The organism is Sphingomonas mangrovi (assembly GCF_047975845.1).
In the GTDB taxonomy this organism is placed as follows: domain Bacteria; phylum Pseudomonadota; class Alphaproteobacteria; order Sphingomonadales; family Sphingomonadaceae; genus Sphingomonas.
Genome location: NZ_JBIUCZ010000008.1, coordinates 1 through 54113, shown reverse-complemented (window position 1 = coordinate 54113; position 54113 = coordinate 1). Strand labels below are relative to the sequence as shown.

Here is a 54113-nt window from a genome sequence, read left to right as displayed (position 1 = left end):
TTGGAAGCTCTTCGCGCACGGGCGGCTGCGGCATAACCGCCACCGCACCGCAAGAGCGGTTCTGGGCCGGTTGTAGGCGAGGCCTCAAGTGTTTGATTTAGGAGCTGGAGCGGGTGAAGGGAATCGAACCCTCGTCGTAAGCTTGGGAAGCTTCTGCTCTACCATTGAGCTACACCCGCAGATCAACCGATTGGCGTCGATCTCGATCGCTGAGTCAACCGAACTAGCGGCTTGTCTGCGATAGACGGCCGATTGCCACGCTTCGCTCTGTCTCGTCAACGTAGATTATGCGAGGGGCGAGGAAGGAGGCGGCGCAAGGCCAGACGATACCGCTGGTAAGCGGAATGTGCCGACTTGTGTGACGCTGCGAACCGCGGCGACTTGCGCATCCGGCGCGTTCGCCGCGGATCGGACGTGTCTGAGACCCGCGGAAAAGCTGGTGCCGGTTGCAGGAATCGAACCCGCGACCTTCGGTTTACAAAACCGCTGCTCTACCAGCTGAGCTAAACCGGCACTGCGCCCCCTTGCGTCACGAAACGCCGAAGGTCCAGCCTTCGCTGCGGCGAATTGCGTCGGAAAGGCCGGCGGGGTGCCACAGTGCGGGGGTCGCGGCGACGTGGCGGAGCCAGGCGGCGGCCATGATCGCGTCGGTGGCGTGGTCGTCGTAGCGGGCGAGCGGTGCGTGGGGGCGGCTGGCGAAGGCGGCGAGCGCCGCGTCGAGCGCGGCGGCGTCGCGCAGCTTGCTCAGGCCCTTGCGTACCCCGGCGGCGCGCGCGGCGATGCTGGTGTAGATCTCGGCCACCAGCGCGCCGTGCCCAGGAACGGGATCGAACGGCCACACCGGCACCGTTGGCCCGAGATGGTGGAGCAGGCGCATGCCCGCGAAGCTCGCTTTGGCGACCTGTGCCGCGCCGATCGCATCGTAGACGGTCGAGGCCTTGCCGCCGCCGGCCGCATTGTAGCGCGCCTCGCAGCTGCGGAAGTGGAGGAACCCCGCCTTGGCGCCGTCGCGCGCGCCCAGGTAGAAATGCGTGCCGCGCCGCCGTTCGAGGAACGAGGCGGCGCCGAGGTCGGCGTCGTCGCAGTGAGCATCGACATAGGCCCAGAAAGCGCGCGCGGTGATCGGCGTCGCCTCGCCCGGCAGATAGGCGCCGCGGGCGACGAACGGCGGCGCGAAGCTGAAGTCGAAGCCGACGAGCAGCGGCGTGTCGGCCTGCGCCTGCAGCCAGCGCAGCACGTCGGTGCGCGACCAGACGCCGTTCGGCGCCGCCACCAGCTCGGGCGCGGCATCGCCCGCCTCGCATAGCGCGACGGCGATGCCCTTGTGGCGGTGTCCCTTGGCGCCCGACCAGTCGATCGCGGCAAAGCGGGTGAAATGCGGCGTCAGCGGTCTTCGTCCGGGGTGCGGCCGTGGCGGCGCGCGTCCCACCAGTTCATCCGCTCGGCGAGGCGCTTTTCGAAGCCGCGCTCGGTGGGGGTGTAGAACTGCTGCGGCGGCAGCTCCGCGGGCCAGTAGTTCGCGCCCGAGAAGCCGCCGGCGCTGTCGTGGTCATAGGCATAGCCCTCGCCGTAGCCGATCTCCTTCATCAGCTTGGTGGGGGCGTTGAGGATGTTCTGCGGCGGCATCAGCGATCCGGTCTCCTTCGCCGACCGCCACGCCGCCTTCTGCGCCTTGTAGGCGGCGTTCGATTTGGGCGCGGTCGCGCAATAGAGGCATGCCTGGACGATCGCGAGCTCCCCCTCCGGCGAGCCGAGGAAGTCGTAGGCGTCCTTGGCGGCGAGGCACTGGACCAGCGCCTGCGGATCGGCGAGGCCGATGTCCTCGCTGGCGAAGCGGGTGATCCGGCGCAGCACGTAGAGCGGCTCCTCGCCCGCGGTCAGCATCCGCGCGAGATAGTAGAGGGCGGCCTGCGGGTCCGATCCGCGCAGCGATTTGTGAAGCGCGGAGATGAGGTTGTAATGCCCCTCGCGATCCTTGTCGTAGACCGCGACGCGGCGCTGGAGCAGCGCCGACAGCCCGGCGGGGTCAAGCGGGGCGTCGAGCCGGATCGAGAATAGCGTTTCCGCCTGGTTGAGCAGGAAGCGGCCGTCGCCGTCGGCGCTGGCGATCAGCGCCGCGCGCGCGTCGTCGTCGAGCGGCAGCGGGCGTTCCTCGATCTCCTCGCCGCGGGCGAGCAGCGTGTCCAGCGCCTCGGCATCGAGCCGGTGGAGGATCAGCACCTGCGCACGCGACAGCAACGCGGCGTTGAGCTCGAACGAGGGGTTCTCGGTGGTGGCGCCGACCAGCGTCACCGTGCCGTCCTCCACGTACGGCAGGAAGCCGTCCTGCTGCGCGCGGTTGAAGCGGTGGATCTCGTCCACGAACAGCAATGTGCGGCGGCCGAGCCGGCCGTGCTCGCGCGCCTCGGCGAACACCTTCTTCAGGTCGGCGACCCCGGAAAATACCGCCGAGATCGACGCGAAGCGCAGGCCGACCGCATCGGCGAGCAGCCGCGCGATCGTCGTCTTGCCGGTGCCGGGCGGCCCCCACAGGATCATCGACGACAGCTTGCCCGCCGCGACCATGCGGCCGATCGCGCCGTCGGGGCCGGTGAGGTGCGCCTGTCCGACCACCTCGTCGAGGCGGGCGGGGCGCAGCCGGTCGGCGAGCGGGCCGCCGGCGGGCACGGTGTCGACCGGGGCGGGAGGATCGAAGGCTGCGAAGAGGTCGGCCATGCCATCGATATAGGCGGTGCGACGAAAATGCGCAGCACCTGTGCAGAGGCCTCTTGCACGATGCGATCTTAGATATATCTTTTGCGCTATCGAACGACTCAAGGAGGTTCCATGTTCGGCATGCATCATCATTCCCACCGCCACGGGCGGGGACACGGCTGCGGACCACGCGGCGGATTCGGGCGCGGCCCGGAACACGGGGGGCGGGACTTCGCCGGCCCGTGGGGCGGCGGCCCGTTCGGCGGGGGACGCTTCGGCGGCGGCTGGGGCGGCGACGCGGAAGGCCATCGCGGCGGCCGGCGCCGCATCTTCGACGGCGGCGACCTGCGGCTGGTGCTGCTCGCGCTGATCGAGCAGCAGCCGCGCCACGGCTACGACCTGATCCGCGAGATCAAGGAGCGCACCGGCGGCGCCTATGCGCCGAGCCCCGGCGTCGTCTATCCGACGCTGACCCTGCTCGCCGACATGGCGCTGGTCGAGGAACAGGCCGAGGAAGGCGCGCGCAAGGCCTATGCGATCACCGCAGCGGGCACTGCGCACCTCGACGAACAGCGCGAGCTGGTCGAGGCGCTGCTCGCGCGGCTGGCGAAGGTCGGCACGATGAACGCGCGCACCAGCGGCGGGCCGGTCAAGCGCGCGCTGGGCAATCTGCGCGCGGTGCTCGGCCAGCGGCTGGGCGGCGAGGAGGTCGCGGCAGAGACGCTGCACGAGGTGGCGGCGATCCTCGACGAGGCCGCCCAGCGCATCGAGCGGCTGGCATGAGCGCCGCGTCGTTCCGCGCGGTGGCCGAGGTGCCGACCGCGAACGGCAGCCGCTATCTCCAGCAGCTGTGCAAGCACTGGAGCCACAATCTGACGGTCGACTATACGCCGGAGCGCGGCACCGTGGTGTTCCCCCGCAACGCGCGCGGTGCCGACTGGCCGGGCGACGGCTGCGCGCTGTTCGAGGCGGGGGCGGAGACGCTGACCGTGCGGATCGACGCGGCTGCGCCCGAGCAACTGGAGGCGCTCAAGGGCGTGGTGGCGAGCCACCTCGACCGCTTTGCCTTCCGCGAGGCGCCGTTGACGTTCGACTGGCAGGCGGCGTGAGGGGAGGCCGCTGAGCGGACGCGTTGTGCGTCGCGTGCTCCCGCATCCCGTTCCCCGGCGAAGGCCGGGGCCCAGTTGGGATAGCCGCTGAGGAATGCGCTCCACTTCGCAACGGCACCGCGACTGGGCCCCGGCCTGCGCCGGGGAACAGGTGCCCTAACCCCGCCGCCGAGCCAGCATCTCGCAATAGGCGTCGAGCACCGCCTGGTTGGCGGTGTCCCAGCGGTAGCGCTGCGCCTTGGCGTGGCCGGCAGCGCCCATCGCCCGGCGGAGGTCGGCGTCGTCGACGATCCGCTGGAAGGCGTCGGCATAGGCGGTGACGTCGCGCGGCGGCACCAGCACGCCGGTTGCGCCGTCGTCGATCAGGTCGACCGCGCCGGTCGCGCGTGCCGCGACCACCGGCACCCCGGCCGCCATCGCCTCGGACGTGACCTGCCCCCAGGTCTCGGTGACGCTGGGGTTGAACAGTACGTCCATCGACGCGACCGCCCGGCCCAGCGCATCGCCGCGCTGGAAGCCGGCGAACGCCGCCTCGGGCACCCGCTCGGCGAACCAGTCGCGCGCCGGGCCTTCGCCGATCACCAGCACCTTGTGGGCAACGCCGCGCGCGCGCAGCGCCCGCACCACCTCGGCAAAGATGTCGAGGCCCTTTTCCAGCACGAGCCGGCCTAGGAAGCCGATCGCCACCTCATCGTCGGCGATGCCAAGCGAGCGGCGCCAGTCGAGGCTGCGCGCCTGCGGACGAAAGCGGTCGTGATCGACGCCGCGGCCCCACAGGCCGATCGGCGTGGTGACGCCCCAGCCTTCGATCAGATGCCGGATCGACGGCGTCGGCACCATCACCTGATCGGTGCGGTTGTAGAAGCGGCGCGACAACGTCGTGAAGATCGGCTCCAGGAACCCCATCCCGTAATAGCTGGCGTACGTCTCAAACCGAGTGTGGAGCGAGGCGAGGCAGGCGACGTCGTGCCGCCGCGCCCAGCTCACCGCGCGGTGGCCGAGCACGTCGGGGGCGGAAACGTGGACGACATTGGGGCGGAACTCGGCCAGGTCGCGGCGGATCGCCGCCGGCAGCCCCAGCGCCAGCCGATATTCGCCGCGCCCGCCCGGAAGCCCCACCGACGGCACGCTGACCAGTTCGCCGGTCGGCTCGAACGCCGCCGTCGCCGTGGTGGGCGAATAGACGCGCAATGTCACGCCGTGCGCCAGCAGGTGGCCGGCAAGAAGGTTCAACGCGTGATTCGCACCGTCGCGTACGTAATTGTAGTTGCCGCTGAACATGGCCACGCGGAGGTCGGACGCCTGCATGGAGGCGGCCCATAGCCGCGCTTCCGGGTCGGCGCCACCGGAACGATTCGCCGATCCCGGCGCTTGGGCGGTTCGGAACCGGGAGATCGTGCATGTCGAACAGCTATGCCAAGGGCGCGAGCGTCAGCTGGAAGTGGGGCACGGGAACCGCGCACGGCAAGATCGAAGAAAAGTTCGAACGGCGCGTCCAGCGCACGATCAAGGGCAGCAAGATCGTCAAGAACGGCACCAAGGAGAACCCCGCCTACCTGATCGTCCAGGAGGACGGCGGCAAGGTGCTGAAGGAAGGCTCTGAGCTGCAGTAACTAAGGGCGCGCACTCCGAAAGCACCAAAACGGGACGGCCACTGCGCATGGGGCCTGCTTTAGGCGGCGCGGCCTTGTGGTAGACTCTGTGAAAATTCGTCTCTTCCCCGTTCGTCTCGAATAGCCAGCCCAAAAGACACTGCGGCACTTCGAAACGAAAGGAGAAGGGGGAGCGTGCCTGCGCCAGAGGAGCGCGCCGGCGGGTTCAACGGGAGACCGGGGCGATGGCGTGCGTACGTGGCAGGCTGATCGACGGGGTGATCCTGCTCGCCTGCCTGGTGCCGCTGCTGATCACCGCGCATCTGCCGCTGTCGGACCTGCCGAACCACCTCGCGCGCCAGTTCCTCCTGCGCGACTGGGCGACGAGCTCTGCGGCGCAGACCTTCTACAGCTACGAATGGCGGCTGGTGCCGAACCTGGCGCTGGAGCTGTTCGTCGTCGCCGCACGCGGCCTCGTCGGGGTCGAGATGGCGGTGCGGCTGTTCTGCATCGCCACCCTCGTGCTGCTGTTCGCGGGCACCCGGACCATCAACCTGGCGGTGGGCGAGGGCCGCAGCCGCATCTACCGGGCGGTGCCGCTGCTCTGCTACGGCGGGCCGTTCCAGTTCGGCTTCCTGAGCTATTGCTTCGGCATCGGGCTGTGCCTGCTGCTGTTCGGGCTCTACCTGCGCTGGCGCGTGCGGTCGCCGGCGTTCGTCGTCGCCGTGTTCCTGGCGGGAAGCATCGCGCTGCTGCTGTGCCACCTCACCGCCTTCGAACTGTTCGCGATCGCCGTCGGCGCGATCGAGCTGGTCGCCGGATGGCGCGAGGGCAGGGCGCTGGGTGTCGTGCGCCGGCAGGCGCTCGCCGCGACCTTCCTGGTGCCGCCGCTGCTGCTGTTCCTCTCGCTCAGCCCGACCGCCTCCGACGGCAAGGGGATCGTGTGGAGCAGCCTGCAGCAGAAAGCCGAGTCGATCGTCGCGATCACGCTGTTCGCCAACCCGCGCGCCGAACTGCTGTTGCTGGGCGTGGCGCTGGCATGCGGCGCGGCGGCGCTCGCCACGCGCACGGTCCGCGTCGCGACCGGCGGTGTGATGCTCGTCGGGCTGATGGGGCTCGTCTGGCTGGCGATGCCGCGGTCGATGCTCGGCGGCGGCTATGTCGACTATCGCCTGCCGTGGACCATCGCCTTCTTCGCGCTGGCGATGCTTGTCCCGGGCGCGCGCTGGATGCGGTTCGGACGGCCGCTCGGCGCGGTGATGCTCGTGGCCGCCGCCGCACGGGTGGCACTGATCGCCTGGGCCTGGATCGGCTGGGAGCCGGTGACGGCGCGGATCGACGCGGCACTCTCGCGGCTGCCGGTCGGTGCGCGGCTGATGGTGGTGCAGGGCGACGTTCCCTCCGTCACCCAGTCGCGGCAGCCGTCGCTGCTCCACGTCGCCGCCTATGCGGTCGCGCGGCGGCAGGCGTTCGAGCCCAACCTGTACGCCAGCATCTCGGGCCAGATGCTCGAATTCACACCCGAGTACCGCCGCCTCCAGCAGTTCACCTCCCCCAGCCGGCTCAACGCGATCGACCCGGCGTACGACCATCTGCTGGTGATCGACCCCGGCTACGCCCGGCTCGCACCGACGCTGCCGCTGGTCCGGCTGGATGCCGGCGACCGCTTCGCGCTCTACCGCGTCGGCCGTCGCTGATGGTTCCCTTTTCGTTCCGGCGGCGCTAAGGCTCGGTCATGGCCAAACCTCGGAAGCGCTACGTCTGTCAGCAATGCGGCTCGGTGACGTCGCAATGGGCGGGGCAATGCGGCGACTGCGGCGAGTGGAATTCGCTGGTCGAGGATGCGGGCGCGGTGGTGACGCCGTTCCAGGCGCGGCACAATCTTCAGTCGGGCGGCCGGTCGATCGTGTTGTCCGGCCTGGACAGCGACATCCCGCTGCCCGAGCGCATGGCGACCGGCATCGCGGAGCTCGACCGGGCGCTGGGCGGCGGCTTCGTCGAAGGCTCGGCGACGCTGATCGGCGGCGATCCCGGCATCGGCAAGTCGACGCTCCTGCTCCAGGCGACGGCGAAGCTCGCGCTCGCGGGCAAGTCGGTCGCCTATGTCTCGGGCGAAGAGGCGGCGGATCAGGTCCGCTTGCGCGCCCGTCGGCTGGGGCTCGGCAGCGCGCCGGTGCAGCTCGCCGCGGCGACGTCGGTGCGCGACATCCTCACCACGCTGGGGGAGGGGAACGCTCCCGACCTGCTGGTGATCGATTCGATCCAGACGATGCATTCCGACTTGATCGAGGGGGCGCCGGGCACCGTCAGCCAGGTGCGCGCCTCGTCGGGCGAGCTGATCCGCTTCGCCAAGGAGCGCGGCACCGCGCTGGTGCTGGTCGGTCACGTTACCAAGGACGGATCGATCGCCGGCCCGCGCGTGCTCGAGCACATGGTCGACACGGTGCTGGCGTTCGAGGGCGAGCGCAGCCACCAGTATCGCATCCTGCGCGCGGTCAAGAACCGCTTCGGCGGCACCGACGAGATCGGCGTGTTCTCGATGGCGACCGAGGGGCTGGCGGAAGTCTCCAACCCCTCGTCGCTGTTCCTCACCAGCCGCGACGAGAGCGTCACCGGCACCGTCGTCTTCCCGGCACTGGAGGGCACCCGCCCAGTGCTGGTCGAGGTGCAGGCGCTGACGGTGCGGCTCGCCTCGGGCGCGACGCCCAGGCGCGCGGTGGTCGGTTGGGACTCGGGCCGGCTGGCGATGATCCTGGCGGTGCTGGAGGCGCGCTGCGGCCTCGCCTTCGCTACCTCCGAAGTCTATCTCAACATCGCCGGCGGCTATCGCGTGCAGGACCCCGCCGCCGATCTCGCGGTGGCGGCGGCGCTGGTCTCCGCGCTCGCCGAGCGGCCGGTCGCGACCGATGCGATCGCGTTCGGCGAGGTCGCGCTGTCGGGCGAGGTGCGGCCGGTCGCGCACGGTGCGCTGCGCTTGAAGGAGGCGGGCAAGCTCGGCTTCGGGCGGGCGATGGTGCCGGGGGCGCAAGGCGCGGAGGGGAGCAACCTGACGCTCTCCACCTTCCGCAGCCTGCCCGCCTTCGTCGACCACATGCTCGGGCGGTGACGGCTCGCTCGACTTCGCGGGCGCGCCTCGATAGGGCGCGGTGCATGCGCTGGGGAGGGCACCGATGGAACTGACCGCACTCGACGTGGTGGTGCTGCTGATCGTCGGCGGCGCGGCGCTGCTCGGGCTCAAGCGCGGCTTCGTCACCGAAGTGCTGTCGCTGACGGCGTGGATCTTCGTCGTGCTGGCGATCAAGCTGTTCCACACCCCGGTCAGCGCCGCCTTGCTCAGCGTGATCGGCACCAGCGCCGGCGCCGCCACGCTGGCATTCGCGCTGATCGCGGGCGTCGTCTATTTCCTCGGCCGGCTCGTCGCCAACGGCGTCGGCTCGCGCACGCGCACCTCGATCCTGGGTCCGGTAGACCGCGCGCTCGGCTTCGGCTTCGGTGCGGTCAAGGGTCTGGTGCTGTGCAGCCTGGGCTTCCTGCTGCTGGTGCTGGCGATCGATACGGTCGCGGGCGGGCCGCGCAGCCGGCCCGACTGGATCACCCGGTCGCGCACCTACCTGCTGCTCGACACCACCAGCCGGAGCATCGCCGATCTGGTCGATCGCCGGCGCCGCGGCGAGCCGATGTTCGGCGAGCGGGTCCGGAACGCCGCCGAGTGAGCTTTTCCTGGTCCGGCCCCTCGCACCCGGCACCCCGGCGCTCTACATGCACCCGGTGACCGCGCCGCTTTACAACACCGAAATTCTGCGGCTTGCCGCGACCATTCCCCACCACGAGCGTCTGGACGCGCCGATGGCGAGCGTCGAGAAGCGTTCGCCGGTGTGCGGCAGCCGGGTGACCGTCGACCTGGATCTGGATGCTGAGGGCCGGGTCGCACAGCTCGGGCTGCTGGTGCGTGCCTGTGCGCTGGGTCAGGCGTCCTCGTCGCTGATGGCTGCCCATGCGATCGGCCGCTCGCCCGAGGAACTGGCGGCGGCGCGCGACGCGCTGACCGGCTGGCTCGCCGGCGGCAACGGTCCGCCCGATTGGCCGGGCCTTTCGCTGTTCGAGCCGGCGTTGCCGCACAGCGCCCGCCACGCCTCGATCCGGCTCGCGTTCGAAGCGGCGGCGGAAGCGGCCGAGGCCGCCCGCGCCGGGCGCGCCGGCTGATGGAGGACGCGGCCACCGGCTCGCTGCTCCACGATTTCGCGCCGCTCCTGGGCGCGGCGCTGGTCTTCGTCCTGATCTTCCGCAAGCTCAAGCTGGGTGCCACGCTCGGCTATCTCGTCGCCGGCGTGGTCGTCGGCCCGCAGGTGCTCGGTCTGGTCGGCGATGCCGAATCGAAGATGGGCATCGCCGAGCTCGGCATCACCCTGCTGCTGTTCCTGGTCGGGCTGGAGCTGAGCCCGACGCGGCTGTGGCGGATGAAGCGCGACATCTTCGGCTTCGGGCTGTTGCAGGTGGCGCTGTGCGGCATCGCCATCACCGGCGTGGTGTGGCTGTTCACCCGCTTCACCGCCCCCGCCGCGCTCGCGCTCGGGCTGCCGCTGGCGCTGTCGTCGACGGCACAGGTGCTGCCGATGCTGCAATCGGCGGGACGCCTCAAGACGCCATCGGGCGAGCGCGCCTTCTCGATCCTGCTGTTCCAGGATCTGTCGATCGTCCCGCTGATCACCATCGTCGCGGCGATGTCGCGCAACCCGGCGGATGCGGGCGGCCCGCCCGGATGGCTGCTCGCGGTCTACACGGTGGCGGCGATCACCGGACTGGTGCTCGCCGGGCGCTTCCTGCTGCGGCCGCTGTTCCGGCTGATCGGCAACATGGGCGAGCGCGAGATGTTCGTCTTCGCCGGGCTGTTCACGGTGATCGCCTCCGCGGCGGTGATGGAGGCGCTCGGCCTGTCCACCGCGCTCGGCGCGTTCGTCGCTGGCGTGATGCTCGCCGACAGCCCGTACCGGCACGAGCTGGAAGCGGACGTCGAGCCGTTCCGCTCGATCCTGCTCGGGCTGTTCTTCCTGGCGGTCGGCATGCTGCTCGATTTGTCGGCAATCGCCGAGCGGCCGGTGTTCGTGACCGGCATGGCGCTCGCGCTGATCGCGACCAAGGCGGTGGTGATCGGGCTGATCGCGCTGCTGTTCGGGATGAAGTGGCGGCAGGCGATTGCGTTGGGCCTGCTGCTCAGCCAGGGCGGCGAGTTCGGCTTCGTGCTGTTCGGCCAGGCCCAGCATGCGCTGCTGATCGCGCCGGAGGCGGCGAGCGTGTTCAGCGCGGTCGTGACGGTGTCGATGGCGACGACGCCGTTCCTGATGATGCTCACCCGCCGCTTCCGCGCCCAGCCCAAGCCCAGCGCCGACGGGCTCGACGGCCCCAAGCACGACGGCGCTGCCGCGCTGGTGGTCGGCTACGGCCGCTTCGGGCAGACCGTCGCGCAGATGCTGATCGGGCAGGGGATCAGCGTATCGCTGATCGACACCGACCCGGTGACGATCGAGCGCGCCGGCGATTTCGGCATGAAGGTCTATTACGGCGACGGCACCCGCGTCGACACGCTGCGCCGCGCCGGCGCGGAGGAGGCGGAGCTGGTGCTGTTCTGCATGGATCGCGACCAGATGGAGCTGGCCGATCTGCAGGCGGTGAAGCAGGCCTTCCCCGACGCGTCAATCTTCCTGCGGGTGTTCGACCGCCGCTCGATGCTGCGGCTGAAGAGCGCGCCGGTCGAAGGCTATGTCCGCGAGATGCTCGATTCGGCGGTGACGATGGCGCGCCGGGCGATGGCCTGCGTCGGCGTCGACGATGGCGAGATCGACCGGACCGAAGAGGCGTATCGCAACCTGGATGCCAAGCGGCTCGCCCAGCAATTGGAGGCGCAGGACCTCTATGCCGGCCGTGAGGCCATGTTCAGCCACCAACAGGGCAGCGCGGCGCGCGACGGCCTGACGCGCGAGGCATGAGGAGACACGCGAGATGAACCTGCTGATGATGCTGGCGGCGCTGTCGGGCGCGGTCGCGGTGGCGGCCGGGGCGTTCGGCGCGCACGGTGCCGAGGGGCAGGCGCGCGACTGGCTGCAGACCGGCGGCCACTATCAGCTGGTCCACGCGATCGCGGCGCTGGTCGCGCTGCGGCTGGACCTGCGCGGGCCGGGCTGGCTGTTCGTCGTCGGCGGGCTGATCTTCGCGGGCACGCTCTACGCGATGGCGCTCGGTGCGCCGCGCTGGCTGGGCGCCATCACGCCGATCGGCGGTGCGACGTTGATCGCCGGCTGGGTGTGGCTCGCCTACGCGGGCTTGCGCGGGTAGCGGCGAGCCTGGTCCGCGGCTTCCGAAACGGCCCCGTCATCCCAGCCTTCGCTGGGATGACGGGATTTCTACCGCGGTTGCGCGTCGAGAAATGCGGCGATCTCCTCCAGCGCCACATCGCGGTCGACATAGGTCTGACCGATGCCGCGTGCGAGCAGCAGCGCGAGCGTGCCGCCCTCCATCTTCTTGTCGTGGCGCATGTGATCGACCAGCCGCGCGCCGCTCGCGGCGATCCCCGCGGCAGCGAGCCCGTCGGGCAATCCGACCGCGCGCAGATGCGCGGCGACCCGCTCGGCATCCGCCGCCGGGCACAGCCCGCGGCTGGCGGAAAAGGCGAAGGCGAGCGCCATGCCCGCCGCGACGCCCTCGCCGTGGAGCAGCGATCCGTCGAAGCCGGCCTCCGCCTCCAGCGCATGGCCGAAGGTGTGGCCGAGATTGAGCAGCGCGCGGCGGCCGCTGGTCTCGCGCTCGTCCTCGCCGACGATCCGCGCCTTGGCCGCGACCGAACGGGCGATGGCGAACTCACGCGCTTCCGGATCGCCGGCGAGCAGCCGTTCGGCGTTGCCCTCGCACCAGGCGAAGAACTCGGGATCGTCGATGAGGCCGTATTTGGCGACCTCTGCATAGCCGGCGCGGACTTCACGTGCGGGCAGCGTGTCGAGCGTAGTCGGGTCGATCAGCACGATTGCCGGCTGGTGGAACGCGCCCACCAGGTTCTTGCCAGCGCGGGTGTTGATGCCGGTCTTGCCGCCGACCGACGAATCGACCTGCGCGAGCAGCGTCGTCGGGAGCTGCACGAAGCCGCAGCCGCGTTTGAGGATCGCGCTCGCGAAGCCGACCAGATCGCCGATCACGCCGCCGCCGAGCGCCACGATATGGTCGCGCCGCTCGACGCCGAGCGCGAGCAGCCGGTCCATCAGCGTCTCCAGCGTCGCCCAGCTCTTCGAGCCTTCGCCCGCCGGCAGCACGATCGCCTCGCTCGCGATTCCCGCCTCGGCGAGGGAGGCGCGCAGCGTCTCCAGATGTGGGGCGACCGCTTCGTCGGCGACGATCGGCATCGGCCGGCCGCGGGCGATCGGCGCGAGCAGCGTCCCGGCGCGCGCGAGCAGCCCCGCCTCGATGACGACGTCGTAGCTGCGGGGGCCGAGGGCGACGGGGATGGTGGTCACGGGCGGATCGCCTCCAGGATGGCGTTGACGGTGGCTTCGTGCGGCGCCTGCTGGCTGACGACACGGATCGGGGCGAGCGCGTAGATCGGATTGCGGACCGCGGCGAGCTCGGTGAGCACCGCCTTGGCATCCTTGCCGCGCAGCAACGGGCGATGGTCGCGGCGGCCGACGCGCTCGGCCAGCACCGCCGGCGCTGCGTCGAGCCAGATCGCCAGAGCCTGGCGCAGGATCAGCGTGCGCGTCTCGGCATTGATGAACGCGCCGCCGCCGGTGGCGATCACCTTGGGCGTGCCGTCGATCAGCCGTGCGATCACCCGCCGTTCGCCGTCGCGGAAATGCGCTTCGCCGAACCGCTCGAACATCTCGGCGATGGTCATGCCGGCCGCCTGCTCGATCTCGGTGTCGGCGTCGACGAAGGGCAGCCGCATGCGATGCGCCAGCCGGCGGCCGACGGTGGACTTGCCCACGCCCATCAGCCCGACGAGCACGATCGGCTTGCCGCTCCACTGCGGGGTCGAGGCATGGGTTTGCAGCATCGTGGCGGGCGCTATACAGCGTGGCGGCGCGCGGGCAAAAGCTTGTGCGCCCGGTTCGCAATCGTGAGTTTTCGCCGCCCATGTCCCGATCGCTCGTTCTCCTGATCGTCGTTCTGCTCGTCCTCGTCGGCGGGCTGTTCTTCCTGGCCGGCCGGTCGACCGAGAAGCAGCCGGTGCAGGTCGAAAAGGCGGTCTCGCTTGAAAATCTCCAGAACTAGCGGCTTCGCTTCGGTCCTGGCGCTGGCGGGCCTGATCGGCCTGCCTGCGCTCGGACAGGACGTCCCCGAATCGCTGCTGCCGCCCGGGTTCAACGATCCGGTCGCGCCGGCCACTCCCGCGCCGCCGCCCGCGGCGCGGCCGTCCGGCGTGCCGCAGGGGCCGACCGCGACGCCTGGGCCGCTGCCGATCCCTACGCCGACGCCGACTCCGACCCCCAGCGCGACGCCGACGCCGGTCGATCCGCGGCTGCTCGCCCGCTACGAGCTGCCCGAATATGCGCGGCGCTCCACCGCGCACGTCGGCATCGACGGCGCCGGGCTGTCGCGCAGTGCGTTCGGCACCGCCGACGGGCGCATGCTCGAAGCGCTGATGCGCCGGCTCGACGCGCCGGTCGCGTCGCGGTGGCTGTCGATCGCGTTGCGGCGTGCGCTCGCCTCGGACGTGGACACGCCGGCGCGCGTCGACGGCGCCGACTTCGCCGCCGAGCGCGCCTGGCTGTTGCTGCGGATGGGCGAGGCGGCCACCGCGCGCGCCGTCGTCCAGTCGGTCGATACCGAGAACTACACGCCCAAGATGTACCAGGTGGCGATGCAGGCGGCACTGGCGACCGCCGATCCCGCCGCGGTCTGCCCCATCGTCGAGCCGGCACAACGCGTGTCTTCCGAGCGTGGCTGGCAACTGGCGCGCGCGATGTGCGCGGGGTTGGCCGGCGAGCCCAAGCAGGCCGGCTCGCTGATCGATGCCGCCGAGCGCGCCTTCCGCCGCCGTGCCGTCGGCGCCGACATCGACCTGAAGCTCGCGGAGAAGGTGCTCGGCGCCGGGGCGCAGGGCCGCCGATCGGTGACGATCGAGTGGGACGGGGTGGAGCAGCTGAGCGCCTGGCGCTGGGGGCTCGCCAATGCGACCGCCGTGGAGGTGCCCGACGCGCTGTTCGCCAGCGTCGGGCCGCAGGTGCGCTCCTGGAATGCGCTGCTGCCGGGCATCGCGCCCGAGCGCCGCGTGCCGGACGCCGAACTCGCCGCCGCACAGGGCGTGCTGTCGAGCGCGGCGCTGGTCGATCTCTATGCCACCGTCGGCGAACTCGACGATTCGCCCAGCGCGCTGACCGCCGTCGCGCGCGACCTGCGCGACGCCTTCGCCGCGGCGCAGGTCGCCGATCGCATGACGGCGCTGCGCCAGCTGTGGAGCGGCGAAACCGATCGCGCGCGCGGCTATGCACGCCGCATCCTGACCGCGCGGGCGGCGGCCGCGATCCCGGTAACCGGCGACTATGCCGCCGACAGCGATGCGCTGGTCGCGTCGATGCTGTCGGCGGGGATGGACCTGCGCGCCCTGCGCTGGCGAACGGTCGTGCCCGAGGGGGGCGACGCCTGGGCGATGCTCGCGCTGGCCAACCCGCGCGGCGGCCGCGTGGCGGAGAGCGCGGTGTCGCGCTACGCCGGCAGCGACGCGCGCAAGGGGCAGCTGCTGTTCGCGGGTCTCGCGGGCCTGGGCCGATTGTCGGCCGGCGATGCCGAGGGCTTGGCACAGTCGCTCGAGGTGCCGGTCGGCGCCGAAAACGCCTGGACACGCGCGATCGCGCTCGCCGCCGGGCGCGACCAGCCTGCGACGGTGCTGCTGCTCGCTGGCGTCGGCATGCAGACGCGCGACTGGCGCGGGGTCTCGCCGCAGGCGCTGTTCCACATCGTCGCCGCGCTGCGCGCCGTCGGGCTGGAAGGCGAGGCGCGGATGATCGCCGCCGAGGCGATCGCCCGCGCGTGAGCGAGCCCGACGCGCCCGCGTCGAGCGCCGCTCTCTCCAGCGACCGCATCCTGATCGACCGCTTCCTCGAAATGCTGGCGGCGGAGGCGGGGGCGGCGCGCAATACGCTGCTGGCCTATGGCACCGACCTGCGGCTGGCTTCGGAGGTGCTGGCCGGGCGGCTTGCCGACGCCGACCGGGGGGCGCTCGAGCGGCTCACGGAGCAGTGGCAGGCGCTGTCGCGCGCTACCGTCGCGCGCAAGTCGGCGGCGTTGCGGCGCTTCTTCGCCTTCCTGGCCGACGAGGGGCTGCGCGCCGACGATCCCGGTGCGGTGCTGCCGCGGCCCGGTGCCGCCCGCCCGCTGCCGCGTACCCTGTCGGCGGCCGATGTCGATCGGCTGTTCGCCGCGATCGCAGCGCGGATCGCGCGCGACCCGCCCGATCCGCTCGACCTGCGGCTCGCCGCGCTGGTCGAGCTACTCTACGGATCGGGCCTGCGGGCGACTGAGCTGGTGTCGCTGCCGCGCAACGCGGTCGCGCCGGATCGGCCGTACCTGATCCTGCGCGGCAAGGGTGGGCGCGAGCGGATGGTGCCGGTGTCCGATCGCGCGCGCGCCGCGGTGGCGGCGTGGCGGGCGCATGCGCCCGCCGATCGGCCGTGGCTGTTTTCCTCGGGCAAGACGCATCTGTCGCGCATCCGGCTGTACCAGCTGATGAAGGCACTGGCGGCCGAAGCCGGCATCCCGCCCGATCGGGTGAGCCCGCACGTGCTGCGCCATGCCTTCGCGACGCACCTGCTGGAGGGCGGCGCTGACCTGCGCGCCTTGCAGGCGATGCTGGGCCATGCCGACATCGCCACCACCGAAATCTACACCCATGTCGACAGCCAGCGGCTGGTCGAGCTGGTCAACGCGCGCCATCCGCTCGTTGACGCCCCCCGCCGCGCCCCGTAACCGGCAGCGCGCCCCTACCAAGACGGAACCCGAGTTGATGGCCACCTTTCTGGACTTCGAAAAGCCGATCGCAGAGCTGCAAGGCCGCATCGACGAGCTGCGCGACACCGCGGCGGAAGGCGAGCTGGACATCGCGGCGGAAGTGTCGCGGCTTCAGTCCAAGTCGGACCGGCTGCTGCGCGATACCTACGCGAAGCTGACGCCGTGGCAGAAGACGCAGGTCGCCCGTCATCCGGAGCGTCCGCACTTCAAGCATTATGTCGCTGCGCTCATCGAGGGGTTCATGCCGCTGGGCGGCGACCGCGCCTTCGCCGACGATTCGGCGATCATCGGTGGGATGGGGCGGCTCAACGGCCGCAAGGTGATGGTGATCGGCCACGAGAAGGGCGACGACACTGCCAGCCGGCTCAAGCACAATTTCGGCATGGGCAAGCCGGAGGGCTATCGCAAGGCGATCCGGCTGATGCAGCTCGCCGATCGCTTCGGGCTGCCGGTGGTGACGCTGGTCGACACCTCGGGCGCCTTTCCCGGTATCCAGGCCGAGGAGCGCGGCCAGGCCGAGGCGATCGCGCGTTCGACCGAGGCGAGCCTCAACCTGGGCGTGCCGATGGTGGCGGCGATCCTGGGTGAGGGCGGTTCGGGCGGTGCGGTGGCGCTGGCGGCGGGCAACCGGGTGCTGATGATGGAGCACGCGGTCTATTCGGTGATCTCGCCGGAGGGCTGCGCGTCGATCCTGTGGCGCACCGCCGATCGCGCGCCCGATGCGGCCGAGGCGATGAAGGTGACCGCGCAGGATCTGCTCGCCCTGGGCGTGATCGACACGATCGTCGCGGAACCGCTGGGCGGCGCGCATCGCGCGCCGGCGGCGGCGATCGAAGCGCTGGGTACGGCGCTCGACGGCGCGCTCGGCCAATTGGAAGGGCAGACGGCGGATCAGTTGCGCCGCGATCGCCGCGCCAAGTTCCTGGAGATGGGGCGGGGCTGACGGGGCGACACGCTAAAAAAAGGGGTGAGACTAATTCCCACCCCTTTTTCCGCGAAGGGTTAGAGCTTGTTACTCAGTAGGCAAGGCACTGCCGGCCGTGTCGAAGGTCTTGGTGACCCTCTTTCCAACGGTGGTCATTGCAGTGATGGCGGCGACGGCGATCAGGGCGGCGATCAGGCCATATTCGATAGCGGTGGCGCCCTTGCTGTTCTTCAGGAACGTGCGAATCTTCTGCATTGCGAACTCCGACATTGCTTCAACATACCCGGCTGAGCCGGAGGAAACCCGGTGCAGCAAAACCCCTCTAGGCCCCGGTTCGTTGAAAAAGCGTTTAAAGCCGGGAGCATGGATGTTTCATTGCCCGGTCGCACCGGCGACCTTCTCGTCGGTCTTCTGCCATAGGCCGACGACCTTTCCGGCGAAGGGCACAAGGCTGACGAGGCAAGCGAGCGTGATGAGCGCCAGAATCAGGCCGTATTCGATCGCCGTCGCGCCATGCCGGTTGCGTAGGAGGGCCCGCCCGAGGCGTGAACAGGGGCGCCTCCACTGGTTTTTTGCTCGCATAACCAACAGGCTACGGGGAACGGAGTAAAGAAATGCTGAGCAAGGACGGCGCGGACGCGGGGAAGGGGGCGCTGCTGATGGTGGTCGCGGCGGCGCTGGTGGACGGCGACGGGCGCGTGCTGGTGCAGCAACGGCCGCAGGGGCTGCCGATGGCGGGTCTGTGGGAATTCCCCGGCGGCAAGCTGGAGCGCGGTGAACTCCCGGAAGCGGCGCTGATCCGCGAGTTGTACGAGGAACTCGGCATCCGGGTCGAGCGATCCTGCCTGGCACCGGCCGCCTTCGCCAGCGAAGCCCTGGGCGACCGGCACCTTCTGCTGCTGCTCTACGCGCTGCGCAAATGGTCGGGGATCGTCGAGGCGCGGCATGCGACCGCACTGCGCTGGGTACGACCGGTCGAGCTCCACCGGCTCGACATGCCGCCCGCCGACCGGCCGCTGATCGGGCTGCTCGAAGCGCTGATCTAGGGCTTGGGCCGCAGCGCGTCCGCCAGCGACACGGTCGCGCTGCCGCGGCGTGCGGGCTTGGGCTGGTCGGGCGAGGGCGCCCAGCCGGTCAGGTAGATCACCTCGAACTGTTCGGGCGTGCGACCCCCCGCGTCCGCGCGGGCGGCGAAGCCTTCCGCCGCCTGGGCGATGGCGCTGCGCGAGAGCGGCGCCCGGTCGGTGAGCAGGCTGGTCGCCGCCATCCCGCGCAGATCCTCGAGCAGCCGGCCGAGCGTGCCGTAGCGCACGGTGAGCGTCTCCGAATCGGCCACCGGCAGCGCGAATCCGGCGCGCATCAGCAGGTCGCCCGCCGACTGGAGCTTGACCTGCGGATGGACCCGCGCTGCCGGCCGCTCCTGCTCGGCGGCCATCAGCGTCGCACGCAGCGTCGCCAGCGTGCCGCCGCCGGTGAAGGCGGCGAGGAACAGCCCGTCGGGCCGCAGCGCGCGGCGGATCAGCGCCAGCGCGCCCGGCAGGTCGTTGACCTGATCGAGCGTGCCCGCCGAGACGATCAGGTCGAACGAGCCTTCGGCGAACGGCAGCCGGTCCTCGTCGCACTGCACCCCGCCGGCCGCGCGCGCGAAGGCGAAGCCGGGGTCGGCGCGAACGACGCGAGCGCCGGGCAGCGGCATCCCGGCGTCGAAGCAGCCGAGGTCGAGCACGTCCTCGAACTGGCGGGTGACGGCGTCGAGCCGTTCGGTCAGCCCCTCGACCATGAAGGCGCGCAGGAAATCGGCTTCGGCGAAGCGGTCGGCGGCACGGTCGCGGCGCAGGCGGCGCGCGACGCGGTGAAAGATCTCGGGCGGTTGCACGGCGGCGCTTGTGCGCCTTCGCGCAGGCGGCGACAAGGTCGGGGTGAATGCCGTCGCCGCCCTGGTCCGACGCAGTATCGCGCTGGCGCTGCCGCCGCGCTGCCCGGCGTGCGGCCAGGTGACGGAGGCCGACCACCGCTTCTGCCCGAGCTGTTGGGCGGGTCTGCGCTTCCTGGGGCCGCCGTGGTGCGCGCGCTGTGCGCTGCCGTTCGATCACGACCGCGGCGAGGATGCCTGCTGTGCGGCCTGCCTCGAAGCACCGCCGCGCCACGCCGGGGCGCGGGCAGCGGTGGCCTATGGCGCGGTCGCGCGCGACGTCGCGCTGAAGCTCAAATACGGCGGCAGGCTGGCCGCGGCCGAGACGATGGCGCGGCTGATGCTGCGGCAGCTTCCCCCGGATGCCGACCTGCTGGTGCCCGTGCCGCTCCACCGCCGGCGGTTGTGGACGCGCGGCTACAACCAGGCGGTGCTGATCGCGCGCGCGCTGTCGGCGGTGAGCGGCGTTCGCGCCGACGCGCACGTCCTGGTCCGCACCCGTGCGACGCCGCCGCTGCGCGGGCTTGGCCGGAGAGCGCGCGCCAAGGCGCTGGCGGGGGCGTTCGCGGTACCGCCCACCATGAGGCCGCGGCTGAACGGCAGGAAGGTGGTGCTGGTCGACGACGTGTACACCTCGGGCGCGACCGCCGACGGATGCGCGCGGCGGCTGATCGCGGCCGGCGCGGCCGCGGTGACGGTGCTGTGCTGGGCACGCGTGCTCAGCGAGGCGGACGATTGACAAGCAGCCCCTGGCGACACACCTCAAGGCGATGGCAAAGATCGAGATCTACACCAAGGCGTTCTGCCCCTATTGCACCCGCGCCAAGCGGCTGCTCGACAGCAAGGGTGCCGGCTTCGAGGAATTCGACATCACGATGGGCGGCGAGCGCCGCGCGGAGATGATCCAGCGCGCGAACGGTCGTTCGACCGTGCCGCAGGTGTTCATCGACGGGCGCCATATCGGCGGATCGGACGACCTCGCCGCGCTCGACCGGCAAGGGGGATTGGACCCGCTGCTCGCGCAATGAGGATCGCCCTGCTGCAGATGACGAGCGGGATCGACCCGCTCGCCAATGCGGCCGTTCTGAGCGACGCGGTGGCGGAAGCGGCCGCCGGCGGTGCCGCGATGCTGTTCACGCCCGAGATGTCGGGGCTGGTCGACCGCGATCGCGTGCGGGCGGCGGCGTCGATCACCGACGAGGCGAGCGATCCGGTGCTGGCGGCGATGCGCGCGGCGGCAGCCGAGCATCGGCTGTGGGTGCAGCTGGGATCGCTCGCGATCCGCCGACCCGACGGCCGGCTCGCCAACCGCGGCTTCGTGATCGGCCCCGATGGCGCCGTGCGCGCCCGCTACGATAAGCTGCACCTGTTCGACGTCGCGCTGCCGACCGGCGAGCGCTGGCAGGAATCCGCCGCCTATGCGCCGGGCGAGACGGCGGTGGTCGCCGATACGCCCGTGGGGCCGCTGGGCCTGTCGATCTGCTATGATCTGCGTTTCCCCGACCTGTATCGCGCACTGAGCGATGCGGGTGCGGAGGTGCTGGCGGTGCCGGCCGCCTTCACCCGGCCGACCGGTGCTGCGCATTGGCACCTGCTGCTGCGTGCCCGCGCGGTCGAGGCGGCCGCGTTCGTCGTCGCGGCGGCGCAGACTGGCGTCCATGAAGACGGTCGCACGACCTACGGCCACTCGCTGGTCGTCGATCCCTGGGGCGAGGTGCTGCTCGACATGAGCGAGGCGCCGGGGCTGGGGTTCGCCGATCTCGATCCGGCGGTTCTCGCGGATGTCCGCGCACGGCTGCCGGTGCTCAGGCATCGCCGCGCGATTCCACCGGTCGAGCGCGTCGGATGATCGTGTTCGACCTGCGCTGCGACGGCGGGCATGTGTTCGAAAGCTGGTTCGGCTCCAGCGCCGACTATGCCGACCAGAAGGCGCGCGGACTGGTGCGCTGCCCGATGTGCGACAGCGGTGCCGTCGAGAAGGCGGTGATGGCCCCCAATGTCGCCGCCAAGGGCAACCAGCGCGCCGCGGCCCCGACCCAGCCTGCGCCCGACCGGATGAAGGCCGCGCTCGCGGCGCTCGCCCAGGCGCAGGCCAAGGCGCTGGAAGGGTCGGAATGGGTCGGCACCGGCTTCGCCGATCGCGCGCGGGCGATGCACCTGGGCGAAGAGACCAGCGCGCCGATCCACGGCCAGGCTTCGCTGCAGGAGGCGCGCGCGCTCGTCGAGGAAGGTGTGCCGGTCGCGCCGCTGCCGCTGCCGGTGGTGCCGCCCGGCGCCCGCAACTGAGCGGCGCGGCCTAGCCCAGCATCTCCCGGATCTTGGTCGACAGCCCCTGGATCGTGAACGGCTTGGTGATCATCGCCATGTTGTTGCCCAGGAAGTCGGCGCGGATCGCCGCGTTTTCGGCATAGCCCGTGACGAACAGGATCGGCAGCTCGGGCCGCTGCTGGCGCGCGATCTCGGCGAGCTGGCGGCCGTTCATCCCGGGCAGGCCGACGTCGGAGACCATCAGATCGATCGTCCGATCGGATGCGAGGATCTTGATCGCGGCATTGGGCTCATCCGCTTCGACGGCGTGGTAGCAGAGCTCCTCCAGCACCTCGCGCACGAGCAGGCGGACGGACGGATCGTCCTCGACCAGCAGCACCGTCTGGCCGCGGCCCTCGGCGATCGCCGGCGGGGCGGGGGACTCGGCCGGGGACTCCTGTTCCTCGGCAGCGCGGAGGTACAGCGAAACCGTCGTCCCGGTCGCCACCTCGCTATGGATCCGCACCTGACCGCCCGATTGGCGCGCGAAGCCATAGACCATCGACAGCCCGAGCCCCGTGCCCTGACCGATCGGCTTGGTGGTGAAGAAGGGGTCGAACACCTTTTCCAGTACGTCGGGCGGGATTCCGACGCCGGTGTCGGAGACGGCGATTACCACATAGCGGCCCGGCTCGATCTCGGGGCGCGAGCTGGCATAGGCCACGTCGAGCTCGACCATCCGGGTTTCGATCGTCAGCTGTCCGCCCTCGGGCATCGCGTCGCGAGCGTTGATCGTCAGGTTGAGGATCGCGTTTTCGAGCTGGTTGGTGTCGCTCACCGCCCACAATACGGGGCAATCCTGCTCGACGTGCAGCGCGATGTTCTCGCGGATCGAACGCCGCAGCAGCGGTTCGAGCGAGGCGATCAGCGCGTTGACCTCGACCGGCTGGCTGTCGAGCGACTGGCGGCGCGAGAAGGCGAGCAGCCGCGCGGTGAGCGCCGCCGCGCGCTGCGCCGAGGCAGAGGCGGCATCCATGAACCGGTCGAGATCGTCGTAGCGACCTGCGGCGATCCGCCGCTTGAGGATGTCCATCGCGCCGATCACGCCGGTCAGCATGTTGTTGAAATCGTGCGCGATGCCGCCGGTCAGCTGGCCGACCGCCTCCATCTTCTGGCTCTGGCGCAGCGCCGCTTCGGCATGGGCGCGGTTCGCCATCTCCGCCTCCAGCGCAGCGGTGCGCTCGGCGACGCGCTGGGCGAGTTCCTCCTCGGTCTGCTTGCGGTCGGTGATGTCGATCGCGAAGATGTGGAAGCCGTCGACCACGCCGTCGGCATCGTACCTGGGAAGGTAGCGGATCTCGGCATCGCGGCGGCGCCCGTCGCGGTGCGGGGTCGGCATCTCGATCCGCACCGTCTCGCCGGCGAGCGCGCGCTCGATGTCGGCACGGCGAAGGGCATAGCCGTCGTCTCCGACGACGTCCCGGATGTGGCGGCCGACCACGTTCTCCGGGCGCACATAGAACCAGTCTTCGTAGGCGCGGTTGGCGAAGCGGTAGCGCTGGTCCCGGCCGATGAATGCGATCAGCACCGGCAGCGCGTCCGCGACCCGCCGCAGCTCCGCCTCGCTCGCGGCGAGGGCGGTGCGGCTGGTTTCGAGCTCCCGCATCCGGTCGCGGGTCTCGAACTGGCGCTGGCGCGAGCGCATCGCCGAGGCGGTCGCGCTGACCAGCGATGCCGCCCCCATCGGCCGTTCGAGGACGATCGCGTTGCCGGTAAGCTCGAGCAGCCGCTCGCGCAGCATGTCGGACGTGCCGTGGCCGCCGTGGTGCGGCGCGGCCAGCAGCACGAACGGCACGTCGGACCAGCTGGGCTGCGCGCTCAGCACCGCCCGCAGCGCGTCGATTCCGAAGCGCATCGCCTCTTCGGTGAGCAGCACCACGCCGACCTGTTCGTCGAGCGCCTCGGCCACCGCATCGAGGGTGGGGCAGGCGAAGGCGTGATATCCCTCCGCTTCGAGCAGGCGGACGGTCGCCTCGGCGTCGCGCCCGAACGGCGCGGCGACCAGAACCTTGTGCCCTTCCGCCGCCTCCCTATGCCCCACGAGCGCGGTCTTCCATCAGCGGCGTGCGCTCGCCGGTGTATTCGGGCGTGCCGGACAGCACGCCGCGGAACGCCACCAGCGGCGCACCGACGCGCACGCCTTGCGTGTCGATGCGGAACTCGCGGATCGCATCCTCATGCCCGCCGGCGCGGTTCTTGACGGCCGAGATCGCCTTGCGGATGCGTCCCTCCGCCTCGAAGAAGCGCAGCATCAGCACCGCATCGACGATCGGCGAGACGCTGAAGCTGGTTCGCGTCGGCTCGAACGCGCCTTCCTGCGGGTTGATCAGGAAGGTCACGACGCCCTGCTGGTTGAGGTAGGACAGCAGCTCGTGCAGCTGCAGGATCAGCTGCTGCTCCTGCGGCATGGCGGCGAGATAGCCGGCAAGGCTGTCGATCACGACCATGCGGGCCGCGTCGTCCTCCACCTGCCGTCGCACGCGCTGGGTGAATTCGCCGGGCGAAAGCTCGGCAGGGTCGATCTGCTCCACCGTGAGCAGGCCGCTGTCGAGATGCTTCTGGATGTCGAGGTTGAACGCGCGTGCGCGGGCGAGGAGTGTGCCGACCCGCTCGTCGAACTCGTAGAGCACCGCGTGCTCGCCGCGCTCGCAGGCGGCATGGAGATATTGCAGCGCGATCGTGGTCTTGCCGGTTCCCGCCGGCCCGGTGATCAGCGTGGACGTGCCGCGCAGTGGCCCGCCGTGGAGCATGGCGTCGAGCTCTACCACGCCGCTCTCGATCGGATCGCCCACGAACGGCGCATGGTGCTCGGCCGCCACCAGCCGCGGGTAGAGATCGAGCCCGCCCGTGCGGATGGCGAAGTCGTGGTAGCCGGCGACGAAGTCCACCCCGCGCAGCTTCTGCACCTGCAGCCGGCGCCGCGCCGCGCCGAAGTCCAGCGTCAGCCGTTCCAGCGTGAGGACGCCGTGACACAGGCTGTGCAGGTGGGTGTCGCTGCCGTCGGCGGTGGCGGTGAGGTCGTCGACCAGCAGCACGGTGATGTTGCGCCCGGCGAAGAACTGCTTGAGCGCCAGCACCTGGCGGCGATAGCGCAGCGGATCCTGCGCCAGCAGCCGCATTTCCGACAGGCTGTCGAACACGACGCGGGTCGGCTGGACGCGCTCGACCTCCGCCTCGATCAGCTTGATCGTCTCGCCGAGCTCCATCTCCCAGGAATAGAGGATCGACTGCGCGCGTCCCTCGCCGAGCACCGCATCGGCCGCGCTCAGTTCGAACACCGCGAAATCGCCGATGCTCCAGCCGTGCGACTCCGCGACGACGCCCAGCTCTTCCTTGGTTTCGGACAGGGTGATGTACAGCGCCCGTTCGCCGTTCCGGACCCCTTCCAGCAGGAACTGGAGCGCCAGCGTGGTCTTGCCGGATCCGGGCGCCCCCTCGAGCAGATACAGGCGGTTGGCCGGAAGCCCGCCGCGCAGAATGCGGTCGAGCCCCGCGTTTCCGGTGGCGATCGGCGGGACGTCGGGCATGGCGCTGGCTTCCGAAACAACGAGGGAACGGCCGCCGGCGACGGTCCGATCAAGACGGGATCGTGGTGCAATTCGCGCAGCCCCGCAAGGTTCCGCGCGCCGCCGGGGCGGGCGCGGGGACTGATCGCGAAGCCGCCGCAATGCAAGGAATTTTCGCGAATCCGCAACGCAGTGCGGCGGATGGTGATCGCCGCGGCGCTAATCCTCGATCGCGAGGTCGAGGGTACGCGCGGCGAGCACCGCCTGGGTGCGGTTGAGCACGCCCAGCTTGCGCAGGATCGCGGTCATATGCCCCTTCACCGTCGCCTCCGACACGCTCAGCTGGAAGGCGATCTGCTTGTTGAGCTTGCCCGCCATCACGCCGGTGAGCACCTTCAGCTCGGTGGGGGTCAGGCTGGCGATGCGGGTCGCGATGTCGCTCGGGGCGTCGCCGGTCGGCTCGGGCAGCGGATCGGCGACCCCGTCGAGCGCGCGCGCGACCGCGCGTTCGAGCTCGGCCAGCTCGGCGGTCTTGGACACGAAGCCGGTCGCACCATAGGCGCGCGCGCGATGCGCGGCCTCGGCGGCGTCGGCCGAGGACACCACCAGGATCGGCGTCCCCGGCCGCTCGGCATGGAGCTGCGCCACGCCCGAGAAGCCGTCGGCACCGGGCATGCGCAGGTCGAGCGTCACCAGATCGAGCCGCGGTGCGGCCGCCGCCTGTTCGAGCGCCTCGTGCAGCTGCCCGGCCTCCAGCACGGTCGCGTCCGGCGCGGCCCGGCCGATCGCGAGCTTGAGCGCCTGGCGAAACAGCGGGTGGTCGTCCGCGACCAGGATCGTGCGGGGGGTCATGCGGCCAGCTTGGTGGCGTCCTCCCGGCCCGCGATCAAGGCGTCCACCACGCTCGGGTCGGCGAGCGTCGAGGTGTCGCCTAGACTGCCGAAGTCGTTCTCGGCGATCTTGCGCAGGATGCGGCGCATGATCTTGCCCGAACGGGTCTTAGGCAGCGAGGGGGTGAACTGCAGCGCATCGGGCGTGGCGATCGGGCCGATCTCGCGCCGTACCCACTGGATCAGCTCCTTGCGCAAGGCGACGTCGCCTTCCTCGCCGGCGTTGAGCGTCACATAGGCGTAGATACCCTGGCCCTTGACGTCGTGGGGCATGCCGACCACCGCGGCTTCCGCGACCTTCGGATGCGCCACCAGCGCGCTCTCCACCTCGGCGGTGCCCATGCGGTGGCCCGAGACGTTGATGACGTCGTCGACGCGGCCGGTGATCCAGTAATAGCCGTCGGCATCGCGGCGGCAGCCGTCGCCGGTGAAATACTTGCCCGGATAGGTGGTGAAATAGGTCTGGAAGAAGCGGTCGGCGTCGTTCCAGACGGTCCGCATCTGCCCCGGCCAGCTGTCGGCGATCACCAGATTGCCCTCGGTCGCGCCCTCCAGCACCCGCCCTTCGGAGTCGACCAATTGCGGCAGCACGCCGAACAGCGGCTTGCTCGCCGATCCCGGCTTGAGCGGCGTCGCGCCGGGCAGCGGCGTGATCATGTGGCCGCCGGTTTCGGTCTGCCACCAGGTATCGACGATCGGGCAGCGGCCGTCGCCGACGACGCGGTAATACCATTCCCACGCCTCCGGGTTGATCGGCTCGCCCACCGACCCGAGCACACGCAGCGAGGCGCGGCTGGTCTTCTTCACCCACTCGTCGCCTTCGCGCATCAGGGCGCGCAAGGCCGTCGGCGCCGCGTAGAAGCTCGTCACCTGATATTTGTCGACGATCTGCCAGAAGCGCGAGAAATCGGGGTAGTTGGGCACGCCCTCGAACATCAGCGTCGTCGCGCCGTTCGCGAGTGCACCATAGACGATGTAGCTGTGCCCGGTGACCCAGCCCACGTCGGCCGCGCACCAGAAGACTTCGCCCTGGCGATAGTCGAACACATATTCGTGCGTCATCGACGCCCACACCAGATAGCCGCCGGTGGTGTGCAGCACGCCCTTGGGCTTGCCGGTCGAGCCCGAGGTGTAGAGGATGAACAGCGGCTTTTCCGCGCCCATCGGCTCGGGCGGGCAGTCGGTCGTCTCCGCCTGCACGACATCGTCGTACCAGAGGTCGCGGCCCTCCTGCATCGCCACGTCGGCGCCGGTGCGGCGGACGACGATCACCGCCTCCACGATCTTGCCGGCTGCTTCCGCCAGCGCCGCGTCGACATTGGCCTTCAGCGGCACGCGCTTGCCGCCGCGCAAGCCTTCGTCGGCTGTGATGACCAGCTTCGACCCGCAATCCTCGATGCGGTTGGCGAGGCTGTCGGGCGAAAAGCCGGCGAAGACGATCGAATGCACCGCGCCGATCCGCGCACAGGCGAGCATCGCGAACGCCGCCTCCGGGATCATCGGCAGATAGATGGTGACGCGGTCGCCCTTCTTGACGCCCGCGGTCTTGAAGGCGTTGGCGAGGCGGCTGACCTCCTCCTTCAGCTCGCCGTAGCTGATCGTGCGCTCTTCACCGGGCGTATCGCCTTCCCACAGGATGGCGGTGCGGTCCGGGTCCTTGGCGGCGTGGCGGTCGACGCAGTTCTCGGCGACGTTGAGGATGCCGTCCTCGTACCAGCGGATGTGGAAGTCGGCTTCCTCGAACGAGGTGTCCTTGATCCGCTTGGGGAAGCGCACCCAGTCGAGCCGCTCGGCCTCGCGCGCCCAGAAGGCGTCGGGATCGGTCGCGGCCTCCTGGTACATGGCGGCGTAGCGGTCCTGGTCGATCAGCGCCTTCTCGGCCCATTCGGCCGGAACGGGGTAGCAGGACTCGGTCATCATCCTCTCCATTTTTCGCAGGGCTACCGCAGCGCAGCGCAGCGTGCACCCACGACCTTGGTCGCCCTAGCGCGGTGCCGTTTCTCTCCCGCATTCTCTTGCGGTCCCGACAAGCGGCGCAAGACCCAAATGGGATGAGGAGAGATGATGCAGAGATCAGCGATCGTCCGGGCCGCGCTGGCGGGGACCATGCTCACCGTGCCGCTGCCGGCACTGGCGCAATCCGCCCCCGCCTCCAGCCAGCGCGAGGCGGAGCTGGAGGCCCGGCTCAACACGCTCGAACAGGCGGTGCAGCAGCTGCGCGCCGAACTCGCCGCGGCCCGCTCGACACCGACCGCGAGCAGCGCGACGGCGGCGCCCCCCAGCGGCGGCCCGGTCGCCCAGCCGCAGGTGGTGCAGGCGCAGGCGCCGGGCACCAGCGGTCAGTCGGGCCCCGAGCAGCCCACCGGCGGCCGCGCGATCGTCGCCGAGGCGAAGGCACCGCCGCCGCCCACTGCCGCGCCTGCGCAGGACGGGTTCAAGGTCGCCGGCACGACGGTGCGGATCAACGGCTTCTTCAAGACCTGGGCCGCGGTGTCGCACTACGACGGCGGCAACATCGCCGCCGACAGCGTGGGGCGTGATTTCTACTTTCCGAGCTTCATCCCCGTCGGCGGGGTGAGCACCGGCAACAATTTCGAGGCGCACGCCAAGCAGACCCGCATCGCCATCTCCACCGCGACGCCGGTCGCCGGCAAGGAGCTCAAGGCACTGTTCGAGGCCGATTTCCAGGTGGTGCCCGGCACCCAGGGCAACCAGCGCGTCGTCAACGGCTACGACCTTGGCTTGCGCCGCGCGTTCCTGACCTACGACAAGTTCCTGGTCGGCCAGGAATGGTCGACCTTCCAATATGTCGCGGCGCTGCCGGAGACGACCGACTTCCTGGGGCCGAGCGACGGTACGGTCTTCATCCGCCAGGCGCAGCTTCGCTATACCGAGAAGCTCTCGCCCGAGCTGTCGCTGTCGGTGGCGGTGGAGAACCCCGACACCTCCTACGCGACCACCACCAGCGCGGCCAACGTCAGCAGCGCGACCGATCGGCTTCCCGATTTCGCCGCGCGGCTCAACTGGCTGATGCCGAACGGCATGGAGCTGTCGCTGGCCGGCCTCGCGCGCAAGCTCACCGTCGACACCGGCACCGTCGACGACAGCGCCGCGGGCTGGGGCGTGTCGTTCGCGGGCAAGCTGCCGCTGACCGAGGACAAGCGCTGGGACGTGCGCTTCATGCTCAACCACGGCGACGGCATCGGCCGGTACGTCGGGCTCAACCTGATTCCCGATGCGGTGCTCGGCACCGACGGCAGGCTGTATACGCCGACGGTCACCGCCGGGTTCGGTGCGGTCCGCCTCGGCTGGACCGAGCAGCTGCGGTCGACGATCATGGCCGCCTTCCAAAAGGGCAAGTACCAGGACGGGGTGGCGGCGGCGGGGGCGAGCGAGTCGTCGTGGAGCGCCGCGGCCAACCTCTTCTACTCGCCGGTCAAGAACCTCGATTTCGGCTTCGAATATCGCCACGGCGAGCGCGAACTGATCACCGGGGCGAGCGGCACGCTCGACCGCGGCGAGTTCGCGGCGAAATACAGCTTCTAGAACCCAGGCGGCGATGGCCCCGCCAGAGGGCCGCGCCGCTCCCGCAACCTCCAAGGAGAGGGGCTCGAAATGGCGACCCTACCCGGCGACCTTCCCAAGCATCACACCGCGACCCAGAGCGAGAAGCTCGTCATCGCGGCCTCGTCCCTCGGCACGGTGTTCGAGTGGTACGACTTCTACCTCTACGGCCTGCTGGCCACGATCATCACCGCACAGTTCTTCTCGGGCGTGAACGAGACGACCGGCTTCATCTTCGCGCTGGCGGCGTTCGCGGCCGGCTTCGCGGTGCGGCCGTTCGGGGCGCTGGTGTTCGGGCGGATCGGCGACATGGTCGGGCGCAAGAACACCTTCCTGGTGACGATGGGGATCATGGGCCTGTCGACCTTCGTCGTCGGCCTGCTGCCGAGCTACGCCACCGCCGGCGTCGCCGCGCCGATCGCGCTGGTGGCGCTGCGGCTGCTCCAGGGGCTGGCGCTGGGCGGCGAGTACGGCGGCGCCGCCACCTACGTCGCCGAACATGCGCCCAACAACAAGCGCGGGCTCTACACCAGCTTCATCCAGACGACCGCCACCTTCGGGCTGTTCGCCGCGCTGTTGATCGTGATCGGCACGCGCTTCGCGGTGGGCGAGGAGGCGTTCGCGAGCTGGGGATGGCGCGTGCCGTTCCTGATCTCGATCGTGCTGCTTGCGGTGTCGATGTGGATCCGCATGCAGATGAGCGAAAGCCCGGTGTTCCAGCGGATGAAGGCCGAGGGCAAGACCTCCAAGGCGCCGCTGACCGAGGCGTTCGGCACCTGGCGCAACCTGAAGGTGGTGCTGGTCGCGCTGCTGGGCGCGGCGATGGGGCAGGGGGTGATCTTCTACACCAGCCAGTTCTATGCGCTGTTCTTCCTCGAAAAGATGCTGCGCGTCGACGGGGCCACCACCAACATCCTGGTGGCGGTCGCGCTGCTGATCGCGACTCCGGCGTTCGTGTTCTTCGGTTGGCTGTCGGACAAGATCGGCCGCAAGCCGGTGCTGCTGTCGGGCTTCCTCCTGTCGGCGCTGCTCTACTACCCGCTGTTCCAGGCCATGTCGCACGCCGCCAATCCGGCGCTGTACGAGGCGTCGCAGACCACGCCGGTCTCCGTCGTCGCCGATCCCAACGAGTGCTCGGTGCAGTTCGACCCGGTCGGCAAGAACAAGTTCGACACCAGCTCGTGCGACATCGCCAAGGCCTATCTGGCGAAGGCCGGCATCTCCTACACCAACGTCGAGGCGCCCGCCGGCACGATCGCCAGCATCCACGTCGGCGGCCGCACGCTGCCCGCGGTCAACCCGGCCGCCGTCAGCGGCCCGGCGCGCGCCGACGCGATCAAGGGCTATGGCACCCAGGTGCAGGACGCGCTGACCGCCGCCGGCTATCCGACGGGTCCGGCCGATCCGGCGCGGATCAACAAGCCGCTGGTGGTCGGCATCCTGATCGTGCTCGTGCTGCTAGTGACGATGGCCTATGGTCCGATCGCCGCACTGCTGGTCGAGCTGTTCCCGACGCGGATCCGCTACACCGCCATGTCGCTGCCCTATCACATCGGCAACGGCTGGTTCGGCGGCTTCCTGCCGACGACGGCGTTCGCGATGGTCGCCGCAACCGGCAACATCTACTACGGGCTGTGGTATCCGATCGTGATCGCCGCGATCACCCTGGTGGTGGCGCTGCTGTTCCTGCCGGAAACCTTCCGCCGCAACATCGACGATTGATCCGAGGCGGCGCCGGCCCGCGCCCCACTCGATGACCCACAGGATACTGGCGTCGGGTGGCCGGGTGGGGGAGCGGGCCGGCGCCGCGCTTCGAACGCGTTGACCTCCGTCCGGCTGCTGCCTACCTCGTGAAGCGATGAACCGCCCTTTTTCCGTCCGGACGACCGCATGACCGCTCCTTCGATCGTGCTCGTCGAGGATGATGCCGCGCTTCGGACGCTGACCGCGCGCGCGCTTCAGGAGAACGGCTATCTCGTCCGCACCGCCTCGGCCGCGGGCGAGATGTGGGAAGCGCTGGAGGCGCAGCCCGCCGATTTGGTGCTGCTCGACATCATGCTGCCGGGAACCAGCGGCATCGAGCTGTGCCGCCAGCTGCGCGAGCGGAGCGGCGTCGCGATCATCTTCATCAGCGCCAAGGGCAGCGAGGCCGATCGCGTCGCCGGGCTGGAACTCGGCGCCGACGACTATCTTCCCAAGCCGTTCAGCACCCGCGAACTGCTCGCCCGCGTCCGCGCGGTGCTGCGCCGCGGCGCGCGCGAGGTGCAGCCCGGCGCGACCGAGGAAGGCATCCGCCGCTTCGACGGCTGGACCGTTGATCTGCGCCGCCGCGAAACCCACTCACCCAGCGGCGCGGTGGTCGACCTGACCGGCGCCGAGTTCGATCTGCTCGCGGTGCTGCTCGACCATGCCCAGCGCGTGATCGCCCGTGAGCGGCTGATCGAGCTGTCGCGCACCCGGCTCGGCGACAGTTCGGACCGCAGCATCGACGTGCTGATCAGCCGGCTGCGGCGCAAGCTGTCCGGCGCCGGCGGCACCGCGCCGATCATCACCGTGCGCGGGGTCGGCTACATGCTCAACGCGCCCGTCGAGCGCGCGTGACCCGGCTCGCCCGCTTCGTGCGGCCATCGTTCGGCCTGCTCGGCCGCATCGTCGCGATCCTGCTGCTCACCACCGTGCTTGAGTTCGGGGTGAGCACGCTGCTCTACGAGCGCGCGAGCCAGTTCTCGGTGCGCGACGACGAGGCGCGGCGCCTTGCCGAGCATCTGGTGATCGCCCGCCGGCTGGTCGCCGAAAGCCCGCCCGAGCGACGCGAGGCGATGGCCGACGAACTCACCACCGACCGCTACGAGATGGAGTGGAGCCCGGAGCTGCCGCCGCCGCCGCCGCTGTCGCCCTCGCTGGACGGGATGCGCAAGCAGGTGCTCGATTGGGAGCCGGTGCTGCGCAATTCGGACCTGCGGCTGCGGCTGACCTCGCCGGGGCGCAGCTCGGTGGTGACGGGCGGGCTGCAACTGCCGGATGGCAGCTGGCTGCACTTCCGCACGCTCGAATCGCTGCGCACGCTCAACCTCGCGCCCGAACGCGTGCTGCTGGCGCTGATCCCGGCGATCGCGCTGATCGTCATCGGCGGGCTGCTGGTCCGCCGGACGCTGTCGCCGATGCGCCAGCTCGCCACCGCCGCGGACCGGGTGGGACGCAGCGGGCCGGAGGGGGCGCCGATCACCGTGTCGGAAGTCGGCCCGGGGGAGGTGCGCCGCGTGGTCGCCGCCTTCAACCGGATGCAGGACCGTATCCACCGGCTGATCGACGAGCGCACCCGCGCGCTGGTCGCGGTCGGCCACGACCTGCGCACCCCGCTCGCACGGCTGCGGCTGCGCACCGAACGCGTCGCCGACGACGAGCTGCGCGAGACGCTCGATGCGGATCTCACCGAGATGGAGGCGATGATCGCCTCGCTGCTCGCCTTCCTGGGCGGCGAGGGGGAGGCGGAGCAGCCGGTGCTGGTCGATCTGGCGGTGCTCGCCGCCACGGTCGCCGACGATGCCGCCGATCTGGGCGGGAACGTCACCTATGCCGGGCCCGACCATCTCGACTTCCGGCTGCGACCGCCGGGCATCAAGCGCGCGCTCGTCAACCTGGTCGAGAATGCGCTGCACCACGCCGACACCGTCTGCGTCCGGCTGGCGGCGCAAAGCGATGCGGTGGTGCTGTCGGTAGAGGACGACGGCCCCGGCATCCCGGAGGAATCGCTGCCGCTGGTGCTCGAACCCTTCGTGCGGCTCGACACCGCGCGGCGGCGCGACACGATCGGCTTCGGCCTCGGCCTGTCGATCGTGGTGCGCGCGGTGGAAGCGGAGGGCGGGCGCTTCCGCCTGTACAACCGCGGGACCGGCGGATTGTGCGCGGAGATCCGACTGCCGGTGCCCGCCGCGGGGTGAGGGGCGGTCGCTTTCAGGCCCGTCATGCTGACGAAAGTCAGCATCCATTCGCGCGCCGCACGAGGCTCCAGCGTTGCGGTAATGGATCCTAACTTCTGTCAGGACGACGGGAGCAAACGATATGTCTCAGCCGAGCGTGCGGCGGACCAGCACCAGCGTGGGGTCGTCCTCGACCGGATGCGCGGTGAAGCCCATTTCCTGCTCCAGCTCGATCGCGGCGCGGTTCTCGCGCGCTTCGAGCGACTCGAGCGTTTTGATCCCGCGTGCCTCGGCATAGGCGGCGATGTGCTCGAGCAGCGTCCAGCTGATCCCGCGCCGCTTGTAATCGGTGCGGATCGAGATCGCGACTTCGCCGCGTTCGAGCTGCGGGTCGGCGGCGAGCATGCCGGTGGCGAGGATCGTGCCGTCGGCATCGAGCGCCAGGAAATTCTCGGTGCGGTCGTGGTCGATCGCGGTCAGCGCGACCAGCCGGTCGTGGCCGACCTGGTCGAGCGCGATGAGGAAGCGGAAGCGGATGTCGTCTTCCGACACGTGGCGAAAGAACTCGCCGAGCTGTTCCTCGTCGCCGGGCTGGGCGGGGCGGACGTCGAAGGTGAACCCGGTGCGCGTCGTCAGCGGGCAGGACCAGCGTTCGGCGTCGGCCACCGGCTGGCCCGCACCGACGACCGGCGGCGTTTCTTGGCTGTTCTGGTCCGTCATCCTGCGCTCTCCCATGCTGCGCGGTCCTAGTCGCTCGCGCCACGTCGTGCCGCCAGCATGCCCCAAGCCTTATGCCAAAGCCGACAAGACCAAAGTAGGGGATGCGGCGACTTGCGGTGCCTCCGCGATGAACGCGATCCATGCCGCTGCCATTGTCCTGGCGCAAGGAGCGGCCTAGCGTGCGTCCGATCGGGGAGGACAGGGCAACCCCGGCGGTTGGGGGAGACACGCGATCGGCAGCGTCACGGCCATCCTCGCGGTGCTCGCCTATGGCGCGGTGCTGTTCGCCGTCGGCTGGGCGGTGGAGCGGCGCGGGATGTCGCCGCGGCTCGGCCGCTGGGCCTATCCGCTGTCGCTGGCGGTCTATTGCAGCAGCTGGACGTTCTTCGGCGGGGTCGGCACCGCCGCCGGGCGCGGCTGGGATTATCTGTGCATCTATCTGGGGCCGCTGCTGGTGTTCGTGCTGGCGCCCGGCTTCCTCCGCCGCACGATCCGGCTGGCGCGACGCGAGGGGTCGAGCTCGGTCGCCGACTTCATCTCCGCACGCTACGGCCGCGACCGCGGCATCGCTGCGCTGGTCGCGGTCGCCGCGCTGCTCGCCGCTATCCCTTATATCGCGCTGCAGCTCCGGTCGGTGACGCTGAGCTTCGGTGCGCTGGTCGGCGTGCAGGGGACGCAGCTGGTGGGGCCGGTGGTGGCGGTGCTGCTGGCCAGCTTCGCGATCAGCTTCGGCGCGCGCCGTTACGAGGTGGCGGGGCGCAACCCCAGCGTCGTCGGCGTGCTCGCGTTCGAATCGCTGATCAAGCTCGCGTCGTTCGTAATTCTGGGGCTGTTCGCGGTGCTGCTGATCCTGCGCGTGCCCGACTGGGGCGGCAACGTGCAGGCGTCGCGGCTGCTCGACGGATTCCGGCTCGACGCGCTGTCGTCGGACTTCGCGGTGCGTACGCTCCTGTCGGCGACCGCGATCTTCTGCCTGCCGCGCCAGTTCTACGTCGGCGTGACCGAGGCGCCGGGGGCGGACCCGATCGCCACCGGTCGCTGGCCGTTCGTCGCCTATCTCGTGGTGATCTCGGTGCTGGTGCTGCCGCTCGCGCTGGCCGGCACGATGCTGCTCCCGCCCGACATGCCGCCGGACCTCTACGTGCTCGCGCTGCCGATGTCGGCCGGGCACCAGGCGATCACGATGCTCGCCTTCCTGGGCGGCTTCTCGGCAGCGACGGCGATGGTGATCGCCGAGACGATCGCCCTGTCGACCATGGCCACCAACGACCTGCTCGCGCCGCTGCTGCTGCGCGGCCGGCGCGGCGGGGGTGAGGGCGATCTCGGCCGGCTGATGCTGCGGGCGCGGCGGTTCATCATCGTCGCGATCATCGGCGCGGCGATGCTCTACGGCGCGAGCATCGGCAACGACTGGACGCTCGCATCGATCGGCCTGATCGCCTTCGCCGGCGTCGCCCAGTTCGCGCCGGCGCTCGTCGCGACCGTCGCCTGGGACTTCCGCGATCCGCGCGCGGCGCGCGCCGGGCTGATCGGCGGGCTGCTGCTCTGGGCCTATTGCCTGCTGCTCCCCTCGATCGGTCCCGGGTTCGCCAGCGGCATGCGGAGCGCCACCGGCGGTCTGCTCGATCCCGACGCGCTGCTGGGGCTCCGGTTCGGATCGCCGCTGGTCAACGGCACGCTGTGGAGCCTGGGCGCCAACGTCGCGCTGATGGCGTTCGTCCACTACCGCACCCGCCCGCGCAGCCAGGAGGAGGAACGCCGCAACGTCATCGATCACGTCACGACGATGGCCGAGCTGCGCACGCTGGTGGCGCGCTTCGTCGGCGAGGCGGAGGCGGCGGAGGGCTTCGACCGCTTGGTCGGCGGCCCCGATCGCAGCGCCGCCGACGCGCCGATCGACGGCATCGCCGCGCGCCATGCCGAGCGGCTGATCGCCGGCGTGATTGGGGCCCCGTCGGCGCGGCTGATCGTCACCTCCAGCCTCGCCGGCTCCGCGCTCGACGTCAGCGACGTGGTGCGACTGCTCGACCAGCGCGGGCGCAGCCTGCGCTTCTCGCGCGCGCTGCTGTCGGCGACGCTGGAGACGATCGACCCCGGCGTCAGCGTGATCGACGCCAACCTGCGGCTGGTCGCGTGGAATCCGCGCTACGTGGAGATGTTCGACTATCCCGAGGGCTATGTCGTCCCCGGCCGGCCGATTGCCGACCTGATCCGCTACAACGCGCTCCGCGGCGACTGCGGGCCGGGTGAGGTCGACGCGCATGTCGCGCGGCGGCTGGCGCACCTTCAGCGCGGGATGCCGCACGCGTTCGAGCGCCGCCGCCCGTCGGGGCGCTGGATCAAGACGGTCGGGCGGCCGATGCCCGGCGGCGGCTATGTCCAGAGCTTCACCGACATCACCGCCGAGAAGGAGGCGCAGGCCGAATTGGAGGTACGGGTCGGCGAGCGCACCCGCGACCTCGCCCAGTCCAACGCGCTGCTCGACGACGCGCGTGCCGCGGCCGAGGCGGCGACCCAGGACAAGACTCGCTTCCTCGCCGCCGCCAGCCACGACCTGCTCCAGCCGCTCCACGCCGCGCGGCTGTTCTGCACCGCGCTCGACGAGCGGGTCGACCCGCCCGCGCGCGAGATGGTCCGCGCGATCGCCGGGGCGATCGGCTCGGCCGACGGGCTGCTGCGCGCGCTGCTCGACGTGTCGCGGCTCGACGCCGGCGGGGTGACGCCGCGGATCGAGCGCTTCGCGCTCGCGGTGCTGCTCGACGAGCTGGTCACCGAATTCCGCCCCCTCGCCGCCGAGCGCGGGCTGTCGATCCACTGCCATGCCGGCCGCTTCGAGGTGGAGAGCGATCGCGCGCTGCTGCGCTCGGTGCTCCAGAATTTCCTGTCGAACGCGGTGCGCTACACGCCGGCGGGCCGGATCTGGATCGGCGCGCGCCGCCGCGGCGGACAGGTGCAGGTCGAGGTGCGCGACACCGGCCCCGGCATCGCGGCCGAGAACCAGGCGCGGATCTTCGCCGAATTCGAGCGGCTCGAGAGCCGCGGCAGCGCCGCCGGCGGAGTCGGGCTGGGGCTCGCCATCGTGCGGCGGATCAGCCAGCTGCTTGGGCTGACGGTGACGCTGCGCTCCGCGCCCGGCCGCGGATCGACCTTCGCGGTGCGGGTGCCGCTGGTCGCCGCCGACCGTGCCGCGCGCCAGCCGCCCGCGCGCCGGGTCGAGCAGGCGTTGCCGCCGGGGCTGCGCGTGCTCGCGCTCGACAACGATGCGGCAGTGCTGGAGGCGCTCGACGCGGCGCTGCGCTCGCGCGGCTGCGTGCCGCTGCTCGCCGCCACCGCGGCGGAGGCGCTCGCGCTTGCGGAGGACGAGGAGCCGGAGGTGGCGCTGCTCGACCTGCAGCTGGGCGACGGACCCGACGGGCTCGACGTCGCCCGCACGCTCGCGGCGATGCGGCCCGCGCCGGTGATCGCGCTGGTCACCGCCGATCGCCAGGCGGCGGACGATCCGCGCTTCGCGAGCCTCGACCTCCGCCTGCTCGCCAAGCCGGTCGATCCGGACGAACTCTGGCGCTTCCTGGCCGAGGCCAGCGCCGCGATGGCACAGGCGGCGGAGTAGGGGAGGGGCTGTGCTCCGACGGATCCGTCATCCTGACGGAGGGGAGTAGCCTCAGCGCCTCACAGATATGGCGGCTTGCCGTAGCCCGCGGGGCTCAGCGTGAAGATCTCGCAGCCGTCCTCGGTGATGCCGATCGAATGCTCGAACTGCGCCGACAGCGATCGGTCGCGCGTCACCGCCGTCCAGCCATCGTCGAGCACCTTCACGTCAGGCTTGCCGATGTTGATCATCGGCTCGATCGTCAGGATCATGCCGGGCTTGAGCTCGGGGCCGGTGCCCGGACGACCGACGTGGACGACGTCCGGCGCGTCGTGGAACAGGCGCCCCAGGCCGTGGCCGCAGAAGTCGCGGACCACGCCATAGCGGTGCGACTCGGCGTGCTGCTGGATCGCGTGCGACACGTCGCCCAGGCGGTTGCCGGGGCGCGCCTGCTCGATGCCCAGCATCAGGCAGTCGTAGGTCACCTCGACCAGCTTGCGCGCCTTGATCGGCACGTTGCCGACCAGATAGGTGCGGCTGGTGTCGCCGTGCCAGCCGTCGAGCAGCGGCGTCACGTCGATGTTGGCGATGTCGCCGTCCTTGAGCGTGCGGTCCGACGGGATGCCGTGGCAGACGACGTGGTTGATCGAGATGCAGGTCGAATGGGTGTAGCCGCGATAGCCGAGCGTCGCCGGCACCGCGCCCGCTTCGTCGATCAGGCGGAAGATCATCGCGTCGAGCTCGCCGGTGGTGACGCCGGGCACGACGTGCGGCGTCACCGCGTCGAGCACCTCGGCCGCAAGGCGCCCGGCCTTGCGCATGCCCTCGAACCCGTCGGGTCCATAGAGCTTGATCGCGCCGGTGCGGACCATCGGGGTATCGGCGGTGACGGGGACATATTCGGTCATGGCGGCGCTATAGCCGCTGGTGCGCCGCTTTGCGAGAGCGGGGCCCGCCGCTTTGCGGGCGCGGCGGCAGCCGCTATGCCGGTGCCATGACCTCGCGCACCTGGACCGCCGCCCTGCTCGTCATCGGAGACGAGATCCTCTCCGGCCGCACGCAGGACCGCAATGTCGCCCAGCTCGCCTCCTGGCTCAACGTCCAAGGCATCCGCCTGGCGGAGGTGCGGATCGTCGCCGACCGGCAGGACGCGATCGTCGAGGCGCTCGACGCGCTGCGGACGCGCAACGACTATTGCTTCACCACCGGCGGGATCGGCCCGACCCACGACGATATCACCGTCGACGCCGTCGCCGCTGCGCTGGGCGTGCACGTCGTCATCCATCCGGAGGCGCGGGCGATGCTGGAGGCGCATTATGCCGACCGCGGCGGCGTGACCGAGGCGCGGCTGCGTATAGCGCGCGTGCCGCAGGGCGCGACGCTCATCGCCAACCGCCAGTCGGGCGCGCCCGGCATCCGCATCGGCAACGTCTTCGTGCTCGCCGGCGTGCCGCACATCGCCGCGGCGATGCTCGACGCGCTGACCGGCACGCTGGAGGGCGGGCTGCCCGTGCTGTCGGCGACGCTCGGCTGTTGGGTGGGCGAGAGCGAGGTCGCCGACGTGCTGCGCGATGCCGAGCGTGCGCATGGCGGCGTGTCGATCGGCAGCTACCCCTTCTTCCGCGAGGGCCGGGTCGGCGCGAACTTCGTCGTCCGCGCGACGGACCAGGTGCTGCTCGATGGCTGCGTCGCCGATCTGGCGGAGCGGCTGACGGCGGCCGGCTATCCCGCGGTTCCCGGCGGGATCTGACGCCGCGGCGGCTCGCGAACCGCTCTGGCGGACGGTGGGGCGCAGGGCTATGCCGCAGCTTCGACAGCGGGTGGACGGACGATGGGCCTAGGACGGGGAGCGATGACGGGGGTGCTGCTCGCGGCGGCGCTGGGGGGCTGTTCGGGTGAGCCCGCGAGCGACGATCGTGCGGCGCCTGCGCCGGTCGCGACCGCGCTCCCGGCGGCGATGCTCGGCCGCTGGGGCGAGGATGCCGGCTGCACGCGGCCGCTCGACATCGCCGCCGATCGCATCGGCGACGCGAAGGTCGACGCCATTCGATCGGTCGGCGAAGGCACCGTCGACGTGGACACCTCCGCCGAGGTCGACGGCATCACCACCGGCCGCCGCTATCGCCTCGCCAGCGCGCGCGGCGAGCGGCTGGCGGTCACCGTCGACGGCACCACCACCACGCGGATCCGCTGCCCGTGACCCCGGTAGAGGCGACGGCCGGCGATCTGGCCGGCGTCGTCGCGCTGTGGCACGCCGCGGGGCTGACGCGGCCGTGGAACGACCCGGCCGCCGATTTCGCGCGCGCCATCGCCGTCGCCGACGCGGCGGTGCTGGTGCTGCGCGACGGGGAGACGATCGTCGGCAGCGTGATGGTCGGCGACGACGGCCACCGCGGCTGGGTCTATTATCTGGCGGTCGCGCCCGACCGGCAGCGGCTGGGCCACGGCCGCACGTTGATGGCGGCGGCGGAGGCCTGGCTGCGCGGTCGCGGCTGTCCCAAGATCCAGCTGATGGTGCGCAGCGGCAATGCCGAGGCGCTGGCCTTTTACGAGCGGCTCGGGCTGGAGCGGCAGGACGTGGTCACCCTCGGCCGCTTCCTCGGATCGGAGACCCTATGACCACCATGTACGGCATCCGCGCGTGCGACACGATCAAGAAGGCGCGGACGTGGCTGGAGGCGAAGGGCGTCGCCTATGCCTTCCACGATTACAAGACCGCGGCGATCGATCGCGCGACGCTCGATCGCTGGATCGACCGGCTCGGCTGGGAGGCGCTGATCAACCGCTCGGGCACGACGTTCCGCAAGCTCCCCGAGGCGGAGCGTGCCGACCTCGACCGCGATCGCGCGACGGCGATCCTGCTCGCCAACCCGTCGGCGATCCGCCGTCCGGTGGTGGAGGACGGCGATGCGCTGCTCGTCGGGTTCAAGCCCGACGCCTATGCCGCGCACTGGAGTTGAGCGCGGCAGCGTTCTATTCCGCCCCCATGTCCACGACCTCCGGCATCGACAGCGGTGCGCCTGCATCCTCCCCGAAGAAGCGCCTGACGGTGCCGACGCTGCGCGCGCGCAAGGGCGGCGAGCCGCTGGTGATGCTCACCGCCTATAGCGCGCGGATGGCGCAGCTGCTCGATCCGCATTGCGACATGCTGCTGGTCGGCGACAGCCTAGCGCAGGTGATCTACGGCCTGCCCTCGACGGTGCCGGTCACGCTGGAGATGATGGCGGCGCACGGTGCGGCGGTGGTGCGCGGCAGTACCCAAGCGCTGGTCGCGATCGACATGCCGTTCGGCAGCTACGAGGCGAGCCCGGCGCAGGCGTTCGACAGCGCGGCGCGGCTGATGAAGGAGACCGGCGCCGCCGCGGTCAAGCTGGAGGGCGGGGAGGCGATGGCGCCCACCGTCCGCTTCCTGACCGAGCGCGGCATTCCCGTGATCGGCCACATCGGCCTCACCCCGCAGGCGGTGAACCTGCTGGGCGGCTATGGCGCGCGCGGCCGCAGCGAGGCGGAGGCGGCCAAGATCGTCGCCGACGGCGTCGCCATCGCCGAGGCCGGCGCCTTCGCGATCGTGATCGAGGGCGTGGTCGAGCCGATCGCGATCGAGGTCACGCGCCGCGTCGCCTGCCCCACGATCGGCATCGGCGCGTCGTCCCAGTGCGACGGGCAGGTGCTGGTGGGCGAGGACATGCTGGGGCTGTTCGATCGCACCGCGCGTTTCGTGAAGCGCTACGAGGATCTTTCCGGCCGCATTTCGGCCGCAGCCGAGGGCTATGCGGCAGAGGTTCGCTCGCGCGCCTTCCCCGACGCCGGGCACCTGTATCGACCAAAGGCCTGACGGCTTTCGTTTCCCCGCGCGCGCGGCTAGATAGCGCGCTTCGTTCGCCGCACGCATGGAGTAGGACTTGGCGCTCACCCCCCAGAACAACCAGGCCTTCCTGCGCGAGGTCGACGAGGAGCTGCGCCGCGACCAGATGGCGAGCTTCGGCAAGCGCTGGGGCCTGTGGATCGCGCTGGCGGTCGTCCTGCTGCTGGCGGGGTTCGGCAGCTGGATCTGGTGGAAGCACCACCGCACCGAGCAGCAGGCCGCGCAGGGCGTGCTCCTGCAGCAGGCGATGGACGACATCGGCGCCAGCCGGGTTAACGCCGCCGGCGCGCCGCTCGCCGAGCTCGCGAACTCGGACAGCGACGGCTTCCGCGCCTCGGCCAAGTTCGTCCAGGCCGACGTGCTGCTCCGGAAGCAGGACCTGAAGGGCGCCGCGGCCAAGTTCGCCGAGGTCGCCAACGACGCGTCGATGCCGGGCGAGTTCCGCGACCTGGCGCTGGTGCGCCAGACCGCGGCGGAATACGACACGCTCAAGCCGCAGGCGGTGGTCGACCGGCTGCGCGGCCTCGCCACCAAGCAGAGCCCGTGGTTCGGCAGTGCCGGCGAGATGGTGGCGATCGCCTATCTCCGCATGAACCGACGCGACCTGGCGGGTAAGATGTTCGGCGAGATCGCCGCCACCGACAGCGTTCCCGAATCGATCCGGCAACGTGCGGTTCAGATGGCAAGTGGTCTTGGTGTCGATGCGGCCGCCCCCCAGGCGACCGCGACCCCCACCTCAGAGGAAAAGAACGCAGGATGAGGACCAGCGCAAAGCTGACGACGGCCGTGGCGGCGATTGCGCTGCTCGGCGGCTGCGGTGTGTTCAAGGGTGACGGCAAGCGCAAGACGCCGATCCTGGGCGAACGCGTGCCGATCCTGGCCGCAGAGAACGACATCACGGTCGATCCCTCGCTCGCCGCGGTGCAGGTGCTGTTGCCGCCCGCTGTCGAGAACGCCGGCTGGACCCAGCCCGGCGGCAACGAGTCCAAGGCGATGGGCAACGTCGCGCTCGGCGCGTCGCCGACCCGCGCCTGGACCGCGCGCATCCCCGGCGGCACCACCCGCGTGCGGCTGGCCGCGGCGCCGGTGATCGCCGGCGGCCGCCTCTACACGATGGACGTCGACGGCGCGGTGCATTCGTTCGACGCGGCGACCGGCGCTGCCGGCTGGCAGGCCGACACCGTCCAGGTGAAGGACAAGGGCAACCAGGCTGCGCGCTTCGGCGGCGGCGTCAGCGTCGAGGGCGACCGCCTGTTCGCCACCAACGGGCTGGGCGACGTGGTCGCGCTAAACGCCGCCGACGGTGCCGAGATCTGGCGTGCCAAGCCGGGCGGGCCGCTGCGCGGTGCGCCTTCGGTCGCCAACGAGCAGGTCTACGTCGTCAGCCAGGACAACCAGCTGTTCGCGCTGTCGCAGACCGACGGCACGGTGGTGTGGACTCAGGCCGGATCGGTCGAGAGCCAGGGCGTGTTCGGCGTCGCGGCTCCGGCGTCGGCGCAGGGCACGATCGTCGCCGGCTTCTCCTCGGGCGAGCTCAACGCGTACCGCTACGAGAACGGCCGCTCGCTGTGGGCCGACAGCCTCTCGCGCACCAGCATCTCGACCTCGGTCTCGTCGCTCGCCGACATCGATGCCGAACCGGTGATCGATTCGGGCCGCGCCTATGCGGTCGGGCAGGGCGGGCGCATGGTCGCGCTCGAGCTCACCAGCGGCCAGCGGCTGTGGGAGCAGAACCTCGCCGGCATCTCCACCCCGGCGGTGGCGGGCGAGTGGCTGTTCGTGGTGACCGACGACGCGCGGCTGCTGTGCATCGCGCGCGGCAGCGGCAAGGTGCGCTGGATGCACCAGCTGCCGCGCTACCGGAACGAGAAGAAGCGCAAGAACCCGATCCTGTGGGTCGGGCCGGTCCTCGCCGGCAACCGTCTTGTGCTCGCCAACTCGGAAGGCCAGCTGGTCTACGCCTCACCCGAGGATGGCAGCGTCAGCGGCACGGTCGAGGCGTCGAAGGACGCGATCAGCCTGTCGCCGGTGGTCGCCAATTCGACCCTCTACGTGCTCGACGATTCGGGCACGATCAGCGCCTACCGCTGATCGCCGCAGGACCCCATGCCGCTTCCTACCGTCGCCATCATCGGACGCCCCAATGTGGGCAAGTCCACGCTGTTCAACCGCCTCGTCGGCAAGAAGCTCGCGCTGGTCGACGACCAGCCGGGCGTGACCCGCGACCGGCGGGAGGGCGACGCGCATCTGCTCGGCCTCGAGTTCCGGATCATCGATACCGCCGGCTTCGAGGACGAGGATCCGAACAGCCTGCCCGGGCGCATGCGCCAGCAGACCGAGGCGGCGGTGGTCGACGCCGACGTCGCGCTGTTCATGATCGACGCGCGCGCGGGCGTGACGCCGCTCGACGAGGAGATCGGCCGCTGGCTGCGCGGCGCCGACCGGCCGGTGGTGGTGCTCGCCAACAAGGCCGAGGGTCGCGCCGGCGAGACCGGGGTGATCGAGGCGATGGCGCTCGGCTTCGGCGATCCGGTGCCCTTTTCGGCCGAGCATGGCGAAGGCGTCGCCGACCTGTTCGAGGCGCTGTTGCCGCACGTCGACCGGCCGGAAGAGGATTTTCCCGAGGAGGATCCCGATGCCCCCGACGCGCCGCTCAAGCTCGCGATCGTCGGACGTCCGAATGCGGGCAAGTCGACGCTGATCAACCGCATGCTCGGCCAGGATCGCCTGATCACCGGGCCGGAGGCGGGGATCACCCGCGATTCGATCGCGATCGAATGGGAGTGGGGGGGCCGTCCGGTCCGCCTGATCGACACCGCCGGGATGCGCAAGCGCGCGCGGGTGCAGGAGAAGCTGGAGAAGCTCTCGGTCGCCGACGCGCTGCGCGCGGTCGACTTCGCCGAAGTGGTGGTGCTGCTGCTCGACGCGACCCGCGGCCTGGAGGTGCAGGACATAAAGATCGCCGACCGCGTGCTGCAGGAAGGCCGCTCGCTGGTGATCGCGCTCAACAAGTGGGACGTGGCCGAGAACGCGTCGAGCCTGTTCAACGGCGTCAAGGCCGCGCTCGACGAGGGGCTGGCCCAGGCCAAGGGCGTGCCGCTGCTCACCGTCTCCGCGTTCAGCGGCAAGGGCATCGACACGCTGCTCAAGGTCGCGTTCGAGACTCGCGAGGCGTGGGGGCGGCGCGTGTCGACCGGTCAGCTCAACCGCTGGTTCGAGCGCGCGATCGAGGCCAATCCGCCGCCCGCACCCGGCGGCAAGCGGATCAAGATGCGCTACATCACGCAGAACAACACGCGCCCGCCCAGCTTCGTGCTGTTCGGCACGCGCGTCGACATGCTGCCGGAGAGCTACAAGCGCTATCTGATCAACGGCATCCGCCGCGAGTTCGATTTCGGCGCGGTGCCGGTGCGGCTCAACCTGCGCGCGCCCAAGAACCCGTTCGACCAGTCGTGACGCTCGACGCGCGCGGCCTGCGCTGTCCGTGGCCCGCGCTGCGGCTGGCGCGGGCGCTGCGCACCGGCGAGCAGGGCGCGCGCTTTGAGGTACTCGCCGACGATCCCAATGCCGAGCGCGAGATGCGCGCGGTGGCGGAGGCGGCGGGCAGGACGCTGGCAAAGCTGGATAACGACCGGTTCGAGGTCGCTGCGGCGGCCTGACGCCACCGTGCTGCTGCCGATCGTCGGTTCATGCGTTCGGGGTACATGGTCCACAAGAAGCTCCATCTGCCGTCCAAGACCTGCGCCGCGTGCGGGCGACCGTTCGCCTGGCGCAAGAAGTGGCAGCGCGACTGGGAGCAGGTGAAGTTCTGTTCCGACCGGTGCCGCACGTACGGCGATGCCGGAAAGGCGGGCGCCTAGCGCGCCGGAGTTGACGCCGCGCGCCGGATCGGTGACCCCTCGCGCATGGTCGCCGATCCCCCGCCTGCCGAAACGCCTGTCGTGCCGCTCGACGCACCGCCGCCGGCGACGCCCACCGGGCCGACGCCGCTGCGTTTCCTCTCCTACCTGCTGGGCGCACTCGCGGTCGGCGTGCTCGGGCTGGCGTATCTCGCCTTCGGCTTCGCCCGGAACATGGCATGCGGCTATGCGCGTTCGGCGTGCAGCCGGGTCTGGCCGTGGGGCCTGACCGGCGACGATTTCGACACCTTCGTGCTCTGGCCCGGTTTGGTGGCGCTGGCGCTGCTGTGGGGCGCGGTGGTGTCGTACCGTCGCTCGCGCTGACGCCGCTCAGTCCGCGTCCGCCTCGCGCTCCTGGGAGATCCTGCGGGCGATGGCACCCTGCTTCATCACCGATTTGAGATCGCCGCGGCCAGCGTAGAGCCCCTGCAGATAGCCGCGGTCGAAGGCGGTGAGCCCGGCGGGGGCGGTGCGGTCGCCGTCGGGAGTGAACAGCGCGAGGATGGTGTCGCGGCCCGCCACCGCATGCGTGCGGGCGTCGGCGAGCGTGCGCATCGCGGCGTAATCGGCAACCTGCGCCAGGCTGCGCCCCGCCATCGCGTCGCGGTCGATCAGCACCGTCGACGCGCGGATGTCGCGGCGGAACGGGGGCGAGAGCCGGCTGGCGGTGGAGACGCGCAAGGTCAGCGGATCGCCGGGCCGCGAGTCGAGCCCTGGCGTCATCGGCTCGCCATCGCGACTGAGTGTCTCGACCGCACTCCAGCCGCGCGCAGCGCCGGGTTCCGCGACGACGCGGCGGGCCTGGGCGAGCGTCAGGCTGGCGAACGCGGGCGAGGGACGCGCCAGCAGCTTGCCTGCGAACGCGCTGCCGTCGTCCACGAAGGCGACCAGGATGTTGGGCGCGCATCCCGGTGCTCCGGTCTCCAGCCCCAGCGAGATCGCGACCTCGGCGATGCGGTCGACGATCGCCTGACCGGCCTCGGCCGGCAGGCCGATGGCGCCGGGGCAGATGGTTTCGGTGAAGCGCGGCAGCGGCTCGTCGAACGCGACGTGGGGGCTGACCGCATCGAGCAGTTCGCGCGTCGCGCGCCGCTCGTCCCGCTCGCCGGTGACCAGCACCTCCGCGGGCGGAGCGCTCTGCGGCGGGGCGGCGGCCTGCGCGAGCATCAGGGCGAGAGCGGGAACCAGCATCGCGTCTGTCTCCTGGAACGTCGAAGCAGACTAGGCGAGAGCGGGGCGTCGAGACAAGCCGATGTTGTGCAGGCGGGCGCTACGAAAAAAGGGCCGGCGTTTCCGCCGGCCCCGTGTTCGTCCGAGGATGCGGCCTCAGCCTTCCTTGACGTCGTATTCCGACTTGGCGTTGAGCTGGATGTAGTTCTCCAGACCCATGCGCTCGATCATCTCGAACTGGCGCTCGAGCGTATCGACATGCTCTTCCTCGTTCTCGAGGATCTCGGCGAACAGGTCGCGGCTGACGAAGTCGCGGACGCTCTCGCAATAGGCGATCGCCTCGCGCAGCTGCGCGACCGCTTCGAGCTCCAGCGCGAGGTCGGCCTTGATCGCCTCGACCACGCTCTCGCCGATGCGCAGGCGGCCGAGCAGCTGGAAGTTCGGCAGCCCGTCGAGGAACAGGATGCGCTCCGCCAGCTTGTCGGCGTGCTTCATCTCCTCGATCGACTCTTCGCGCTCGAACTTGGCGAGCTTGCACACCCCCCAGTGATCGAACATGCGGTAATGCAACCAATATTGGTTGATCGCCGTCAGCTCGTTCTTGAGCGTTTCGTTGAGGAACTCGACGACCTTGGGATCACCCTTCACGTTCACAAACCCTTCTCGAAAATGCAGGGCGTGAATTTAGGGTGTCATGCCGCAGTTGAATAGGCAGAAAATGGCGGAAAACTGCGACTTTTTACGCTGCGAGCGTCACGCAATCGCGCGTTCGTCTTCGATGATCTCGCGTGCGAATGGGACGCATTGTCCGCATTTCGCCTGCCGGCCGAGCGAACGATACGCCTGGCACGGGCTCATCGAGCCGGAGCGTGCCGCCTTCCGAACTTCGTCTTCCCGAATCGCATTGCAAACGCAGACGACCATTGTCGATTCCTCGTTGGACGAGAACCGGGTAGCGAGATTGCGAATGTCTCGCAACTCCTTTGCGACGCATTCGCAGCAATTTCATCCAGCCCATTGGTGCCGGGTCAGGCGGCGGAGAGGGCGCTTCCCCGCATCGGCTGCGGCCTGAGTCGCGCCAGCGAGCGCCACAGCCACTCGAACGGCCCGTAGCGGAACCGCGCGAGCCATGCGTGCGACCAGAGCAGCATCGCCGCCCACATCGCGAGAACGATCGGGTAGAGTGCCGCGCGCGACAGACTGCCGTACCAGCCGAAGCCATAGCCGTAGAAGAGCGTCGTCATCACGATGCTGGTGCCGAGATAGTTGGTGAACGCCATCCGTCCGGCGGCGGCGATCCGCGCGGTGAGGGCGCCCCCAGGGCGGGCGAGCAGCAGGATCAGGCACGCCCAGCCGAGGATCATCGGCAGGCGGAACGGCGCGGCGAGCGCCATCGCGGCGGAGGCGACGACCAGCAGGTCGAACTGGCGTGCGACCATCCACCAGCCCAGCGCGGCATAGGCGGGAATGCCGATGCCGAAGCCGAGCAGCAGCCAGCGGCGATAGCGCGCCCGCGGCCAGGCGCCGGTGAGCATTCCGGAGCGCAGCCCGGCCATCCCGAACAGCATGTAGCCCAGCGTCTCGGCGCCGACGAACAGGGTGGTGCCCAGCGATTGGCCCAGCTCGGACCAGCGGTGTGCGACCAGGCCCGACCAGCTGCCGCGGTGGAGCGCCAGTTCCTCGCCCAGATGCGCGGCACTCGGCACGCCCATCGCGTCGATCGTGTCGCGCAGCGCCCGGGCATTGTCGGCGGCGCGGGCGGGGTCGGTGTCGTGGATGCCGGCCTGCATTGCGATCACCGCGAGCGGCATGAAGCCGAGCAACACGCACTCGAGTCCGACCAGCAGCAGCCCGACCGTCAGCATCGTCTTCGCGCCGGCGTTGCGCATCGTGTAGGCGATCGCGCCGATCACCGCATATTGGTTGAGGATGTCGCCCCACCACAGCAGCAGGAGGTGGGTGATGCCGAGCACGAACAGCCAAGCCATGCGCGCGAGGTGCACCCGTGCCGGGCTTTCGCCCTTGGCCACCGCGCGGTCGATCACCAGCAGCATCGACGCGCCGAACAGGAAGCTGAACAGACCGCGCATCTTGCCGTCGAACAGCACGAAGTTGACGAGGTAGATCGCCAGGTCGGCGCCCCGATGCCCGCCATAGGCCATCGGGTTCATATAGGCCGCCTGCGGCATCGCGAAGGCGACGATGTTCATCAGCAGGATGCCCATCACCGCGACGCCGCGCACCGTGTCGAGTGCGCCGATCCGATCGCCTTGTACCGCCATACCGTCCCCCCCGTGTGCGGTGGCCGCGTCGACGGTCATCCACCCCATGTCACGCTGACGAAGGTCAGCATCCCGACCCGCATCATCGGCGACTTCGGGCGCAGCGGCAATGGATCCTGACTTTCGTCAGGACGACGGAGGAGCGGGTGCCCTCGTCAGGCGAGCGCGGCGTCGCTGCCCATCAGGGCGGGGAAGAAGCCCTCGTGCGCCCGGCGCAGATCGTCCAGCTTCACCACGAAGTCGCCCTCGGCCAGCTCGAAGATCAGCCGGCTGCCGATGGTGCGGCCGATCGGCTCCGCGTCGATCCCCGCGGCCTCGGCTCCCTTCAGGAACTCGAGCAGCGCGTGGTCGTGGACGGTGACGAGGTAGACGCCCTGATCCTCGCCGAAGAAGGCGCGGGCGAGGTCGAACGGCTGCTTCTTGTCGAGGATCGCGCCGACATTGCCGGCCAGCGCCATCTCGGCGAGTGCGACGGCAAGACCGCCGTCCGACACGTCGTGCGCGGCGGTCACCACGCCGGCGGCGATCGCGCCCCGCAGATAGTCGCCGGTGCGGCGCTCGGCGTCGAGATCGACGGGCGGCGGCGGGCCTTCCTCGCGACCGTGGCATTCGCGCAGCCACAGCGACTGGCCGAGATGGCCGGTGCGATTACCCAGCGCGATGATGATGTCGCCGGTCTGCTTGAACGCGACCGTCACCGACTTGGACCAGTCGGCGAGCAGCCCCAGACCGCCGATCGCCGGGGTCGGCAGGATCGCCGAGCCGCCACCGGTCGCCTTGGATTCGTTGTAGAGCGAGACGTTGCCCGACACGATCGGGAAGTCGAGCGCGCGGCAGGCGTCGCCCATGCCCTCCAGACAGCCGACGATCTGGCCCATGATCTCGGGCCGCTGCGGGTTGGCGAAGTTGAGGCAGTTGGTGATCGCGAGCGGCTTGGCGCCCACCGCGGTCAGGTTGCGCCACGCTTCCGCCACCGCCTGCTTGCCGCCCTCGACCGGGTCGGCGAAGCAGTAGCGCGGGGTGCAGTCGGTGGTGATCGCCAACCCCTTCTGCGTGCCGTGGACGCGCACCACCGCGGCGTCGCCGCCCGGGCGCTGCACGGTGTCGGCGCCGACCATGTGGTCGTACTGCTCCCAAATCCAGCGGCGGCTGGCGATGTCGGGCGAGCCCATCAGCGTCAACAGGTCCGCGGCCGGATCGGTGCAGGCCGGCACGTTCGCCAGCTCGGTCGGCTTGGCCGTCGGCACGTGCGGGCGGTCGTAGAGCGGCGCTTCGTCGGCGAGCGGCGCGAGCGGGATGTCGGCGACGGTGTCACCCTGCCACTTGAGCACCATGCGGCCGGTGTCGGTCACGCGGCCGATGACGGCGAAGTCGAGCTCCCACTTGCGGAAGATCGCCTCGGCAAAGGCTTCGCGGCCGGGCTTGAGCACCATGAGCATGCGCTCCTGGCTCTCCGACAGCATCATCTCGTACGGCGTCATGCCGGTCTCGCGCTGCGGCACGTCGTCCATGATCAGCTCGATGCCGACGCCGCCCTTGGACGCCATCTCGACCGAAGAGGAGGTAAGGCCGGCGGCGCCCATGTCCTGGATCGCGACGATCGCGTCCGACGCCATCAACTCCAGGCACGCCTCGATCAGCAGCTTTTCGGTAAACGGATCGCCGACCTGGACGGTGGGGCGCTTCTCCTCCGAATCCTCGCCGAAGTCGGCCGAGGCCATCGTCGCGCCGTGGATGCCGTCCCGCCCAGTCTTCGAGCCGACGTAGACGATCGGATTGCCGACGCCCGAGGCCGCCGAGTAAAAGATCTTGTCGGTGTCGGCGACGCCCACGGTCATCGCGTTGACCAGGATGTTGCCGTCATAGGCCGGGTGGAAGTTCACCTCGCCGCCTACCGTCGGCACGCCGACGCAGTTGCCGTAGCCGCCGATGCCGTGGACCACGCCCGCGATCAGGTGGCGCATCTTGGGATGGTCGGGCCGGCCGAAGCGCAGCGCGTTCAGGTTCGCGACCGGCCGCGCGCCCATCGTGAACACGTCGCGCAGGATGCCGCCGACGCCCGTCGCCGCGCCCTGATACGGCTCGATGTAGGACGGGTGGTTGTGCGACTCCATCTTGAAGATCGCCGCTTGGCCGTCGCCGATGTCGATCACGCCCGCATTCTCGCCCGGACCGCAGATCACCTGCGGGCCCTCGGTCGGCAGCTTCTTCAGGTGGATGCGGCTCGACTTGTACGAGCAATGTTCGGACCACATCACCGAGAAGATGCCGAGCTCGGTCAGATTGGGCTCGCGCCCCATCGCGTGCAGGACGCGCTCATATTCCTCGGGGGAAAAGCCGTGCTCGGCGACGATCTGGGGCGTGATCTGGCTCATGCGCGAGCCCTTAGCGGGACCGGCGGGAAGCGGCTAGAGGGCAGGCGCCGCCAGCGCCGCGCAGGATGCATTTTGGGAGCCGAGACAGTGCGGTTCACCGTCTCGGTCGCTGCGTGCCGAAGCGATCCGGCGGCGCGAAAACGAACGCGTCTGCTTGTGTCCTGCATGTCTTGCGGGAACACTGGGCACGATGTCCCGGCACGCGGCTTGGGCGAGAGGAGACTGGATGATCATCGTGCGATCGGTGCCGTGCCGCCGGGGAGGTGGGGCAGGGAAGCGTGGTGGTGCGCTGGTCCCGGCGCTCCTGCTGCTGGTCGCCGCGGCGGGGTGTAGCGAGGCTCCCGCAGTTCCGGAAACGACCCGGCCCGATTGGGGCGGTGCTGCCGTCGACGGCATCGCACCGCTCATGTCTCCGGCTCAGGTGATGGCGGCGCTGCAGCGGCGTGGCTATCGTCAGGTGCGCTGCACGTCGGACGAGCCCCTGTTCGACGATCCGCTCGGCCAGCGCGGCGCAATGCCCTGCTACGAATCCGCCAACCGCCTGGTGGAGCTTAACCTCTATTTTCTCGATTTGCACGAGGGGCGGCGGCTGGCGGTCGCCAATTTTCGCAAGCGCAATGCGGCGGACGTCAGCGACGCGGCGCGGCACGCCGCCACGCGCGCCTATGCCGATGATCTTCGCAAGCGTTTCGGGCCGCCCTCTCACGTTGACGAAACCGCTGCCTTTCAGACTCTGTACTGGCGACGTCCTGGGGGCGTGGCTTCTCTTCCCGACATGATCAGTACCACGATCGACTCCTATTCCCCGCCCAACGTCAGTCTGACGAGCATGTGGGCTTATGGGGAGCAGCGTTCCCCAGGGTCCGCCAAGGCTACGCCGCCTCATTCAGACACTCCTGCGGGGGAGTAGCCGCGTGCTCCGCCTCAGCGAGCGATTGACGACGTGGCAAGGTGCAGCAGCGTACCGCCGGCTTGTGCCGGCGCGGTGATCGCGGCACTTTGGTCCTCAAGCCGCGCGCCATGTGCGAAGAGGGGGGGCGGGATGAGGACAGTGTTTCGCGTGATCGCAGTGTCGCTCGTCGGGATCACGATGGCGGCGCCGGCCGCGCCGGTCCGTCCCGCGGCATCGGCGAAGCGGTTCGTCGAGCGTCTGTACGGCAAGGCACAGCCGTTCGTGCCCGACGAGCAGACCTACACCCCGGAACTCGCCCGCCTGATCGACCGCGGCTATGCGGTCGCGAACGAGATCGACGACCCCGATCTGGTCGGCAATGCGCTGTGCGACTGTCAGGATCTCAGGTCGTTCGACAAGACCATCACCGTGATTTCCGCGACGCCGACGGCCGCCTCCGTACGGGTGCTGCTGACGGGCGACGTCGATGGCCCGAGGCGCTTCCTGCTCAAGCTGGCGCGCGTCGACGGCGCTTGGCGGGTCGCCGATTCGATCGCGGAGCCGGGGAGCAGCTACGCCGCCTTTCTGCGGCAGAGTATCGAGGAGGTGGAGTGACGCCGCTCCGGCGAGTGCCGGACGCCGCCGTTTCGCTCACACCAGCGCCACGAGCGACAGCAGCAGCGCGGTCATCGCCGCGTTGAGCGCCATCGCCATGCCGGCGAAGGTGCCGGCGGTCTCGCTCACCTGGAACGCGCGGGCGGTGCCCAGGCCGTGGGCGGTCACGCCGACCGCGAAGCCACGCGCGCGCTGGTCGGTGATCCGCAGCCGGTCGAGCAGCGGCGTGGCGACGATCGCGCCTAGGATGCCGGTCACCAGCACCGCGACCGCGGCGAGCGAGGCGATGCCGCCGATGCCGTGCGCCACCGCCATCGCGACCGGCGTCGTCGCCGAATGCGGCGCCAGCGTCGCGAGCACCTGCGGCGAGGCGCCGAACGCCCAGCCGATCGCCACCGCGCTCAGGATCGCCGTGACCGAACCCGCGACCAGCGCGGCGAGCACCGCCTTGCCCGACCGCCGCACCAGCGGCCAGTTGCGCCACAGCGGCACCGCCAGCGCGACCGTCGCCGGACCGAGCAGGAAGGTGATCGAGGCGGTCCCCCGCGCGTAGGTGGCGTAGGGCGTGCCCGTCGCATGCAGGATCGCCGCGAGCACCGGCACCGAGATCAGAACCGGGTGAGCGAGCGGGTGGCGGTTGCTGCGGCGGGAGACGATGTCGGCGCCCTCGAACACCAGCAGCGTCACCGCGATCCACAGCAACGGTGCGTGGAGCAGGGGGGCGAGCGCGCTCATGCCGTGCCCCCGTCGCGCGCCGCGGCCCAGTGGAACACCAGCGCGGTGACCGCCAGGGTCAGCAGCGTCGCGACACCGCAGGCGACCAGAATCGCGATCCCGTCGCGCGCCAGTGCCGGACCCTCGTCGACCAGCCCCATCGTCGCCGGGACGAACAGCACCGCGAAATGGCCGATCAGCCAGGTCGTCACCGCCTTCAGCTCGACGCGCTCGCGGGGCCGCAGCTTCAGCCAGGCGAACAGCAGGAACATGCCGAGCACCGGTCCGGGCAAAGGTACGCCCAACCCGCGGTTGAGCGCTTCGCCGATCAATTGGCAGAACAGCAGCAGGGCGATCGCGGCGATCATCATCCGTCCACAGGTAGCGCGCCGCAGGATCGGCGCGGTGTCGGCTGTAGCGGCGCTGGGGTCGTTCGCGAAGGCGGGACCGGTTGTGCCCTTCGTCCGTCATCCCAGCGAAGGCGGGACATTTGCATAACCGGTTTTTTGGTGAAGCGGTGGCGTGAATGGTGGTTGCGGCGGCGGGAGTGGCGACGCGGCGGGGATCGGGTGGGTGAGCTGTGG

Annotated in this window: 57 protein-coding genes and 2 tRNA genes; 36 read left to right on the top strand and 23 right to left on the bottom strand. The window is 70.4% G+C overall.

Annotated elements, in window-relative coordinates; translation table 11 throughout:
- Nucleotides 1-105: 105 nt before the first annotated feature.
- The 4 genes from ACBY01_RS06055 to ACBY01_RS06040 all read right to left on the bottom strand — a co-directional run bounded on the left by ACBY01_RS06055 (nucleotide 106) and on the right by ACBY01_RS06040 (nucleotide 2715).
- Nucleotides 106-179: transfer RNA gene (locus tag ACBY01_RS06055), tRNA-Gly, on the bottom strand.
- 258 nt (nucleotides 180-437) lie between these two features.
- A tRNA-Thr gene (locus ACBY01_RS06050) sits at nucleotides 438-513 on the bottom strand.
- 16 nt (nucleotides 514-529) lie between these two features.
- A complete protein-coding gene (locus ACBY01_RS06045; RefSeq protein WP_416459937.1) occupies nucleotides 530-1387 on the bottom strand; it encodes a hypothetical protein in 858 nt (285 codons plus the stop codon).
- Entirely contained in the window at nucleotides 1384-2715 is a 1332-nt protein-coding gene (locus tag ACBY01_RS06040; RefSeq protein WP_416459883.1) for a replication-associated recombination protein A, read from the bottom strand. The genes ACBY01_RS06045 and ACBY01_RS06040 overlap by 4 nt, the downstream gene beginning before the upstream one ends.
- 111 nt (nucleotides 2716-2826) lie before the next feature.
- On the opposite strand from ACBY01_RS06040, the gene ACBY01_RS06035 reads away from it, so the two are divergent.
- Nucleotides 2827-3477, top strand: a complete 651-nt coding sequence (locus ACBY01_RS06035; RefSeq protein ID WP_416459882.1) for a PadR family transcriptional regulator — start codon at nucleotides 2827-2829, stop codon at nucleotides 3475-3477.
- On the top strand, nucleotides 3474-3803 hold the full coding sequence (locus tag ACBY01_RS06030; protein ID WP_416459881.1) for a DUF2218 domain-containing protein: 330 nt from the start codon (nucleotides 3474-3476) through the stop codon (nucleotides 3801-3803). The genes ACBY01_RS06035 and ACBY01_RS06030 overlap by 4 nt, the downstream gene beginning before the upstream one ends.
- A 156-nt stretch (nucleotides 3804-3959) precedes the next feature.
- Here ACBY01_RS06030 and ACBY01_RS06025 read toward each other — a convergent pair whose 3' ends face one another.
- Nucleotides 3960-5111: a glycosyltransferase family 4 protein gene (locus ACBY01_RS06025; protein WP_416459880.1), complete on the bottom strand. Its 1152-nt coding sequence runs from the start codon at nucleotides 5109-5111 to the stop codon at nucleotides 3960-3962.
- A 92-nt stretch (nucleotides 5112-5203) separates the two neighbouring features.
- On the opposite strand from ACBY01_RS06025, the gene ACBY01_RS06020 reads away from it, so the two are divergent.
- The 7 genes from ACBY01_RS06020 to ACBY01_RS05990 all read left to right on the top strand — a co-directional run bounded on the left by ACBY01_RS06020 (nucleotide 5204) and on the right by ACBY01_RS05990 (nucleotide 11725).
- Nucleotides 5204-5416 (top strand): hypervirulence associated TUDOR domain-containing protein, encoded by a 213-nt coding sequence (locus ACBY01_RS06020; RefSeq protein ID WP_416459879.1) that lies wholly within the window; start codon nucleotides 5204-5206, stop codon nucleotides 5414-5416.
- Nucleotides 5417-5640: 224 nt separating this feature from the next.
- Complete coding sequence (locus ACBY01_RS06015) at nucleotides 5641-7092, top strand: hypothetical protein (RefSeq protein WP_416459878.1); 1452 nt, start codon at nucleotides 5641-5643, stop codon at nucleotides 7090-7092.
- A gap of 38 nt (nucleotides 7093-7130) precedes the next feature.
- A complete protein-coding gene (gene radA, locus ACBY01_RS06010) occupies nucleotides 7131-8501 on the top strand; it encodes a DNA repair protein RadA (protein WP_416459877.1) in 1371 nt (456 codons plus the stop codon).
- A 64-nt stretch (nucleotides 8502-8565) separates the two neighbouring features.
- The gene (locus ACBY01_RS06005) at nucleotides 8566-9108 is read left to right on the top strand and encodes a CvpA family protein (RefSeq protein ID WP_416459876.1); all 543 of its coding nucleotides are present in this window, start codon (nucleotides 8566-8568) and stop codon (nucleotides 9106-9108) included.
- A 55-nt stretch (nucleotides 9109-9163) separates the two neighbouring features.
- Nucleotides 9164-9598 (top strand): iron-sulfur cluster assembly scaffold protein, encoded by a 435-nt coding sequence (locus ACBY01_RS06000; protein WP_416459875.1) that lies wholly within the window; start codon nucleotides 9164-9166, stop codon nucleotides 9596-9598.
- Nucleotides 9598-11379 carry a cation:proton antiporter domain-containing protein gene (locus ACBY01_RS05995; protein WP_416459874.1) on the top strand — a complete coding sequence of 594 codons (1782 nt, stop codon included), beginning with the start codon at nucleotides 9598-9600 and terminating at the stop codon, nucleotides 11377-11379. Before ACBY01_RS06000 ends, ACBY01_RS05995 begins: the two co-directional genes overlap by 1 nt.
- Nucleotides 11380-11392: 13 nt before the next feature.
- Nucleotides 11393-11725 carry a DUF423 domain-containing protein gene (locus tag ACBY01_RS05990; RefSeq protein ID WP_416459873.1) on the top strand — a complete coding sequence of 111 codons (333 nt, stop codon included), beginning with the start codon at nucleotides 11393-11395 and terminating at the stop codon, nucleotides 11723-11725.
- A 68-nt stretch (nucleotides 11726-11793) separates the two neighbouring features.
- Here the strand turns inward: ACBY01_RS05990 and aroB are convergent, their stop codons facing one another.
- Both aroB and ACBY01_RS05980 read right to left on the bottom strand, forming a co-directional pair.
- Nucleotides 11794-12894 carry a 3-dehydroquinate synthase gene (gene aroB, locus ACBY01_RS05985; RefSeq protein ID WP_416459872.1) on the bottom strand — a complete coding sequence of 367 codons (1101 nt, stop codon included), beginning with the start codon at nucleotides 12892-12894 and terminating at the stop codon, nucleotides 11794-11796.
- Nucleotides 12891-13430, bottom strand: coding sequence for a shikimate kinase (locus ACBY01_RS05980; protein WP_416459871.1), 540 nt, complete (start codon nucleotides 13428-13430; stop codon nucleotides 12891-12893). The genes aroB and ACBY01_RS05980 overlap by 4 nt, the downstream gene beginning before the upstream one ends.
- Before the next feature lie 20 nt (nucleotides 13431-13450).
- Here ACBY01_RS05980 and ACBY01_RS05975 point away from each other — a divergent pair, with 20 nt between their 5' ends.
- The 4 genes from ACBY01_RS05975 to ACBY01_RS05960 are packed head-to-tail and all read left to right on the top strand — an operon-like array spanning nucleotide 13451 to nucleotide 17327.
- The gene (locus ACBY01_RS05975) at nucleotides 13451-13648 is read left to right on the top strand and encodes a hypothetical protein (RefSeq protein WP_416459870.1); all 198 of its coding nucleotides are present in this window, start codon (nucleotides 13451-13453) and stop codon (nucleotides 13646-13648) included.
- Entirely contained in the window at nucleotides 13629-15410 is a 1782-nt protein-coding gene (locus tag ACBY01_RS05970) for a hypothetical protein (protein WP_416459869.1), read from the top strand. The genes ACBY01_RS05975 and ACBY01_RS05970 overlap by 20 nt, the downstream gene beginning before the upstream one ends.
- Nucleotides 15407-16342 (top strand): tyrosine-type recombinase/integrase, encoded by a 936-nt coding sequence (locus tag ACBY01_RS05965; protein ID WP_416459868.1) that lies wholly within the window; start codon nucleotides 15407-15409, stop codon nucleotides 16340-16342. Before ACBY01_RS05970 ends, ACBY01_RS05965 begins: the two co-directional genes overlap by 4 nt.
- Before the next feature lie 37 nt (nucleotides 16343-16379).
- On the top strand, nucleotides 16380-17327 hold the full coding sequence (locus tag ACBY01_RS05960; protein ID WP_416459867.1) for an acetyl-CoA carboxylase carboxyltransferase subunit alpha: 948 nt from the start codon (nucleotides 16380-16382) through the stop codon (nucleotides 17325-17327).
- A gap of 69 nt (nucleotides 17328-17396) precedes the next feature.
- On the opposite strand, the gene ACBY01_RS05955 is transcribed toward ACBY01_RS05960, so the two are convergent.
- Both ACBY01_RS05955 and ACBY01_RS05950 read right to left on the bottom strand, forming a co-directional pair.
- Nucleotides 17397-17564, bottom strand: a complete 168-nt coding sequence (locus tag ACBY01_RS05955; protein WP_416459866.1) for a Flp family type IVb pilin — start codon at nucleotides 17562-17564, stop codon at nucleotides 17397-17399.
- 117 nt (nucleotides 17565-17681) lie between these two features.
- A complete protein-coding gene (locus ACBY01_RS05950; RefSeq protein ID WP_416459865.1) occupies nucleotides 17682-17891 on the bottom strand; it encodes a Flp family type IVb pilin in 210 nt (69 codons plus the stop codon).
- A 32-nt stretch (nucleotides 17892-17923) separates the two neighbouring features.
- Between ACBY01_RS05950 and ACBY01_RS05945 the strand changes: the two genes are divergently transcribed.
- A complete protein-coding gene (locus ACBY01_RS05945) occupies nucleotides 17924-18355 on the top strand; it encodes a (deoxy)nucleoside triphosphate pyrophosphohydrolase (protein ID WP_416459864.1) in 432 nt (143 codons plus the stop codon).
- Here the strand turns inward: ACBY01_RS05945 and ACBY01_RS05940 are convergent.
- The gene (locus tag ACBY01_RS05940; RefSeq protein ID WP_416459863.1) at nucleotides 18352-19185 is read right to left on the bottom strand and encodes a methyltransferase domain-containing protein; all 834 of its coding nucleotides are present in this window, start codon (nucleotides 19183-19185) and stop codon (nucleotides 18352-18354) included. The two genes, ACBY01_RS05945 and ACBY01_RS05940, sit on opposite strands and share 4 nt — an antisense overlap.
- A gap of 43 nt (nucleotides 19186-19228) precedes the next feature.
- Here ACBY01_RS05940 and ACBY01_RS05935 point away from each other — a divergent pair, with 43 nt between their 5' ends.
- From ACBY01_RS05935 to ACBY01_RS05920, 4 genes are read left to right on the top strand one after another with little or no spacing between them, the layout of a single operon-like run.
- Entirely contained in the window at nucleotides 19229-19960 is a 732-nt protein-coding gene (locus ACBY01_RS05935; RefSeq protein WP_416459935.1) for a ComF family protein, read from the top strand.
- Nucleotides 19961-19991: 31 nt separating this feature from the next.
- Nucleotides 19992-20249 (top strand): glutaredoxin 3, encoded by a 258-nt coding sequence (grxC, locus tag ACBY01_RS05930; RefSeq protein WP_416459862.1) that lies wholly within the window; start codon nucleotides 19992-19994, stop codon nucleotides 20247-20249.
- The gene (locus ACBY01_RS05925) at nucleotides 20246-21070 is read left to right on the top strand and encodes a carbon-nitrogen hydrolase family protein (RefSeq protein WP_416459861.1); all 825 of its coding nucleotides are present in this window, start codon (nucleotides 20246-20248) and stop codon (nucleotides 21068-21070) included. The genes grxC and ACBY01_RS05925 overlap by 4 nt, the downstream gene beginning before the upstream one ends.
- Nucleotides 21067-21507, top strand: a complete 441-nt coding sequence (locus ACBY01_RS05920; protein ID WP_416459860.1) for a DUF1178 family protein — start codon at nucleotides 21067-21069, stop codon at nucleotides 21505-21507. The genes ACBY01_RS05925 and ACBY01_RS05920 overlap by 4 nt, the downstream gene beginning before the upstream one ends.
- Before the next feature lie 10 nt (nucleotides 21508-21517).
- On the opposite strand, the gene ACBY01_RS05915 is transcribed toward ACBY01_RS05920, so the two are convergent.
- From ACBY01_RS05915 to acs, 4 genes are all read right to left on the bottom strand, one after another.
- A complete protein-coding gene (locus ACBY01_RS05915; protein ID WP_416459859.1) occupies nucleotides 21518-23569 on the bottom strand; it encodes an ATP-binding protein in 2052 nt (683 codons plus the stop codon).
- Nucleotides 23559-25055, bottom strand: coding sequence for an ATPase domain-containing protein (locus tag ACBY01_RS05910; protein ID WP_416459858.1), 1497 nt, complete (start codon nucleotides 25053-25055; stop codon nucleotides 23559-23561). Before ACBY01_RS05910 ends, ACBY01_RS05915 begins: the two co-directional genes overlap by 11 nt.
- 198 nt (nucleotides 25056-25253) lie before the next feature.
- Nucleotides 25254-25886, bottom strand: coding sequence for a response regulator transcription factor (locus ACBY01_RS05905; protein ID WP_416459857.1), 633 nt, complete (start codon nucleotides 25884-25886; stop codon nucleotides 25254-25256).
- A complete protein-coding gene (gene acs, locus ACBY01_RS05900) occupies nucleotides 25883-27841 on the bottom strand; it encodes an acetate--CoA ligase (RefSeq protein WP_416459934.1) in 1959 nt (652 codons plus the stop codon). Before acs ends, ACBY01_RS05905 begins: the two co-directional genes overlap by 4 nt.
- A 144-nt stretch (nucleotides 27842-27985) precedes the next feature.
- Between acs and ACBY01_RS05895 the strand changes: the two genes are divergently transcribed.
- The 4 genes from ACBY01_RS05895 to ACBY01_RS05880 all read left to right on the top strand — a co-directional run bounded on the left by ACBY01_RS05895 (nucleotide 27986) and on the right by ACBY01_RS05880 (nucleotide 33429).
- The gene (locus tag ACBY01_RS05895) at nucleotides 27986-29470 is read left to right on the top strand and encodes a DcaP family trimeric outer membrane transporter (protein ID WP_416459856.1); all 1485 of its coding nucleotides are present in this window, start codon (nucleotides 27986-27988) and stop codon (nucleotides 29468-29470) included.
- 69 nt (nucleotides 29471-29539) lie between these two features.
- Nucleotides 29540-31210 carry an MFS transporter gene (locus tag ACBY01_RS05890; RefSeq protein WP_416459855.1) on the top strand — a complete coding sequence of 557 codons (1671 nt, stop codon included), beginning with the start codon at nucleotides 29540-29542 and terminating at the stop codon, nucleotides 31208-31210.
- 168 nt (nucleotides 31211-31378) lie between these two features.
- On the top strand, nucleotides 31379-32089 hold the full coding sequence (locus ACBY01_RS05885; protein WP_416459854.1) for a response regulator: 711 nt from the start codon (nucleotides 31379-31381) through the stop codon (nucleotides 32087-32089).
- Nucleotides 32086-33429 (top strand): ATP-binding protein, encoded by a 1344-nt coding sequence (locus tag ACBY01_RS05880; RefSeq protein ID WP_416459853.1) that lies wholly within the window; start codon nucleotides 32086-32088, stop codon nucleotides 33427-33429. Before ACBY01_RS05885 ends, ACBY01_RS05880 begins: the two co-directional genes overlap by 4 nt.
- Nucleotides 33430-33555: 126 nt before the next feature.
- Here ACBY01_RS05880 and ACBY01_RS05875 read toward each other — a convergent pair whose 3' ends face one another.
- Nucleotides 33556-34128: a GNAT family N-acetyltransferase gene (locus ACBY01_RS05875; RefSeq protein WP_416459852.1), complete on the bottom strand. Its 573-nt coding sequence runs from the start codon at nucleotides 34126-34128 to the stop codon at nucleotides 33556-33558.
- Nucleotides 34129-34387: 259 nt separating this feature from the next.
- On the opposite strand from ACBY01_RS05875, the gene ACBY01_RS05870 reads away from it, so the two are divergent.
- Complete coding sequence (locus ACBY01_RS05870) at nucleotides 34388-37738, top strand: PAS-domain containing protein (protein WP_416459851.1); 3351 nt, start codon at nucleotides 34388-34390, stop codon at nucleotides 37736-37738.
- Nucleotides 37739-37797: 59 nt separating this feature from the next.
- Here the strand turns inward: ACBY01_RS05870 and map are convergent, their stop codons facing one another.
- Nucleotides 37798-38625: a type I methionyl aminopeptidase gene (gene map, locus ACBY01_RS05865; RefSeq protein WP_416459850.1), complete on the bottom strand. Its 828-nt coding sequence runs from the start codon at nucleotides 38623-38625 to the stop codon at nucleotides 37798-37800.
- 86 nt (nucleotides 38626-38711) lie between these two features.
- On the opposite strand from map, the gene ACBY01_RS05860 reads away from it, so the two are divergent.
- From ACBY01_RS05860 to ACBY01_RS05810, 11 genes are all read left to right on the top strand, one after another.
- Nucleotides 38712-39467 (top strand): competence/damage-inducible protein A, encoded by a 756-nt coding sequence (locus ACBY01_RS05860; RefSeq protein ID WP_416459849.1) that lies wholly within the window; start codon nucleotides 38712-38714, stop codon nucleotides 39465-39467.
- 102 nt (nucleotides 39468-39569) lie between these two features.
- Entirely contained in the window at nucleotides 39570-39917 is a 348-nt protein-coding gene (locus ACBY01_RS05855) for a hypothetical protein (RefSeq protein ID WP_416459848.1), read from the top strand.
- The gene (locus tag ACBY01_RS05850; RefSeq protein WP_416459847.1) at nucleotides 39914-40336 is read left to right on the top strand and encodes a GNAT family acetyltransferase; all 423 of its coding nucleotides are present in this window, start codon (nucleotides 39914-39916) and stop codon (nucleotides 40334-40336) included. The genes ACBY01_RS05855 and ACBY01_RS05850 overlap by 4 nt, the downstream gene beginning before the upstream one ends.
- Complete coding sequence (locus ACBY01_RS05845) at nucleotides 40333-40677, top strand: ArsC family reductase (protein ID WP_416459846.1); 345 nt, start codon at nucleotides 40333-40335, stop codon at nucleotides 40675-40677. Before ACBY01_RS05850 ends, ACBY01_RS05845 begins: the two co-directional genes overlap by 4 nt.
- 26 nt (nucleotides 40678-40703) lie before the next feature.
- A complete protein-coding gene (gene panB / locus ACBY01_RS05840; protein WP_416459845.1) occupies nucleotides 40704-41552 on the top strand; it encodes a 3-methyl-2-oxobutanoate hydroxymethyltransferase in 849 nt (282 codons plus the stop codon).
- 67 nt (nucleotides 41553-41619) lie between these two features.
- Nucleotides 41620-42342, top strand: coding sequence for a tetratricopeptide repeat protein (locus ACBY01_RS05835; protein WP_416459844.1), 723 nt, complete (start codon nucleotides 41620-41622; stop codon nucleotides 42340-42342).
- The gene (locus tag ACBY01_RS05830; protein WP_416459843.1) at nucleotides 42339-43673 is read left to right on the top strand and encodes an outer membrane protein assembly factor BamB family protein; all 1335 of its coding nucleotides are present in this window, start codon (nucleotides 42339-42341) and stop codon (nucleotides 43671-43673) included. Before ACBY01_RS05835 ends, ACBY01_RS05830 begins: the two co-directional genes overlap by 4 nt.
- Nucleotides 43674-43688: 15 nt before the next feature.
- Nucleotides 43689-45038 (top strand): ribosome biogenesis GTPase Der, encoded by a 1350-nt coding sequence (der, locus tag ACBY01_RS05825; RefSeq protein WP_416459842.1) that lies wholly within the window; start codon nucleotides 43689-43691, stop codon nucleotides 45036-45038.
- On the top strand, nucleotides 45035-45241 hold the full coding sequence (locus ACBY01_RS05820; protein ID WP_416459841.1) for a sulfurtransferase TusA family protein: 207 nt from the start codon (nucleotides 45035-45037) through the stop codon (nucleotides 45239-45241). Before der ends, ACBY01_RS05820 begins: the two co-directional genes overlap by 4 nt.
- Before the next feature lie 30 nt (nucleotides 45242-45271).
- On the top strand, nucleotides 45272-45442 hold the full coding sequence (locus ACBY01_RS05815; protein WP_416459840.1) for a DUF2256 domain-containing protein: 171 nt from the start codon (nucleotides 45272-45274) through the stop codon (nucleotides 45440-45442).
- Nucleotides 45443-45487: 45 nt separating this feature from the next.
- Entirely contained in the window at nucleotides 45488-45805 is a 318-nt protein-coding gene (locus tag ACBY01_RS05810; RefSeq protein ID WP_416459839.1) for a hypothetical protein, read from the top strand.
- A 6-nt stretch (nucleotides 45806-45811) separates the two neighbouring features.
- Here ACBY01_RS05810 and ACBY01_RS05805 read toward each other — a convergent pair whose 3' ends face one another.
- The 5 genes from ACBY01_RS05805 to purL form a co-directional block, all read right to left on the bottom strand.
- Complete coding sequence (locus ACBY01_RS05805) at nucleotides 45812-46672, bottom strand: hypothetical protein (RefSeq protein ID WP_416459838.1); 861 nt, start codon at nucleotides 46670-46672, stop codon at nucleotides 45812-45814.
- Nucleotides 46673-46807: 135 nt separating this feature from the next.
- Complete coding sequence (gene bfr / locus ACBY01_RS05800) at nucleotides 46808-47299, bottom strand: bacterioferritin (protein WP_416459837.1); 492 nt, start codon at nucleotides 47297-47299, stop codon at nucleotides 46808-46810.
- Nucleotides 47300-47404: 105 nt separating this feature from the next.
- A complete protein-coding gene (locus ACBY01_RS05795; protein ID WP_416459933.1) occupies nucleotides 47405-47575 on the bottom strand; it encodes a (2Fe-2S)-binding protein in 171 nt (56 codons plus the stop codon).
- A 104-nt stretch (nucleotides 47576-47679) separates the two neighbouring features.
- Nucleotides 47680-48972 (bottom strand): DUF418 domain-containing protein, encoded by a 1293-nt coding sequence (locus ACBY01_RS05790; RefSeq protein ID WP_416459836.1) that lies wholly within the window; start codon nucleotides 48970-48972, stop codon nucleotides 47680-47682.
- A 116-nt stretch (nucleotides 48973-49088) separates the two neighbouring features.
- Nucleotides 49089-51308: a phosphoribosylformylglycinamidine synthase subunit PurL gene (purL, locus tag ACBY01_RS05785; RefSeq protein WP_416459835.1), complete on the bottom strand. Its 2220-nt coding sequence runs from the start codon at nucleotides 51306-51308 to the stop codon at nucleotides 49089-49091.
- A 226-nt stretch (nucleotides 51309-51534) separates the two neighbouring features.
- On the opposite strand from purL, the gene ACBY01_RS05780 reads away from it, so the two are divergent.
- Nucleotides 51535-52218, top strand: a complete 684-nt coding sequence (locus tag ACBY01_RS05780; RefSeq protein WP_416459834.1) for a hypothetical protein — start codon at nucleotides 51535-51537, stop codon at nucleotides 52216-52218.
- A gap of 132 nt (nucleotides 52219-52350) precedes the next feature.
- Entirely contained in the window at nucleotides 52351-52815 is a 465-nt protein-coding gene (locus tag ACBY01_RS05775) for a hypothetical protein (RefSeq protein WP_416459833.1), read from the top strand.
- Between the two features lie 36 nt (nucleotides 52816-52851).
- Here the strand turns inward: ACBY01_RS05775 and ACBY01_RS05770 are convergent, their stop codons facing one another.
- Both ACBY01_RS05770 and ACBY01_RS05765 read right to left on the bottom strand, forming a co-directional pair.
- On the bottom strand, nucleotides 52852-53550 hold the full coding sequence (locus tag ACBY01_RS05770) for an LrgB family protein (RefSeq protein WP_416459832.1): 699 nt from the start codon (nucleotides 53548-53550) through the stop codon (nucleotides 52852-52854).
- The gene (locus ACBY01_RS05765) at nucleotides 53547-53900 is read right to left on the bottom strand and encodes a CidA/LrgA family protein (protein WP_416459831.1); all 354 of its coding nucleotides are present in this window, start codon (nucleotides 53898-53900) and stop codon (nucleotides 53547-53549) included. The genes ACBY01_RS05770 and ACBY01_RS05765 overlap by 4 nt, the downstream gene beginning before the upstream one ends.
- Between the last annotated feature and the right edge of the window lie 213 nt (nucleotides 53901-54113).

What these genes read in the sequence shown, in the direction of transcription:
- ACBY01_RS06040 (WP_416459883.1), bottom strand. Translation starts at nt 2,715, where the DNA reads ATGGCCGACCTCTTCGCAGCCTTCGATCCTCCCGCCCCGGTCGACACC.
- ACBY01_RS06035 (WP_416459882.1), top strand. Translation starts at nt 2,827, where the DNA reads ATGTTCGGCATGCATCATCATTCCCACCGCCACGGGCGGGGACACGGC.
- ACBY01_RS06030 (WP_416459881.1), top strand. Translation starts at nt 3,474, where the DNA reads ATGAGCGCCGCGTCGTTCCGCGCGGTGGCCGAGGTGCCGACCGCGAAC.
- ACBY01_RS06025 (WP_416459880.1), bottom strand. Translation starts at nt 5,111, where the DNA reads ATGCAGGCGTCCGACCTCCGCGTGGCCATGTTCAGCGGCAACTACAAT.
- ACBY01_RS06020 (WP_416459879.1), top strand. Translation starts at nt 5,204, where the DNA reads ATGTCGAACAGCTATGCCAAGGGCGCGAGCGTCAGCTGGAAGTGGGGC.
- ACBY01_RS06015 (WP_416459878.1), top strand. Translation starts at nt 5,641, where the DNA reads ATGGCGTGCGTACGTGGCAGGCTGATCGACGGGGTGATCCTGCTCGCC.
- radA (WP_416459877.1), top strand. Translation starts at nt 7,131, where the DNA reads ATGGCCAAACCTCGGAAGCGCTACGTCTGTCAGCAATGCGGCTCGGTG.
- ACBY01_RS06005 (WP_416459876.1), top strand. Translation starts at nt 8,566, where the DNA reads ATGGAACTGACCGCACTCGACGTGGTGGTGCTGCTGATCGTCGGCGGC.
- ACBY01_RS05995 (WP_416459874.1), top strand. Translation starts at nt 9,598, where the DNA reads ATGGAGGACGCGGCCACCGGCTCGCTGCTCCACGATTTCGCGCCGCTC.
- ACBY01_RS05990 (WP_416459873.1), top strand. Translation starts at nt 11,393, where the DNA reads ATGAACCTGCTGATGATGCTGGCGGCGCTGTCGGGCGCGGTCGCGGTG.
- ACBY01_RS05980 (WP_416459871.1), bottom strand. Translation starts at nt 13,430, where the DNA reads ATGCTGCAAACCCATGCCTCGACCCCGCAGTGGAGCGGCAAGCCGATC.
- ACBY01_RS05960 (WP_416459867.1), top strand. Translation starts at nt 16,380, where the DNA reads ATGGCCACCTTTCTGGACTTCGAAAAGCCGATCGCAGAGCTGCAAGGC.
- ACBY01_RS05955 (WP_416459866.1), bottom strand. Translation starts at nt 17,564, where the DNA reads ATGCAGAAGATTCGCACGTTCCTGAAGAACAGCAAGGGCGCCACCGCT.
- ACBY01_RS05950 (WP_416459865.1), bottom strand. Translation starts at nt 17,891, where the DNA reads ATGCGAGCAAAAAACCAGTGGAGGCGCCCCTGTTCACGCCTCGGGCGG.
- ACBY01_RS05945 (WP_416459864.1), top strand. Translation starts at nt 17,924, where the DNA reads ATGCTGAGCAAGGACGGCGCGGACGCGGGGAAGGGGGCGCTGCTGATG.
- grxC (WP_416459862.1), top strand. Translation starts at nt 19,992, where the DNA reads ATGGCAAAGATCGAGATCTACACCAAGGCGTTCTGCCCCTATTGCACC.
- ACBY01_RS05925 (WP_416459861.1), top strand. Translation starts at nt 20,246, where the DNA reads ATGAGGATCGCCCTGCTGCAGATGACGAGCGGGATCGACCCGCTCGCC.
- ACBY01_RS05920 (WP_416459860.1), top strand. Translation starts at nt 21,067, where the DNA reads ATGATCGTGTTCGACCTGCGCTGCGACGGCGGGCATGTGTTCGAAAGC.
- ACBY01_RS05910 (WP_416459858.1), bottom strand. Translation starts at nt 25,055, where the DNA reads ATGCCCGACGTCCCGCCGATCGCCACCGGAAACGCGGGGCTCGACCGC.
- ACBY01_RS05905 (WP_416459857.1), bottom strand. Translation starts at nt 25,886, where the DNA reads ATGACCCCCCGCACGATCCTGGTCGCGGACGACCACCCGCTGTTTCGC.
- acs (WP_416459934.1), bottom strand. Translation starts at nt 27,841, where the DNA reads ATGACCGAGTCCTGCTACCCCGTTCCGGCCGAATGGGCCGAGAAGGCG.
- ACBY01_RS05895 (WP_416459856.1), top strand. Translation starts at nt 27,986, where the DNA reads ATGATGCAGAGATCAGCGATCGTCCGGGCCGCGCTGGCGGGGACCATG.
- ACBY01_RS05890 (WP_416459855.1), top strand. Translation starts at nt 29,540, where the DNA reads ATGGCGACCCTACCCGGCGACCTTCCCAAGCATCACACCGCGACCCAG.
- ACBY01_RS05885 (WP_416459854.1), top strand. Translation starts at nt 31,379, where the DNA reads ATGACCGCTCCTTCGATCGTGCTCGTCGAGGATGATGCCGCGCTTCGG.
- ACBY01_RS05875 (WP_416459852.1), bottom strand. Translation starts at nt 34,128, where the DNA reads ATGACGGACCAGAACAGCCAAGAAACGCCGCCGGTCGTCGGTGCGGGC.
- map (WP_416459850.1), bottom strand. Translation starts at nt 38,625, where the DNA reads ATGACCGAATATGTCCCCGTCACCGCCGATACCCCGATGGTCCGCACC.
- ACBY01_RS05860 (WP_416459849.1), top strand. Translation starts at nt 38,712, where the DNA reads ATGACCTCGCGCACCTGGACCGCCGCCCTGCTCGTCATCGGAGACGAG.
- ACBY01_RS05855 (WP_416459848.1), top strand. Translation starts at nt 39,570, where the DNA reads ATGACGGGGGTGCTGCTCGCGGCGGCGCTGGGGGGCTGTTCGGGTGAG.
- ACBY01_RS05845 (WP_416459846.1), top strand. Translation starts at nt 40,333, where the DNA reads ATGACCACCATGTACGGCATCCGCGCGTGCGACACGATCAAGAAGGCG.
- panB (WP_416459845.1), top strand. Translation starts at nt 40,704, where the DNA reads ATGTCCACGACCTCCGGCATCGACAGCGGTGCGCCTGCATCCTCCCCG.
- ACBY01_RS05830 (WP_416459843.1), top strand. Translation starts at nt 42,339, where the DNA reads ATGAGGACCAGCGCAAAGCTGACGACGGCCGTGGCGGCGATTGCGCTG.
- der (WP_416459842.1), top strand. Translation starts at nt 43,689, where the DNA reads ATGCCGCTTCCTACCGTCGCCATCATCGGACGCCCCAATGTGGGCAAG.
- ACBY01_RS05815 (WP_416459840.1), top strand. Translation starts at nt 45,272, where the DNA reads ATGCGTTCGGGGTACATGGTCCACAAGAAGCTCCATCTGCCGTCCAAG.
- ACBY01_RS05810 (WP_416459839.1), top strand. Translation starts at nt 45,488, where the DNA reads ATGGTCGCCGATCCCCCGCCTGCCGAAACGCCTGTCGTGCCGCTCGAC.
- ACBY01_RS05805 (WP_416459838.1), bottom strand. Translation starts at nt 46,672, where the DNA reads ATGCTGGTTCCCGCTCTCGCCCTGATGCTCGCGCAGGCCGCCGCCCCG.
- ACBY01_RS05795 (WP_416459933.1), bottom strand. Translation starts at nt 47,575, where the DNA reads ATGGTCGTCTGCGTTTGCAATGCGATTCGGGAAGACGAAGTTCGGAAG.
- ACBY01_RS05790 (WP_416459836.1), bottom strand. Translation starts at nt 48,972, where the DNA reads ATGACCGTCGACGCGGCCACCGCACACGGGGGGGACGGTATGGCGGTA.
- purL (WP_416459835.1), bottom strand. Translation starts at nt 51,308, where the DNA reads ATGAGCCAGATCACGCCCCAGATCGTCGCCGAGCACGGCTTTTCCCCC.
- ACBY01_RS05780 (WP_416459834.1), top strand. Translation starts at nt 51,535, where the DNA reads ATGATCATCGTGCGATCGGTGCCGTGCCGCCGGGGAGGTGGGGCAGGG.
- ACBY01_RS05775 (WP_416459833.1), top strand. Translation starts at nt 52,351, where the DNA reads ATGAGGACAGTGTTTCGCGTGATCGCAGTGTCGCTCGTCGGGATCACG.
- ACBY01_RS05770 (WP_416459832.1), bottom strand. Translation starts at nt 53,550, where the DNA reads ATGAGCGCGCTCGCCCCCCTGCTCCACGCACCGTTGCTGTGGATCGCG.
- ACBY01_RS05765 (WP_416459831.1), bottom strand. Translation starts at nt 53,900, where the DNA reads ATGATGATCGCCGCGATCGCCCTGCTGCTGTTCTGCCAATTGATCGGC.